This is a genomic window from Paenibacillus sp. P46E (assembly GCF_001909095.1).
In the GTDB taxonomy this organism is placed as follows: Bacteria; Bacillota; Bacilli; order Paenibacillales; family Paenibacillaceae; genus Paenibacillus_AQ; species Paenibacillus_AQ helianthi.
In genome coordinates, this window is record NZ_LVYZ01000058.1 from 1 (window position 1) to 57,671 (window position 57,671).

At 46.2% G+C, this 57,671-nt stretch carries 54 protein-coding genes and 2 pseudogenes (1 of these 56 running past the window's edge); 43 read left to right on the forward strand and 13 right to left on the reverse strand.

What is annotated here, in order from left to right; genetic code table 11:
• From A3849_RS33060 to A3849_RS22295, 7 genes and pseudogenes are all read left to right on the forward strand, one after another.
• Positions 1 to 543: pseudogene (locus A3849_RS33060) on the forward strand (hypothetical protein); the annotation flags it as partial.
• Between the two features lie 246 nt (positions 544 to 789).
• Positions 790 to 1,074 (forward strand): site-specific integrase, encoded by a 285-nt coding sequence (locus A3849_RS33655; RefSeq protein ID WP_074113368.1) that lies wholly within the window; start codon positions 790 to 792, stop codon positions 1,072 to 1,074.
• Between the two features lie 97 nt (positions 1,075 to 1,171).
• A complete protein-coding gene (locus A3849_RS33660) occupies positions 1,172 to 1,333 on the forward strand; it encodes a tyrosine-type recombinase/integrase (RefSeq protein ID WP_256700880.1) in 162 nt (53 codons plus the stop codon).
• A 398-nt stretch (positions 1,334 to 1,731) separates the two neighbouring features.
• Positions 1,732 to 2,091: a hypothetical protein gene (locus A3849_RS22280; RefSeq protein ID WP_074113369.1), complete on the forward strand. Its 360-nt coding sequence runs from the start codon at positions 1,732 to 1,734 to the stop codon at positions 2,089 to 2,091.
• A gap of 255 nt (positions 2,092 to 2,346) precedes the next feature.
• On the forward strand, positions 2,347 to 2,976 hold the full coding sequence (locus A3849_RS22285; protein ID WP_074113370.1) for a hypothetical protein: 630 nt from the start codon (positions 2,347 to 2,349) through the stop codon (positions 2,974 to 2,976).
• A gap of 52 nt (positions 2,977 to 3,028) precedes the next feature.
• Positions 3,029 to 3,412, forward strand: a complete 384-nt coding sequence (locus A3849_RS22290) for a hypothetical protein (protein WP_074113371.1) — start codon at positions 3,029 to 3,031, stop codon at positions 3,410 to 3,412.
• Between the two features lie 172 nt (positions 3,413 to 3,584).
• Positions 3,585 to 3,938, forward strand: coding sequence for a hypothetical protein (locus A3849_RS22295; RefSeq protein ID WP_074113372.1), 354 nt, complete (start codon positions 3,585 to 3,587; stop codon positions 3,936 to 3,938).
• Between the two features lie 270 nt (positions 3,939 to 4,208).
• Here the strand turns inward: A3849_RS22295 and A3849_RS22300 are convergent, their stop codons facing one another.
• Positions 4,209 to 6,083 carry an LTA synthase family protein gene (locus A3849_RS22300; protein WP_074113373.1) on the reverse strand — a complete coding sequence of 625 codons (1,875 nt, stop codon included), beginning with the start codon at positions 6,081 to 6,083 and terminating at the stop codon, positions 4,209 to 4,211.
• 228 nt (positions 6,084 to 6,311) lie between these two features.
• Between A3849_RS22300 and A3849_RS22305 the strand changes: the two genes are divergently transcribed.
• The 5 genes from A3849_RS22305 to A3849_RS22325 all read left to right on the forward strand — a co-directional run bounded on the left by A3849_RS22305 (position 6,312) and on the right by A3849_RS22325 (position 11,490).
• Entirely contained in the window at positions 6,312 to 7,001 is a 690-nt protein-coding gene (locus tag A3849_RS22305) for a response regulator transcription factor (protein ID WP_074113374.1), read from the forward strand.
• Entirely contained in the window at positions 6,998 to 8,002 is a 1,005-nt protein-coding gene (locus A3849_RS22310) for a sensor histidine kinase (protein ID WP_074113375.1), read from the forward strand. Before A3849_RS22305 ends, A3849_RS22310 begins: the two co-directional genes overlap by 4 nt.
• A 428-nt stretch (positions 8,003 to 8,430) precedes the next feature.
• Positions 8,431 to 9,186 carry an ABC transporter ATP-binding protein gene (locus A3849_RS22315; RefSeq protein ID WP_074113376.1) on the forward strand — a complete coding sequence of 252 codons (756 nt, stop codon included), beginning with the start codon at positions 8,431 to 8,433 and terminating at the stop codon, positions 9,184 to 9,186.
• A complete protein-coding gene (locus tag A3849_RS22320; RefSeq protein WP_074113377.1) occupies positions 9,183 to 11,111 on the forward strand; it encodes an FtsX-like permease family protein in 1,929 nt (642 codons plus the stop codon). The genes A3849_RS22315 and A3849_RS22320 overlap by 4 nt, the downstream gene beginning before the upstream one ends.
• Positions 11,112 to 11,142: 31 nt before the next feature.
• Positions 11,143 to 11,490: a hypothetical protein gene (locus A3849_RS22325; protein ID WP_074113378.1), complete on the forward strand. Its 348-nt coding sequence runs from the start codon at positions 11,143 to 11,145 to the stop codon at positions 11,488 to 11,490.
• A gap of 167 nt (positions 11,491 to 11,657) precedes the next feature.
• On the opposite strand, the gene A3849_RS22330 is transcribed toward A3849_RS22325, so the two are convergent.
• On the reverse strand, positions 11,658 to 12,491 hold the full coding sequence (locus A3849_RS22330) for a DUF6544 family protein (protein ID WP_074113379.1): 834 nt from the start codon (positions 12,489 to 12,491) through the stop codon (positions 11,658 to 11,660).
• A 5-nt stretch (positions 12,492 to 12,496) separates the two neighbouring features.
• Positions 12,497 to 12,961 carry a MarR family transcriptional regulator gene (locus tag A3849_RS22335; protein ID WP_074113380.1) on the reverse strand — a complete coding sequence of 155 codons (465 nt, stop codon included), beginning with the start codon at positions 12,959 to 12,961 and terminating at the stop codon, positions 12,497 to 12,499.
• 240 nt (positions 12,962 to 13,201) lie between these two features.
• Here A3849_RS22335 and A3849_RS22340 point away from each other — a divergent pair, with 240 nt between their 5' ends.
• The 3 genes from A3849_RS22340 to A3849_RS22350 all read left to right on the forward strand — a co-directional run bounded on the left by A3849_RS22340 (position 13,202) and on the right by A3849_RS22350 (position 16,848).
• Positions 13,202 to 14,767, forward strand: a complete 1,566-nt coding sequence (locus tag A3849_RS22340) for a DNA-binding protein (protein WP_074113381.1) — start codon at positions 13,202 to 13,204, stop codon at positions 14,765 to 14,767.
• 249 nt (positions 14,768 to 15,016) lie between these two features.
• Positions 15,017 to 16,030 carry an ATP-binding cassette domain-containing protein gene (locus A3849_RS22345; protein WP_074113382.1) on the forward strand — a complete coding sequence of 338 codons (1,014 nt, stop codon included), beginning with the start codon at positions 15,017 to 15,019 and terminating at the stop codon, positions 16,028 to 16,030.
• A gap of 5 nt (positions 16,031 to 16,035) precedes the next feature.
• Positions 16,036 to 16,848, forward strand: a complete 813-nt coding sequence (locus A3849_RS22350) for an ABC transporter permease (RefSeq protein ID WP_074113383.1) — start codon at positions 16,036 to 16,038, stop codon at positions 16,846 to 16,848.
• A 100-nt stretch (positions 16,849 to 16,948) separates the two neighbouring features.
• Here A3849_RS22350 and A3849_RS22355 read toward each other — a convergent pair whose 3' ends face one another.
• Together A3849_RS22355 and A3849_RS22360 are read right to left on the reverse strand one after the other, a co-directional pair.
• Positions 16,949 to 17,959 carry an ABC transporter substrate-binding protein gene (locus A3849_RS22355; protein ID WP_074113384.1) on the reverse strand — a complete coding sequence of 337 codons (1,011 nt, stop codon included), beginning with the start codon at positions 17,957 to 17,959 and terminating at the stop codon, positions 16,949 to 16,951.
• Between the two features lie 87 nt (positions 17,960 to 18,046).
• Positions 18,047 to 19,651: an AraC family transcriptional regulator gene (locus tag A3849_RS22360; RefSeq protein WP_074113385.1), complete on the reverse strand. Its 1,605-nt coding sequence runs from the start codon at positions 19,649 to 19,651 to the stop codon at positions 18,047 to 18,049.
• 145 nt (positions 19,652 to 19,796) lie between these two features.
• Between A3849_RS22360 and A3849_RS22365 the strand changes: the two genes are divergently transcribed.
• Complete coding sequence (locus A3849_RS22365; RefSeq protein ID WP_074113386.1) at positions 19,797 to 20,669, forward strand: alpha/beta fold hydrolase; 873 nt, start codon at positions 19,797 to 19,799, stop codon at positions 20,667 to 20,669.
• A 78-nt stretch (positions 20,670 to 20,747) separates the two neighbouring features.
• On the opposite strand, the gene A3849_RS22370 is transcribed toward A3849_RS22365, so the two are convergent.
• Positions 20,748 to 21,566: a lipase family protein gene (locus A3849_RS22370; protein ID WP_074113387.1), complete on the reverse strand. Its 819-nt coding sequence runs from the start codon at positions 21,564 to 21,566 to the stop codon at positions 20,748 to 20,750.
• A gap of 183 nt (positions 21,567 to 21,749) precedes the next feature.
• Between A3849_RS22370 and A3849_RS22375 the strand changes: the two genes are divergently transcribed.
• Positions 21,750 to 22,868: a copper amine oxidase N-terminal domain-containing protein gene (locus A3849_RS22375; protein WP_074113388.1), complete on the forward strand. Its 1,119-nt coding sequence runs from the start codon at positions 21,750 to 21,752 to the stop codon at positions 22,866 to 22,868.
• Between the two features lie 78 nt (positions 22,869 to 22,946).
• Here A3849_RS22375 and A3849_RS22380 read toward each other — a convergent pair whose 3' ends face one another.
• Positions 22,947 to 23,384, reverse strand: a complete 438-nt coding sequence (locus tag A3849_RS22380) for a DUF6376 family protein (protein ID WP_074113389.1) — start codon at positions 23,382 to 23,384, stop codon at positions 22,947 to 22,949.
• Between the two features lie 130 nt (positions 23,385 to 23,514).
• Here A3849_RS22380 and A3849_RS22385 point away from each other — a divergent pair, with 130 nt between their 5' ends.
• Positions 23,515 to 24,072: an isochorismatase family protein gene (locus A3849_RS22385; protein WP_074113390.1), complete on the forward strand. Its 558-nt coding sequence runs from the start codon at positions 23,515 to 23,517 to the stop codon at positions 24,070 to 24,072.
• A 39-nt stretch (positions 24,073 to 24,111) separates the two neighbouring features.
• Here A3849_RS22385 and A3849_RS22390 read toward each other — a convergent pair whose 3' ends face one another.
• Complete coding sequence (locus tag A3849_RS22390; protein WP_074113391.1) at positions 24,112 to 24,699, reverse strand: LysE family translocator; 588 nt, start codon at positions 24,697 to 24,699, stop codon at positions 24,112 to 24,114.
• Between the two features lie 135 nt (positions 24,700 to 24,834).
• On the opposite strand from A3849_RS22390, the gene A3849_RS22395 reads away from it, so the two are divergent.
• The 3 genes from A3849_RS22395 to A3849_RS22405 all read left to right on the forward strand — a co-directional run bounded on the left by A3849_RS22395 (position 24,835) and on the right by A3849_RS22405 (position 27,217).
• Positions 24,835 to 25,719: a LysR family transcriptional regulator gene (locus A3849_RS22395; protein ID WP_074113392.1), complete on the forward strand. Its 885-nt coding sequence runs from the start codon at positions 24,835 to 24,837 to the stop codon at positions 25,717 to 25,719.
• Positions 25,720 to 25,833: 114 nt separating this feature from the next.
• Positions 25,834 to 26,250, forward strand: a complete 417-nt coding sequence (locus A3849_RS22400; protein WP_074113393.1) for an RrF2 family transcriptional regulator — start codon at positions 25,834 to 25,836, stop codon at positions 26,248 to 26,250.
• A gap of 97 nt (positions 26,251 to 26,347) precedes the next feature.
• Positions 26,348 to 27,217, forward strand: coding sequence for an aldo/keto reductase (locus A3849_RS22405; protein WP_074113394.1), 870 nt, complete (start codon positions 26,348 to 26,350; stop codon positions 27,215 to 27,217).
• On the opposite strand, the gene A3849_RS22410 is transcribed toward A3849_RS22405, so the two are convergent.
• Entirely contained in the window at positions 27,210 to 28,058 is an 849-nt protein-coding gene (locus A3849_RS22410; RefSeq protein ID WP_074113395.1) for a helix-turn-helix transcriptional regulator, read from the reverse strand. The two genes, A3849_RS22405 and A3849_RS22410, sit on opposite strands and share 8 nt — an antisense overlap.
• A 169-nt stretch (positions 28,059 to 28,227) precedes the next feature.
• On the opposite strand from A3849_RS22410, the gene A3849_RS22415 reads away from it, so the two are divergent.
• The 13 genes from A3849_RS22415 to A3849_RS22475 all read left to right on the forward strand — a co-directional run bounded on the left by A3849_RS22415 (position 28,228) and on the right by A3849_RS22475 (position 45,673).
• Positions 28,228 to 28,530, forward strand: a complete 303-nt coding sequence (locus A3849_RS22415) for a Dabb family protein (RefSeq protein WP_074113396.1) — start codon at positions 28,228 to 28,230, stop codon at positions 28,528 to 28,530.
• A gap of 51 nt (positions 28,531 to 28,581) precedes the next feature.
• Positions 28,582 to 31,290, forward strand: coding sequence for a winged helix-turn-helix domain-containing protein (locus tag A3849_RS22420; RefSeq protein ID WP_483874379.1), 2,709 nt, complete (start codon positions 28,582 to 28,584; stop codon positions 31,288 to 31,290).
• A 110-nt stretch (positions 31,291 to 31,400) separates the two neighbouring features.
• On the forward strand, positions 31,401 to 32,282 hold the full coding sequence (locus tag A3849_RS22425; RefSeq protein ID WP_074113397.1) for an NAD(P)-dependent alcohol dehydrogenase: 882 nt from the start codon (positions 31,401 to 31,403) through the stop codon (positions 32,280 to 32,282).
• 202 nt (positions 32,283 to 32,484) lie between these two features.
• Positions 32,485 to 32,835, forward strand: coding sequence for a DUF952 domain-containing protein (locus A3849_RS22430; RefSeq protein ID WP_074113398.1), 351 nt, complete (start codon positions 32,485 to 32,487; stop codon positions 32,833 to 32,835).
• A 50-nt stretch (positions 32,836 to 32,885) separates the two neighbouring features.
• Complete coding sequence (locus A3849_RS22435) at positions 32,886 to 34,361, forward strand: protein adenylyltransferase SelO (RefSeq protein WP_074113399.1); 1,476 nt, start codon at positions 32,886 to 32,888, stop codon at positions 34,359 to 34,361.
• Positions 34,362 to 34,399: 38 nt separating this feature from the next.
• A complete protein-coding gene (locus A3849_RS22440) occupies positions 34,400 to 34,918 on the forward strand; it encodes a DNA topology modulation protein (protein ID WP_074113400.1) in 519 nt (172 codons plus the stop codon).
• 170 nt (positions 34,919 to 35,088) lie between these two features.
• Positions 35,089 to 36,321, forward strand: a complete 1,233-nt coding sequence (locus A3849_RS22445) for an NAD(P)/FAD-dependent oxidoreductase (RefSeq protein WP_074113401.1) — start codon at positions 35,089 to 35,091, stop codon at positions 36,319 to 36,321.
• A gap of 145 nt (positions 36,322 to 36,466) precedes the next feature.
• A complete protein-coding gene (locus A3849_RS22450) occupies positions 36,467 to 36,940 on the forward strand; it encodes an NUDIX hydrolase (RefSeq protein ID WP_074113402.1) in 474 nt (157 codons plus the stop codon).
• A 41-nt stretch (positions 36,941 to 36,981) separates the two neighbouring features.
• The gene (locus A3849_RS22455) at positions 36,982 to 40,152 is read left to right on the forward strand and encodes a GNAT family N-acetyltransferase (protein WP_074113403.1); all 3,171 of its coding nucleotides are present in this window, start codon (positions 36,982 to 36,984) and stop codon (positions 40,150 to 40,152) included.
• Positions 40,139 to 41,014 (forward strand): amidohydrolase family protein, encoded by an 876-nt coding sequence (locus A3849_RS22460; RefSeq protein ID WP_074113404.1) that lies wholly within the window; start codon positions 40,139 to 40,141, stop codon positions 41,012 to 41,014. The genes A3849_RS22455 and A3849_RS22460 overlap by 14 nt, the downstream gene beginning before the upstream one ends.
• Before the next feature lie 92 nt (positions 41,015 to 41,106).
• A complete protein-coding gene (locus A3849_RS22465; RefSeq protein WP_074113405.1) occupies positions 41,107 to 42,663 on the forward strand; it encodes an ABC-F family ATP-binding cassette domain-containing protein in 1,557 nt (518 codons plus the stop codon).
• Positions 42,664 to 42,912: 249 nt separating this feature from the next.
• Positions 42,913 to 44,034 carry a PTS transporter subunit EIIC gene (locus A3849_RS22470; protein ID WP_074113406.1) on the forward strand — a complete coding sequence of 374 codons (1,122 nt, stop codon included), beginning with the start codon at positions 42,913 to 42,915 and terminating at the stop codon, positions 44,032 to 44,034.
• Between the two features lie 247 nt (positions 44,035 to 44,281).
• Complete coding sequence (locus A3849_RS22475) at positions 44,282 to 45,673, forward strand: ADP-ribosylglycohydrolase family protein (protein ID WP_074113407.1); 1,392 nt, start codon at positions 44,282 to 44,284, stop codon at positions 45,671 to 45,673.
• A gap of 123 nt (positions 45,674 to 45,796) precedes the next feature.
• On the opposite strand, the gene A3849_RS22480 is transcribed toward A3849_RS22475, so the two are convergent.
• Positions 45,797 to 48,385: a glycosyl hydrolase gene (locus tag A3849_RS22480; protein WP_074113408.1), complete on the reverse strand. Its 2,589-nt coding sequence runs from the start codon at positions 48,383 to 48,385 to the stop codon at positions 45,797 to 45,799.
• A 398-nt stretch (positions 48,386 to 48,783) separates the two neighbouring features.
• Between A3849_RS22480 and A3849_RS22485 the strand changes: the two genes are divergently transcribed.
• The 6 genes from A3849_RS22485 to A3849_RS22510 all read left to right on the forward strand — a co-directional run bounded on the left by A3849_RS22485 (position 48,784) and on the right by A3849_RS22510 (position 53,997).
• Entirely contained in the window at positions 48,784 to 49,056 is a 273-nt protein-coding gene (locus tag A3849_RS22485; RefSeq protein ID WP_074113409.1) for a DUF6809 family protein, read from the forward strand.
• Between the two features lie 155 nt (positions 49,057 to 49,211).
• Positions 49,212 to 49,787 carry a hypothetical protein gene (locus A3849_RS22490; RefSeq protein ID WP_074113410.1) on the forward strand — a complete coding sequence of 192 codons (576 nt, stop codon included), beginning with the start codon at positions 49,212 to 49,214 and terminating at the stop codon, positions 49,785 to 49,787.
• Between the two features lie 453 nt (positions 49,788 to 50,240).
• Positions 50,241 to 51,005, forward strand: a complete 765-nt coding sequence (locus tag A3849_RS22495) for a tetratricopeptide repeat protein (protein ID WP_074113411.1) — start codon at positions 50,241 to 50,243, stop codon at positions 51,003 to 51,005.
• A 145-nt stretch (positions 51,006 to 51,150) separates the two neighbouring features.
• Positions 51,151 to 51,972, forward strand: coding sequence for a hypothetical protein (locus tag A3849_RS22500; RefSeq protein ID WP_256700881.1), 822 nt, complete (start codon positions 51,151 to 51,153; stop codon positions 51,970 to 51,972).
• 50 nt (positions 51,973 to 52,022) lie between these two features.
• Positions 52,023 to 52,373 (forward strand): ArsR/SmtB family transcription factor, encoded by a 351-nt coding sequence (locus tag A3849_RS22505; protein ID WP_256700882.1) that lies wholly within the window; start codon positions 52,023 to 52,025, stop codon positions 52,371 to 52,373.
• 70 nt (positions 52,374 to 52,443) lie between these two features.
• Entirely contained in the window at positions 52,444 to 53,997 is a 1,554-nt protein-coding gene (locus A3849_RS22510; protein ID WP_074113413.1) for an MFS transporter, read from the forward strand.
• Between the two features lie 38 nt (positions 53,998 to 54,035).
• On the opposite strand, the pseudogene A3849_RS22515 reads toward A3849_RS22510, so the two are convergent.
• Positions 54,036 to 54,419, reverse strand: a pseudogene (locus A3849_RS22515) (IS4 family transposase); the annotation flags it as partial.
• Between the two features lie 268 nt (positions 54,420 to 54,687).
• Here A3849_RS22515 and A3849_RS22520 point away from each other — a divergent pair.
• Positions 54,688 to 55,077, forward strand: coding sequence for a hypothetical protein (locus tag A3849_RS22520; protein ID WP_256700884.1), 390 nt, complete (start codon positions 54,688 to 54,690; stop codon positions 55,075 to 55,077).
• 274 nt (positions 55,078 to 55,351) lie between these two features.
• Here the strand turns inward: A3849_RS22520 and A3849_RS22525 are convergent, their stop codons facing one another.
• Together A3849_RS22525 and A3849_RS22530 are read right to left on the reverse strand one after the other, a co-directional pair.
• The gene (locus A3849_RS22525) at positions 55,352 to 56,236 is read right to left on the reverse strand and encodes a VCBS repeat-containing protein (protein WP_256700885.1); all 885 of its coding nucleotides are present in this window, start codon (positions 56,234 to 56,236) and stop codon (positions 55,352 to 55,354) included.
• A 282-nt stretch (positions 56,237 to 56,518) separates the two neighbouring features.
• Positions 56,519 to 57,223 (reverse strand): class I SAM-dependent methyltransferase, encoded by a 705-nt coding sequence (locus tag A3849_RS22530; protein ID WP_218619257.1) that lies wholly within the window; start codon positions 57,221 to 57,223, stop codon positions 56,519 to 56,521.
• A gap of 133 nt (positions 57,224 to 57,356) precedes the next feature.
• On the opposite strand from A3849_RS22530, the gene A3849_RS33375 reads away from it, so the two are divergent.
• On the forward strand, positions 57,357 to 57,467 hold the full coding sequence (locus tag A3849_RS33375) for a DUF255 domain-containing protein (RefSeq protein ID WP_372237787.1): 111 nt from the start codon (positions 57,357 to 57,359) through the stop codon (positions 57,465 to 57,467).
• 1 nt (position 57,468) lies between these two features.
• A protein-coding gene (locus tag A3849_RS34015; RefSeq protein ID WP_372237788.1) for a VOC family protein crosses the window boundary here: on the forward strand, positions 57,469 to 57,671 show its 5' portion. 7 nt of this gene lie beyond the right edge of the window; 203 of the gene's 210 nt are visible here — the first part of the coding sequence; it begins with the start codon at positions 57,469 to 57,471; its stop codon lies off the right edge, out of view.

The window sequence follows — 57,671 nt, forward strand, 5'->3', positions numbered from 1 at the left end:
GTTATTAAAGAATATAGTATTGAGACTGCCTATGTTCCAACATGTGATGAGTTATTTTTATCTTTGTGCATTGAAAACCATAAAGAGATTGAAATACAGGCATTTATTTTTGAAGAAAGCGGAGTTGATGTGAGACCGCCTGAATTTTCAAAATCGTATTTTAGGCTTGTATCCGAAGATAGGTGGGCGGAAGTAAATGAAATTACAAAAGGCTTTTTTGAAGAGATTAATACCGATAAGGTTAAAAAAGACGGATTATTATTTGAGATATATGAGCTAAGTGTCAGGGATGAAGTCTTAGGTTATGGTTTGCGAGAAGAAGTAAGGGTTTTTACTGACTATAATGCCACCGGAATGTATGTCATGCCGGAACATCGTGAAAAGGGTGCTGGGAGAAGCATTATTATCTACTTAAAAAACATCTGCGCAGAAAATGGTAAGCAACCGCTGCCCGGTTGCTGGTATTATAATCATAATTCTAAATCAACTTTGGAGAGCTCGGGTTTTGTAAGCAAGACCAGGCTTTTAAAAGTAAGTTTTTAGGTACAGTAGAAAGTACCCCTTAGAAACTATCAATCCTGAGAGCGCAGAGAACCTTATCCTTAATAAAAGTTAATGTTTACTACGCTAACGGGAAACGCTAGCTCAAACACGATAAGGCAGCCGGTCAGTAAACGCGATCGGCTGCCTTTATTCAACTAACGGGGAACGCTAGTTCAACATGCCCCTTCTGAAAACCTCTCCTTAGAAGCAAACTAGATTTAATAGCTTCTAAAGGGAGGTTTTATTATGAAATTAAGTGAGCTGTGGAGGTTGTATGAAGCTGACAAGCGCATTCAAGGATTCAGTGCGAGAACTTTAAAAGCATACGCCCTACAGCACAAAATGTTGATGCAAGAGCTTGGTAATCTCGATATCACAGAGGTAACGTTAGCCATGCTGAAGGAGTACATGGTAAAACAAGCTGATCGTTTGAAGCCGAGCAGCCTGGGTCACCGAATTCGGTTTGTTCGTTCTCTCTTCCGTTACGCATATGAAGAGACGTATCTGACTTCATATCCTTCTCAAAATTAAGAGAACCGAAATTAGATAAGCGCATTCCAAAGTTTTGATTGAGGAAGACGTCATACACTTAAAGATCTCTTGTCAGTCACTCAGGGAAAGGGCGCTGTTGGAGTTTCTCTACAGCACCGGCTGCCGGGTTGGAGAGGTGGAGAAGATCAACATCGAGGATCTTAACTGGGAGAACTGCTCAGCAACCGTTAATGGCAAGGGATTGAAGCAAAGAGAAGTTTACTTTACGACAGATAAAGAAGTACTTGACCAGCCGTGAGGACTCCTGCAAAGCCTTGTTTGTTACCGATACGCAACCAACAAAACGAATCATACCTACAATTAGGTGGGCCTTAAAACGGCTTGCAGATCGGGGAGAAAATGAAGCGAACGTATACCCGCATCGCTTTCGACATACTTATGCATGTCAGCTCCTTGATAACGGTGCCCCTTAGATTTCATCCAAGGTATCATAGGTCATGAGAAAGCATCGACGACTCAAATGTACGCACAGCTCCGCGGCGAACGTCGGAGAGAGCTTTATCAACGATTCTTTTAAGCATTCAATGGCGGCGGACCCATTTTAGATTTCCGCCGCCGTTCAACTAAAGGGCAGGGTAGTTCTAATATGTGGTAATGTTGAGTGAACATTATAAAAATTGATTTTGGGGGCCAGCAATGAAAACTCCTGAACTGTATGAACTAGAATACCTATTCGAATGTGAAGCAGAGCTAAGCGATGACGATGTTCCATGGCAATATACATCAATTTCATTCCAAATAGTTAGAAATCATATAAAGGCTGTATTCGAGTTTGAAGAAGCAAGCCGGAGTGGTCAGTTAAGAATTTATCTTAACACTGAAGAAATAAACAATTACTGCTTAGAAAATATCAGCACTATTCAAATAAAGCGTGAAGATAACTATGAATGTCTTATCCTAGAGTTTGATGAAGAAAACTTTGTGCTGCCAATGGCTTTACAGACCAAACCATCAATTAAAACCTCTTGGGGAACATCGTTAGGATTAAAGAGGTAAATCGTTATATCGATACGTTAACGGAGAATACTAGTTCAGCCTACCCGTGATAGTTAAACCTTCTGATGTCAGGCAAAAGGAATAAAGGGCGAACTAGGAGTGGTATTCGTAGATCTCGGAACTAGGTAAACTCTACAGGATCATTTTTTTTAATGGTTACAGACCGAGAAAATAAGGTATAGCCTGGCAATGCTTCATTAGGCTAACTGGCAGGCTTGTGCGGTTAAATTGCTGAGCTAGAGGAGGCGTGTACTCATGCCCGAATACTCTCATATCCAAACGTATCTCAAATGCAACCGACATAACTTTAAGGAACTTATCAATCATTTTGCAAAAGTACTAAGCTCCTTGTACCTCGACTCAAGGTACTTCACATCGGAATTGAAGTGGGAAGTCTCGGATAATGGGTTTATGTATCTTGGCGGCGGTGCTGAATCACAAATATTCGTTCACAATGATTTTGAACTTCATATCCGTCCTTATGTGATGGGATTGACGCCAGAAGTAATTAAGGAACTTGAGGAGTCTTGGCTGGAAGTTAGCTTGCTATTTTGGACAGAGGAAATCGAACTAGATTGGAAGACAGGGCAGCTAAAAGATGAGTTTAAGACCTTACTATGGGCAATGTTGACAAGATTTTCGGAGGAGTTTAAAGAAAGTGGCGTGTATTTCACAAACGAAGTGACGGACGGAACACCATGGGAAGCTTTAGTATGCTATACAAAAGAGGACTTATGGACTTTTGATGCAGCCATTATACCTGATCATCTGATTGATATGTACAACGATGGTCCAGAGGAAATGTTCATGCACAAGAATAAACGTACTATGCTCGTTGCCCGGAAGTCTGTTTGGTGTGAAAAACCATGGCTTAGTAATGATTGAACTTACGGGAGAACGATAACTTAAAGGCAGACACATAGATAGGAGACTGGCTATGAACTTTTCGGATCGTTATGTATGGATAGAAGCTGAAATATGGCCCGTAGGCTCATGGGATTGTAAGGATGACAACTCCGATGTTATTGTTGTTTTTCCAGATCGCTCCAAATGGATTGCCAGTTTTTTCACTTACCAAAATATCGAGACGTTGAGGCAAAAAAATATACAAACCGGTGAATGCATGAGCGGCACATATTATTGGTCCAGCGACATGGTATTGATTGATATTATAAGCAGGGAAAGAATTGAACAACTAATTGATCATCTGATCAACCACGGCAATCTCCAATCAGTCTTTAATCGATACCCTGATGTAGATACAGAAGACGACGCGAACTATCCTGTTGGATTTTTTAAAACCGAAGAATCGTTCAACTAACGGGAAACGATAGCCCAATGAAATTACGAAAGCAGCTGATCACGTCGATCGGTTGCTTTTGTTCATCTAACGGGCAGTTTAGACCTTTATGAAGAAAAGAGGTGTTTGTGGTATTATATGTAATTATTGGTTTCGAAATAAATGGATTATTTGAAAATGGGGGAATCAAAATATGGAACATAAAATTCAACTAATGGAAACCTACGTAAATATCGACTTTGGAAACTCACCCTTTATAAATTTAGATAAAGGGTTGCAAATTCCATACTCTTCAATCACAGGAATAACAACAGGTAGACCGATACCAAATGCTTTTAAAATATATGGTGCTTTATTAGGAGGAATGAGAAATGGGTTATTTAGATCAAACGGTGGTTATCAACTGCACTTTTTTGAAAATGAGCTTGAAACTCTTCATTTAGATTTGAATAGCTTTAAAGTTGGTAAGTTCAAAATATCAAAGTTGATCATTGGTGTTGAAAATCCTGAAAAAATAAGTAAAAATATTTCCGAACGAGTGAAGTGATAATTTTTGATGAACTGTTTATTGCTAACGGGAAACGTTAGCTCAATAAAATACCAACAGTCTAGGACTTTATTTTTCTCGTCCTTGGCTGTCGCTATTTTATTTCCTAGGCTCAGTCTAAACTTATTGGAGTTTGACGGTACGACAATTCGAATAGGCGCGTGGAGTAAAGTCATCCAATCTAATACTTTATTTTCTGTATACACCCAGAAATGCGATGGATAGCACAAAAAAGAACCCCGCCTCAAGTTCACGAAGCGGGGTTCTTTTTTAATTATCCTCATCCACAACTTCCCGATCAGGCAATTGGGTGACATAGCTGTCTGACAGGTGCAGCAGCTCCAGTGCACGATTGAATTCATCTTCTGTAGCTTTTTGCGGTTGATTGCCATTACCCGATAAGGTATAGTGCTGTCCGTCCTCAAACCCGCTGCCGGATAAGAAGAGCTCTTCATTATTAACAAATGACCCTGTAGGTAAATAATATCGTTGCGGAAGCAGATTATAGGCGGATTGATTCAAGATATCCTGTCCGAAATGGATATGGTTACTAAGGGATACCCCTAATAAATTGGATACCGTCGGCAAAATATCAACCTGCCCGCCTAATTGTTCCTTCACGCTGGGTGTAGTCAAACCCTTGGATGCAATAATGAGCGGAATATTAATCAGATCGCGTTCTGTATACTCATGATGCAGAATTTCCGCGAGTAAGGTTTTATCCGCTTCCTTCAGGGAGAAAATAGGGAGTCCCCGATGATCTCCATATAACACAATTAAGCTGTTATCCCAAACCCCATTTGCTTGGAGTTCGTCAATAAACTGGCCAAGCGCGTAGTCCGCATAATTCTGGGCACGGATATAATCTCCGACTAGTGTTCCTTCGAATCGTTCCGGAAGGGTCATCTTGTATTTACTCTCCGGTATGGAAAAAGGATTATGAGAGGACATAGAGATCACATGTGAATAGAAAGGCTGGCTGCGTTGATCCATTCTCGCCAATTCATCGGATGTCTTCTTGTACAGAACTTCATCAGAAGCCCCGTAGAAGACAGTGTCATCTTCCCCGAAGAAGGCTTTGTCATAGTAGCGGTTAAATCCTACTGCTTTGTAGAGCTCCCCGCGGTTCCAAAAGTCAACTGCATTGGTATGAAAAGTCGCCGTATCGTAACCTTGCGCCTGCAGTAGCTTAGGCAAGCTTGGAAGCTCCTTAGGAGCATAAATGTCGGTAGCCGGTCCATCCGGTGGAACATAAAAGGAAGTGTTCACAATAAATTCGGCATCGGATGTATTTCCTTGTCCGACTTGCTGGTAGAAACGGGGGAAGTAAAAGTTCCCGGCTGCCAGCTTATTCATATTTGGTGTAATCTCTTGTCCATCTATGGACAAATTAATCAGGAAATTCTGAAAGGATTCCATTTGAAGGATGATCAGGTTCTTTCCTTTGGCGGCACCGAACATGACCGGATGGGCTGGTGCTTGAATGCCCTTTGTTTCATCAATGGCGGATTGTGTGATTTTGGACAGCTCAATCTGTTCTTCCTTATGCTCGGCAAGCAGAGCGTAGGCTTCATAATTGAGAATACCCATTTGTTCGGCCTGAACGTTTTCATTCATGCTGGCCTGGTTCGGGAAAATATTCATCATGCAGATCGCGAAGGAAATACAGAACAAGGCGGCAACCGCTTTACGGTTACTCTGGCGCGACATGGCTGTCTTCCAGGCGAGTGCTTTTTTCCGGCTGAACATAACCAGGCTAATGATGATGATATCCAGGAAAATAAGCATGTACTGCGGGTGGATGACCGAAAAAATACTTTTCTTAACGGCTCCAACCTGTTTGGCCTGACCGAATACCTGAGAGGTGGCAATAATCCCAAAATGATTATGATAGATAATCAGAGAGAAGAACAATACCGTAATCAACAAATTCACAAGCATGTAGATGGCGATCTTCCGTTTGGTAGCGAACCATTCAATTAAGCAGAAGATCAGCAGCACAAATGGAAGTTCTTTAAACAAGGTAGTCCAGGTTGGCCCGTCTTCGAATAAGTAATACCAGGCAAAATAGCTTTTAGCAAGCATGATCAGAGAGAAGAAAATGATAGATCTTTTGCTGAGAGTACGAGTTTCCTTCAACCGCATTTCGTATGCGCATCCTTTTCTATATAATTAGTTCATTCTATTACATGGAAGCGTTCAAAATCAACTAGTGGGATAACCTGATTTTACATAATATGTGACTATTATTCGATAAAAACAATAGATGAAGTATGCTGTAGAATGGAGGACATAACCCAATTCACAGGTTCTATGTTAAAATAACCCTGGATTCTATCCCTGAGCTGCACAGATTGAAACGAGGTGTCTCTATTGTTCAAAATTATGCTTATTGAAGACGATATCACCCTATTCGGTGAGATCAAGGAGCGGTTGTCTCAGTGGTCTTATGAGGTGTACGGCATTTCTGATTTCGGAAAAGTCGTTCAGGAATTTACAGCGGTCCAGCCGGAACTGGTCATTATTGATATCCAGCTGCCGCAGTTTGACGGGTTTCATTGGTGCCGGATATTAAGGGCCCATTCCAATGTGCCGATTATTTTTCTGTCCTCCCGTGACCACCCGAGTGATATGGTCATGTCCATGCAGTTCGGAGCAGATGACTTTATACAGAAGCCGTTCCATTTCGATGTGCTTATCGCCAAAATCCAGGCCACCCTGCGCCGGGTGTATAACTATAACACCGAACGAATCGAGCTGAAGACGTGGCGAGGAGCAACGATTGAATACGTGAAGAATACTGTAACAAGAGGCCAAGACTCCGCACTGCTGACGAAGAATGAAATGCTAATCCTCAAAATATTGGTAGAGTGCAAAGACCGGATTGTAGAGCGTGAGGAGCTCATAAAAAACCTGTGGGACAACGAGCATTTTGTGAGCGACAATACGCTGACTGTGAATGTGAACCGGTTGCGTAAGAAGCTGGAGCCTCTGGGTCTGGATTCGTATATTGAAACCAAGGTGGGGCAAGGCTATATGGCGACCGAAGAGGCGGCGCTATGATCAGGAAATACATAAAGGAGAAGCTCAGCTGGCTCCTTTTGCTTGGCGGGCTGCAGATCATCTTTCTATTCGTGGCCTATGTAGATTCTTCCATTCCCTTCATGCCTGTGCTGTACATTGTCGGACTGAATGTTATGGTATGTACTGTTTTTGTGTTCCTCAGATATCCTAAGGAAACCCGCTTCTATCACCGGATCGGGGCTTGGGATGAGGTCTATGATCTGAGTACCTTCAAGGGAGCGGACAGTCCGTTCGAGAGGATGGTCGAGGAAGCAGTGACTGCCCAAACCGAACGCTACAGGCTGGAATCTTCAGCGAATTTCCATCTGCTGGAGCAGGAGAAAGACGATCTGCTGTCCTGGATTCATGAGGTCAAAACCCCGCTTACAGCCATGCAGCTCATGATCGAACGGCTTCCGGACGAAACACTAAAGCGGCAAATTATGTACGAATGGCTGAGAATTCACCACTTGCTTGACCAGCAGCTTCATCAGAAACGGATTCCATTCATGCATAATGATCTGTATATCGAGAAGACCCGGCTTGAACCCATCCTTAATCAAGAGATCCGGGCGCTGAAATCATGGTGTATTCCCAAAGGAATAGGGTTTGACGTCGAACTTACTGCAGAAGAAGTGCTCACTGACGGCAAATGGCTTGGTTTTATGCTTAGACAACTGCTGACAAATGCTGTGAAATATAGTGAATACTCCGATATCCTCATTCAGAGCAGGGAAACCGGGGGACATGTCGTGTTGACCATCCAGGATCACGGAAGAGGGATTGACCCCAAAGACTTGCCGCGCATCTATGATAAAGGCTTCACTTCCACGACCGGCCGCCAGGAAGGCGCCGCCACAGGCATGGGCCTCTATTTGACGAAACAGGCGGCGGAGCCGCTGCAGATCGATATTCAGGCAGCATCCCAACCCGGGGAAGGCACTACCTTTACGTTAACGTTTCCACGCAAAAATGACTTTTTGAGTATTTCGGGCATGTGACAACAATGTCACATGCCTCTTTGTTTTGTTCGGTGAAACGCAGGAAAACAGAAAGCAACCCGCTTATGATAGAACTATAGAGATCAGACATAGTGCAACATCAGATGATCAAGGAGGTTTGGGTTTTGAACTTATGCTTTTAACGATCAGACATAGTACAACATCAGAAGATCAGGGGTCTTGTACTTCGTCTTTTGATCTTAATCTTTTGATCTTAATCTTTACCCCGTATCCAGGTCCCGCAGCAGTTAAGCGTGTCCCGCAGGGACGGCAAGCGGTCCTACTCCCCACATCCCTAAGTCCAGCCAGTCAGAATGCCCACGCCAATTGCACTTAACCGGGTGTCCAGAGGGCAGAGCCCTTGGGGCCCTCCCTTGGAAGGGAGGGTTTGGGAGGGATCGAAATTATCTATAAGGAGTGCACAGAACATGATGATTCTAGAAGCTAACAAAATTTATAAGACGTATGGTAACAAATTCAACAAACAGGAAGTGCTGAAGGGAATTGACCTTCAAGTCAGCAAAGGCGAATTCGTCGGCATCATGGGGGCTTCCGGTTCAGGCAAAACGACGCTGCTGAATGTGCTTTCCTCCATTGACCGGGTAAGTCAGGGAACGATAGAAATAGAAGGCAAGGAGTTTACGGGCATGAAGGAGAAGCAGCTGGCCGAATTCCGTAAACAGCATCTGGGATTTATTTTTCAGGAATATAACCTGCTGGATACCCTAACCGTCAAAGAAAACGTGCTGCTTCCGCTCTCCATCACAGGCATTTCGAAGAGAGAAGCCCACCAGAAGTTTGAACAGGTAGCCGGTGAACTGGGGATCTTCGAAATGAAAGACAAATACCCGGCAGAGATTTCCGGCGGACAGAAGCAGCGGACATCAGCGGCACGGGCGTTTATACATGATCCGAGCATTATATTTGCCGATGAGCCAACAGGTGCGCTCGATTCCAAATCAGCTTCCGACCTGCTGAACAAGCTTGCCGACATGAACACGAAGCGCCAGGCGACGATCGTAATGGTCACGCATGATGCGGTTGCCGCCAGCTACTGCAGCCGGGTGGTGTTTATCCGCGACGGGCAAATTTACACTCAACTGAACAAAGGCGATGAATCCCGGCAGTCCTTTTTCAATGATATTATCAAGACCACGAGTGTTTTGGGCGGTGTCCAGCAATGAGCCTGAATTATATCATCCTGCGCAATCTGCGAAAAAACATCAAAAACTATTACCTGTACGTCTTTGCGCTGATCTTCGGTGTGGCGCTGTATTTCTCCTTCGTCACACTGCAATATGACCCTTCTATGGGGAAACTTAAAGGAACGGTTAAAGGAGGAGCAGCCATTGGTGCATCCTCGGTGCTGCTAGTCGCGATTGTTGCGATTTTTCTGCTGTATGCCAATACGATCTTCATCAAGCGGCGCAGCCGTGAGATTGGGTTGTTTCAATTGATTGGATTAACGAAAGGAAGAATCTTCAAACTACTGAGCGCGGAGAACCTGATCCTCTATTTCGGTTCCATGATAATCGGGATTGGTGCCGGGTTCGCGATGTCCCGGCTGATTCTGATGATCTTGTTCAAAATCCTGGCGATTGACGCCGTGGCCAAGCTTCGCTTCTCTCCTGAGGCGCTGCAGCAGACCATTATCGTCTTTGCCGCAGTTTACCTGCTCATCATGCTCATGAACTACACGTTCATCAAAAGGCAGAGCATTCTCTCCCTGTTCAAGGCTACTTCCACCACACAGGAGCGCATTAAAAAAATGCCGCTGTGGGAGATTGTCTTTGGCCTGCTTGGCCTCGCCTTTATCGCGTCAGGTTATTATTTGTCCACTCTGCTCTTCAGCGGGAAAATAAACAGCATGAACGGACTGATGACCTCGATGATTCTCATCCTGGGTCTGGTTATTGTCGGCACGTATCTGTTCTATAAAGGCTCAGTCAGCTTCGTATTCAACGCAATCCGCAAGAGTAAAAAAGGCTACCTCTCCATCAATGAAGTACTTTCGCTCTCGTCTATTATGTTCCGTATGAAGTCGAATGCGCTGCTTCTGACGATCATTACAACGGTATCCGCGCTGGCTATCGGTCTGCTGTCGCTTAGCTATATCTCTTATTATTCGGCGGAAGCGAACGCCAAGGATAGCTCGCCTAACGATTTTGGGTTTGCCCGGGTGGAGGCCAAGGAGAAGTTTGTACAGGCACTGGATGCGGCTCAAATCAAATACAAAGAAATTCATATGCAGCCCGTGGAGATGGAAGTCGATGCTGCGAAAATTATGGAGAAGGATTCCAAAGACACGGTTCTTTCTACTTCCGTAGTCAGCGACAGCACTGTAGAAGGGGTAGATGTAAAGCCTGGCGAAGCCCGAATTATGGGGTACAACAGAGCTATGGATACGCTTTTTAAATTGAATGAAACCGGCGAGATTGGCCTTAAGACTTTGAAAGGGACGATTAAGCAGAAGCTTATAGGCATATCCAAGGAATCTATTGTGCCCTATTATTACGGTGGAGGCGCTGGCATATTTGTTGTCGATGAGACGGTCTACCATGAGCTGGTTAAGAGCCTGAATCCCAAGCTGCAAAAAGCAAAAGAAAAAGCGGATTACTACGGGATTGAGCTTGCTAACCGCTCGCAAATAGAAAAGGCAAATCAAATTTTTACGAATCAGTCACCCGAGGATCCAAGCTTTTCGCAGTATGATTTCGAAATCAAACAGCGCAACAATATGGGCGTTATTATGTTTATTGTCGGCTTCTTGGGCTTAACTTTCCTGGTTACTTCAGGCTGCATTCTGTACTTCAAGCAAATGGATGAAGGCGAGGAAGAAAAAGGAGGCTACACCATTCTGCGGAAGCTGGGTTTTACCCAAGGAGATCTCTTACGGGGCATCCAGTTCAAGCAGTTGTTCAACTTCGGGATTCCGCTGGTCGTTGGCCTGAGCCATAGTTACTTTGCCGTCAAGTCCGGCTGGTTCTTTTTCGGCACGGAAATGCTAACACCGACGATCCTGGTTATGCTGTTATACACGGCGCTATATTCAATTTTTGGATTTCTGTCGGTGTTGTATTATAAAAGAGTGATCCGAGAGTCGTTGTGACCAAATACGCAGAAAGTAAAGGAGGGTGCAAGTGGCTTGTGTTGCTGAGTTTGGTATTATAGATCAATTCGAGACGGATAAAGATTACTCCAAATATGAAGCGGAAACCTATCATTGCATCGCGGTTGCTGATGATTTCCTGAATGATTGGTGGGACGAATTGTCATTGATCAAAACCTACTTCCACAGCTATAGCAGACCCGGTTTATCCCTTGCCAGATGGGGAGTTACGCTGATACCGCCTGAATCCCTAGAAGCCTTTTACAGCATTGTGTTGAAAGATAAACAATCCAAATCATCATCAGAATTGATAGATTTAATGAGATTGCTCAGACAGGCCATTGAAGAAAAGAAATATGTTATTCATTATGGGGTTTAAGTGTTTATGAAGAAAAGGCAGCAAAACAGCGATCCTCCGGGTATTGAGGATCGCTGTTTTGCGCTTTTGGTCCACTGCTCCAGCAGATTGTGGGCAAGCAAGAGCCATCCGGCCTCCAGTGTCACTTTCTCCCTGCAGCGGAGCAGATCAGCCGCGAGGCATCGCGTTCAATGATACTTCACCCGAAGATTCCGGCTGTCAAAATAGACGAGATCCCCACTGTCATAATGCCACACAGCCTGCAGGTGCGTAGGTTGTCTAATACCGTCAATCCACTTGTAATCCTTCATTAGGGCGGACCAGCGCACATGCTGCTTGGAGCCGTCCATTCCAATGGCGGTGCGGTCGTCCGTTGTAAAGGATTGGCATTCTCCCTGGTCGTTAAAGCTGAATATTCCGCCCGCTGTAATTCCATAACACGAAATGATCGCCTGCGCATGATGATCGTCAATGGGAACCCAGGTAATGTAGTCCTGAAGGATAGCATTTGGCACCCAGAGAGATTCCGACAAAAAGGTAACCAGACTCGCCTGATCCATCTCCTCGCCTAGCTGGTTAAAGAGTGTGAAGGTCTTGCCCAGGACGCCCTTCATACTGCCGATACCCTCTACATAAGAATCAAGGCCCTGAAAAGGGATGCCGTACATAGACGTCTCAATCAGGGCGATTCTGGCGGGAGGCTGAACGAAGTTGTACTGCGTATATTTTATGGGAATAGCAGGTTTTTTGGGCAACAGGATAAACTCTACTTGGTTAAATACGGCTTCCATCGAGGACATTTTTGGCATGCCGGTAAATCCGCTGGTCTCAAAATACTTCCGGACAGGGGGAGGCAGCAGCTTCCAGTCTTCGCTTGTGAACGTCTCGTCCGGGAGGGAAGGTTTGGCGAGGCACATGTCTGCGATCCTCCGGAATTCTGCTTTGGTTTTGGAATAGGGAATCTTGAAAAAAACAATCAGGGCAGCTGCAGTGCCAGCCAGAATAAACAATGAAAGGGCCATATGTGCTACACCTCTCTGTCTTCGAATGCGTCAGCTTCCATTTGGGCGATGTTCTCTGTGAGCCGGGTCAAGCCGTAGAATAAGCCTTCGGTTAGTCTGTAATCGAATGACTGGAATAGTGAATCCATGAAACGGGCTTCCTGCTCGCTTCTTTCTGCAAAATAGGCTCCACATTTCCCGGTCAACTGCAGCCGGAGGATACGGGCATCTTTGTTATCTTTTGTGAGCGTAACGAACCCCTGCTTCTCAAGCAAAAGGGCCATCTTCTTTACATTTTGCCGCGAACTGCCGATCATCTCCGCAACATCACTTAAGGTGGGGGAGGATGAACCGCTCTTCAGAATAACTGCAATCAGCAGCCACTGCTTCATGGTCATTTGATTGTCCAATTTATCCCCTAGTACCTGAAGACGGTTGGCAAGTGTCAGCACAGCACCCAAAATGTAAGCCTGCTCATCCTTTTCATCCAACGGACTCAACTCCTCGTCAATAAATAAGTAACCTATTACATATATATTATACGCAATAGGTTACTTATTTGTCGATAGCTGATGATGGCTCAGTCATCCCGCCAGTTTGTCATCCTTGGAATAAAATTGTTTTAAAAATGTAAAAAATAGCAAAAAGTTCTTCTATTCCAAATTTTACTATGCTATTCTATGGGCAGCCGTAATGGCCTTAATCCTATGAAGAGAATGGAGGAATGAAGAATGTCTCTAAGCTTCCCGCGTCTGCGTACAACCTGGACAAGCTTGGCGATTGCCGCAATGCTGGCGTCTGCTGTAATCATCCCTGTCCCCCTGGTTCAAGCCGAAGGGGTATCTGATCCGGCTCCCAGCATTACCCCCGCCACCGCGAACGGCAAGAAGGTATTGTTCGATAACACGCATGCCCAGACAGCCGGTGCCGCCGATTGGGTGATTGATGGCGGTTTTTCGGATTTTGCGAATGGGCTTGCAGCCGAAGGTTACTACATTAAAGAGCTTCGCAAGACTACTGCGATCACCTTGTCCGATCTGTCTGGCTACGATGTATTCATCATTCCGGAAGCCAATATCCCGTACAAGACGTCGGAGCAGAGTGCACTGCTTGACTACGTTCAAGGCGGGGGAAGCATTTTCTTCATCAGCGATCATTACAACGCAGACCGGAACAAAAACCGCTTCGACGCCTCCGAGGTCTTCAACGGCTACCGGCGGGGAGCTTGGGGAAGTCCTGCTCTGGGTATGGGGGCGGAGGAAGCGGCTTCACCGGCGATGTCTGGAGTTTCGAGCTCGGATTGGCTGGCTTCGAACTTCGGTGTGAGATTCCGCTATAACGCACTGGGCGATGTGACGGCAAACCATATCGTGGCTCCTTCGCAAGCCTTCAATATTACAAGCGGGGTATCCAGCGTGGCTGTTCACGCCGGATCCACACTTGCCATCACCGACCCGGCAAAGGCGAAGGGAATTGTCTATGTTCCGGCAACGGCTACCGCCTGGTCCAGCGCAGTGGATGCCGGTGTGTATAACGGCGGCGGTGTCGCGGAAGGGCCGTTTGTCGCGGTAGCCAAGGTTAGCGCAGGTAAAGCAGGCTTTATAGGCGACTCCTCTCCGGTAGAGGATGCAACGCCGAAATACAAAAAAGAAGAGACGGGCGGCACCAAAACAACCTATGACGGCTATGAGGAGGCGGATGACGCCACACTTTTGGTCAACATGGTGAACTGGCTCGCTACGCCTGAGAGCTATACAACATTCTCCGCGGTACCGGGCTTAACCCTGGACACGGCCACTTCGGTATACAGCTGGGAAGCACCTGCCAGTTCCACGGAGCCGCAGGCTGAACCTTGGGCAGCGCCAGCTGCGGGCTACAAATGGTATGATTCCTCGACTTTCAAGACCGGTTCTTACGGTGCCGGCTCCACTTCTCCAACAACACCTTTATATGCATTCGAACATCAGGCGACGCTTCCTAATCATTATGAGTTCGAGGTGAAAGTGACACTCTCCGGTCTGACGCCGGGCTCGACGACCTCCGGTTATAGCCTTGGGGTGTATACCAGTTCAGGTACACAAGTCGCCAAGGTGAAGAACAGTGACGGTTCGTGGCCGTCATCGTATGGCTATAGCTCAACCTTTTCGCTAACGGCCAATTCAAGCGGTATTGCCAGCAAAAGTTTAACCTTAACAATCAATCCAGTTACCGCCGGTGCAGCCAATATGCGCTTGAGATTAAGCGGTACTGCAAAATTTACCGAGCCGGTGACCATAGCAAATGTACCTGTCGAGTAATAGCAAACCGTATGTATAAATATATGGCTTGGGTTTAAGGCGAAATGCCTTTTCCCAGGCCTTTTTTATAATGAAGTGGTTGCTTTCTACGTCCAGGGACTGAGGGATAAATGCGTTTGGAGACCGTTAAGCTGCTTACCCGTAGGCGTTATAATGAAGCGGCACAGAAGGAATACATAACATGTTTATATTCAGTTTAAATAAGCGATTTATGATCCAACTATATTAGTTGTCAAGGAGGAGTAACAAATGAGTCAACTTAGGGCAGGAACTCCGAAGAAAGAATGGGCCATCGAGGCAGAGCGGCTTGTCAAAATTTTTGGGGATAATCGCGCGGTAGATGGTGTGGATCTTAAAGTGGCTACAGGTTCAATATATGGCGTACTGGGTCCAAATGGGGCAGGGAAGACTACAGTAATCCGGATGCTGGCGACGCTGCTGAGGCCGGATGGCGGCTCCGCCCGGGTTTTCGGGCATGATGTGGTGAAGGAGCCGCAGATTGTCCGTCAGCTGATTGGTGTAACCGGACAATATGCTTCTGTAGATGAATCGCTCAGTGCCACTGAGAATCTGGTGATTTTCTCGCGTTTGCTCGGTCTGGGACGTGCCGAGGCGCGTCGCAAGTCCGAGGAGCTGCTTGAGGAATTTGGATTAACAGAGGCGGCTAGACGTCCGCTTAAAAACTTCTCGGGCGGAATGCGCCGCCGCCTGGATTTGGCTGCAAGTTTGATTGCGCAGCCGCCGCTCATTTTCCTGGACGAACCGACAACCGGTCTGGACCCGCGTACACGGAATCAGATGTGGGACACCATCCGCCGGTTGATACAGTCCGGTTCAACGGTTCTGTTAACCACACAATATCTTGAAGAAGCGGATCAGCTGGCAGACCGTATCGCTGTAATCGACCATGGACGGGTAGTCGCTGAGGGTACAGTAGATGAACTGAAATCATCTGTCGGTACTTCGTCCCTGCAGTTAAAAGTTCAGAATCCGCTCGACATCGGCTTTGCGCGTCAGACGGTTGAACGGGTGCTAAATGTAAAAACCATTATATCCGCGGAATCTGCGAACATTACTGCACCTATGGGGGATGCGGACCGGGTCCCCGATCTGCTGATTGCTCTCCGTGAGGCGGGGATTTCTTTGGCTGAGCTTAGTGTACAGAAGCCAACGCTGGACGAGGTTTTTCTGAGTATAACGGGGCATGGGGTAGAAGATAAATCCACGCTGGCGTCCGCCAAGTCAAACCAAATGGAGGGGTAAACAGTATGAGTACATTCATTAAGCCAGGCGCTGAACGCCAGCTCAAAAACCACACGAGCTTCGGCCAGTCGGTGCGGAATTCATTAACGATGGCCTATCGGGGGCTGCTTAAAATCAAACGCACCCCTGAACAATTATTCGATGTAACGCTTCAACCGATTATTTTCACCCTGATGTTTACGTATATCTTTGGAGGAGCGATCTCCGGGGATATCCACAATTATTTGCCGGTAATCATCCCCGGAATTCTCGTGCAGACCGTAATCACAACTTCGATTGTGACAGGCGTACAGCTGCGGGAGGATATGGAAAAAGGTGTCTTTGACCGCTTCAAGTCTCTGCCGATTTCACGGATAGCCCCGCTTGCCGGAGCCTTGCTTGCAGACACAGTCCGCTATACGATAGCGACTGTGCTTACGTTTGCGATGGGATATGTGATGGGACTTCGTCCTGAAGGCGGATTCGGGCATGTTGTCATGGCCGGTGTACTGGTCATTATCTGCTCCTGGGCCATCAGCTGGATCTTTGCTTTCTTCGGTGTTATCGCACGTACAGCCTCCAGTGTTCAGGGGATATCCATGATCGTGCTGTTCCCGCTGACCTTCCTGTCGAATGCTTTTGTGCCGGTGGATACGATGCCGGACTGGCTTCAATGGTTCGTCAAAATGAACCCGATATCGCATCTGGTGACAGCTGTACGTAATCTGGTCAACTTAGGAACCATGGGCTCGGATCTGGTCTATTCCCTCATCGGAGCCGCTGCCATTGTGGCGGTCTTTGCGCCAATCACCGTGCGGGCATATATGCGGCGTACCTAATCAAAATATCTTCCGGGTATAACTTTACGGTAAATAACGCAAAAGAGCCATTTCCTCTGATAGGAATCTGGCTCTTCTGGTGTTTATGGAATGACTTGCATTATTTTTGTCCGCCGGTGAGCCAAGCCGCAAGCTCTTCCGTTTGGGAAAGAACGGCAATGGGATCATAGTACCAGGATTTCCCTTCCTTCCAGACATAAATATGATCATTTTTGACTGCAGGCAGGCTGCCCCAGATCGGATCATCCTTGTAGTCCTGCACGGTTTGTTCATTGTCGGTTACGATAAGGTAATCCCCGGCATATTTGTTCAGCATCTCAGCAGAAATTTCAGCCCACTGCTTCTCCATGATTTCCTTAGCAACGCCAGTAGGAGGCTTGCGGCCCAGCGCCTGATAGACAGGCTGTCCACCGCGTCCAAAGTTGTCGCCATAAGCCCAAGTGGCTTTGTCGCCATGTTCAAGGATACTAAAGGTAGCATCAGCAGGGATGACTGCGTCTACCTTGGCCTTTGCTTCAGCAATACGTTTGTCGTATTGAGCCAGCCAGGCCTTGGCTTCTTGTTCTTTACCCAGCAGCTTTCCGAAATAAGTTAACTCTTCATGAGCATTTTTTAGATCCCCATAAGGCACGATGATGGTAGGAGCGATTTGGCTTAAGGCCTCGTAGCTGTCAGCCATACCGGAAATAATCAGATCGGGTTCAAGTTCGAGGATCTTTTCGGGTGACATTTTCCCGTAGGTTCCGGTATCGGCTACGCCGGTAAGGGCTTCTTTGAAGTACATATTCTCCAGTGTCAGGCCGGGAGCGCCGACAGGAATAGTATCCAGGGCAATCAGGCTGCCCAGGTATTCCTCGGCAACGATGCGTTTCGGTTCAACCGGGATTTTAATCTCCCCGTTTATGGTAGTAACCGTTTTGTATGCAGCGGGTTCCACCGTCTGCTCCGGTTGCTGCGAAGCCGGGGGGGCTTCGGTGGCGCTTCCTGTATTTGCGGCACTTCCCTTGGAAGTGTTGTCTCCACAGGCTGAAGCCAATAAGGTCATTGCCAGCAGCAGGGAAAAGATGAGCCAATGTCTTTGTTTCGCGCTGCGTTGTTGTAGATTATTCAACTTGTGTGCCTCCTTATGTACAATGATTATCATTCTCATTTACACTTTACAGACTTCACCCAAAGAAGACTATGGTCTGATGTGATCTCACCTCATGTAAATTTGTGATGTGATCGTCTGCATAATCATTTTCAACTGTGCCAGCGAAGATAAGGGATCGAAGCCATAGAATAATTCCGGCTGGTTCAGTTGATAGACATGGCCATTTTGAACTGCGTCAAGCTCCTTCCAGCTTGAGGAGTGCATCAGCGCTGAGAACCGCTCCAGCCCCTCATGTGTCGTAGGAATACTGGTAATGAAAATATGTTCTGCAGGATAAGCAGCGATATTCTGGGTGGGTGTCTTCAAATAACCGCTGCGGAGCAGGCCTTGCTCCAGCAGGTCAGCAGGCGGGAGGAAACCCAGATCACCATATAGGATCTGACTTCCATGCCCAAAGCTACTGCTGTAGGAATAAGCGGTATCTTCGCCAATCTCCCAGACGATAGCTGTCCCCCGCGCTCCGAGCAGCCGGTCCAACTCCAGATTGGCGGTATGACACAGCTCACCGTAGTGGCTCAGCCAGGCCTCAGCCTGCGGCTCGCGGTTTGCAATAGCGCTGATCTGCCGGAATTGCTCCCGCCAGCCCATAAGCATAAAAGGCAGCTCAATTACCGGTGCTACCGGCAGCAGCAGCTTGCTCTCAGCAGTAAGGCTATAGCTGATGATAACATCGGGCCGTGCAGCGGCTACTGATTGGTAGAGTGAAGCGGAGCTTGTCTCTTCAAACCGCAATTTATCCTGGGATGGAGCAAGCTCAAGACGCTCCATCCAGCCTGAATACACACCCAGTTCAGGCATGACTTCTAGCGCTCTTAGACTGGCGGTGTGATTGAAATTCAGGGCAACAATTCTTTTGTTCTTGCGGTGGTAGGCTGCCGGAGATACGCCGACCACCTGCTTGAATTTTCTGCTTAAATAGGTTCCTTCGCCATAGCCAAGCTCCTGCGCCAGTGCGGTTAAATTCGGTCTGTCAGTCAGTATACGCTGCTGTGCCCTGCGGATCCGAAGTAAGGTGAGATATTCGTTAAAGGTTTGACCCGTGGCCTTGCGGAAGGTACGTGAGAAATGTTCCGGGCTGACCCCGGCCAGCTCTGCCATCTGTACTCTTGTCAAATCTTCGTTGTAATTCGTTTCTATATGTTGCAGTACTTGATCAAGCCATTGCACTGATGTTTGGGCACCCTCCACTTTTGTGCGGTACAGCTCTGCCAGAAGCTCGGAGAACAGCTTCTGAAGCGCGAACGGATTATCCTGTGCCGGCGCTTCCCAGGTTTTTAGCAGTTCTGAAGCCAGTGTACAAGCTTTTGAGCTGACTGCATGCACAGGTATATCCTTGTTCAAGGGATTGGCCCCGGCTGGCTGCGGAGGCAAGGTGGAGTATTCAATCCATAACCCATGAAGCTGGTATTGTGGATGTAAGGAAATGCTATGCGTGCTGGAGCAGCAGAGCAAGGTTCCGCAAGCAAGGTTATGCGGTTTCCCTTCAAGCTCAATGGTGCCATTCCCGCCGGTTACAATCATTATAATAGAATGCTGTGGCCACGTATCAGGTTCACCACTGATCGATAATCCGTTAATGTTTGTCATCTGCGTGGGGATATAGAAGCTATGTGGATGTGCGATGGAGCTGTCACAACGCTGAGTGAGCATATGTACTTTCACTACCTTCGTATTTGATAATCGTTCTCAATTGAAGTATAACAGCTTTTATATTTAACTCAACTTTCACACTGAATCTGACAGAATCCATAAGGTATAATGAATTGAGTGATTTTACATATTGGAGGCAAAGAACATGCTAGAGGAACTAATAGACTTAGGGCACATAGGTATCAATGTGAAATACGCAATTGAACATAAGGAAGTCGTTCTCTTCCTCCACTTTAGCGGCGGGAATTTGAACATGTGGGATGGCATCATCCCGCAGTTTGAGCAGGAATATAGTACCATTGCTCCGGACTGCCGGGGGCATGGCAAATCAGATAAACCTGAAACAGGCTATCATATTGATGATATGGCGAATGATATCTATATCCTGCTCCAGCATCTTAATGTGGAGCATTGCCATGTTGTCGGCAGCTCCATGGGGGCGGAGGTAGGACTTAGCCTGGCTGCATCACATCCCGAGCTTGTTCAATCGCTTATCTGTGAGGGTGCTTTGTATAATGAGTTCGGCGAGTATGGTTTATTTAAGGGGTCAGAAGAAGAAATCGAGCAGAAGAAGGAAGCCCTGCGGGTCCAATTAGCAGAGCGGAAGGAACGTGAATTTCCCACTAAAGAAGTCTATGAGGAAGAAGAACGGATGGAATTCGAGGCGCACGGACTATGGAACGAATACTTCTCTGCCTTTATCAAAAATAATCTGCAGCAGCTGCCAAACGGTCATTTTACCTATTGTTTTTTAAATCGGGTTAGAACCGAATATATTCAAAAATACTGGGATGTAAAATTTGAACACTATTACAACAAGGTGAAGTGTCCGGTTCTTTTCCTGCCGAGCGAAGAAGAGTGGGCAGATGAGAAGATAAGAGGCAGTCTGCATACATTTTCCAGTCTGCTTGATAGCTATGAAATTGAACGTATTGAGAACTCCCTCCATGCTTATGTGTGGATGCAGCTTCCGGCAGCAGCAGGTGACGCGGCAAAGAGATTCATCAAGAAGCACTAATGAAAATTCACATGACATAGGTGAGAATGATCCAAGACATTAGCCTTATGCTAGTGTCTTTTGTTATTCCAGGGCCTGCTAAGCTCGAGTCGCTTGGGGGAGCTCTTCCACAACCGGACAAAAACCGGGGCTTGAAGAGCATAACTGCTGAGTGAATTCCGGACGGAGCTTGGAGAGTTCACTGAAATAACTGCTGAGTGCGTGATTGAGGCTGACGGAGCCTTTTTGAAAAGAAAGGGGGTAGAAGGTTTGGACATGGCTGTAATAATACCGTTTGTCCCGGCCAGGCATTATGAAGATCGAGGGCGGAACATAAACGGCAGCATCAAAAAGATTGCCAATACGGTAGCTGTTAGGAACATAGCGCGTACAAGCTTTTGCGAAGGCCGGATCACCCACACGGGGAGAGCCATAGGTATATAGGTGCGGAGTATTGAATGCTGTATTAGCAGCAACATCGGGAGCGCATAGCGTTGCGAGTGCCCCACCGAGGCTGTGACCTGTAATATATAGCCTTTTGCCGGGGGACAACCGGGAGAGTGCAGAGTGAATACCGCTTCGTGCAGAGGAATAAATGTTGGTGAAGCCGCGGTGGGTAAGGCAGTTTTCCTTGATGTATTTGTACTTTTTTTGCGTGGCATTGGCATTAGAAATCCAGTTAGCCGTTGAACTGCTCCCGCGGAAGGCAATAACGATCTCTTGCGGCGATTCCATAATGAATCCAAACGGTTCCCATACATGACCTAACGATTTCGCTTGAATGATATGGGTGACTGAATATCCTGTTGGAACGGTAAATGCACCTTCCGTATGATTAAACTGGACATAGGTCTGTCCACAGACAGCCGCCAGAAAGATAGCCCGTTCATCAAAAGCCTGATTGTTGTTCACCTGCATCCCGCCTTCCTTATAACCTTTTTATGACTGGAGCCTAAGATAGGTGCCTGCCGCTGGAAAAAAAGATGAGTACACGATTGGATCAAGCTCCATATGTGGGAAAACCTGGTGAAACCTATCTGAACCGTTTGCGTCTATACATTACAGGAATGAATGTTTTGCCAAGAGAGGATGGAAAGATGTATGGTTAGAAAATGGCTGGTTGCCCCTTTGCTCGCGGCCTCTTTGCTAATGGCTCCAATTACTGATGCTGCTTCTTCGGCATATTTCAAGTACTCCATGGAGGGCGGAGGTCAGAGCACCAATTCGGCACTGATCAAGAATGGAGTTACCTATGTGCCCGCTTATCTATTGGAGTCGGCAGGCCTTCAGGCCACTTGGGATCAGGCACATCAAAAGGTGCAATTTATAGGATGGAAGAAAAAGGTTGGTATTCGCATTGGGAGCACAAAGGGTATCCTCGACGGAGCTATCGTTGATCTTGGAGGAACTCCTTTTATCTATGAGGAGCAGCTGTATGTTCCCGCCCGTTTCGTAGTACGTTCACTGGGAGGAACCACGGTGGGCTGGGATGCTGTACATAGTGTCTATACTGCTGAAGGGCTGAAGTCCTTTAACTCCGCAAGCGCTGCCTATGGTGGTAACCAATATACTATTGATAAAAAAACAGGGAATCTCTATGTAACCACTCCTACCGGTGAGCCCAGATTGCTGGCAAAACTCGGTTCGGAGCTGTATGATATGGTTCAATTTGATTTTAAAAAGACGCCAAAGGGCTTGATGTACCTGACCATCACGGATATTTACGGGGAGCCCCATATCAATAATAAATGGTATACACTGATCCTCAAGGATGGAGTGGTGATCCGCCAGGATAGTGTGAAGTACTGGATGCGCTATGGGGATAATGTGAGAATGTACGGCAATCACTTGGTGCTTACTGACGGGAAAACGCTGCGGTTGATTGAAGATGGTACGGGGAAGGTAACCTCATCCATAGACATGGTGAAGCTTGGGGGTGTAGCTGAGAACTATCTGGTGGAAGGAATGGATGATGATTTTCTGCTGATTCGTCCGAATCAGAAGGGGCTGCTGATGCTGATCGAACGCAAGACGGGAAAGCAGACGTTGTTATACCAGAAACTGCTCGACACCAAGCAGCAGGAATATGCGGAAACCAATGATATTCCCTTCTACGGAGATAATCTGAAATTCATCAAGCGTGATGGGGATGCGCTACTGTTCACTAATGAGTATGTACGGGACGGGAAGATATATAAATATTTGCTGACGGAAAAATAAAGCTGTATCCAACCCATGAACCTAAAAAGCGCTCAAATGCAGTTATTGCTATGCTTTGAGCGCTTATATCTGCTGTTATTACGGGATCAGCTGTGTAAGCTGGTTTAATAACTCGTTGATTTTGTTGATCGTATCGGGAATGCCTGTCGATTCAAAGGCGGCTTTTCCTTCTTCCAGATTGGTAATTGCCTGATCCAGACCTTGCTGGAGCGTTTCGTTATATCCTACAATGGATTGATGCAGGTCCGCTGCATATTCAGGGACCTGAAGATCAGCATATTGCACGATCTGTTCCTTGAGCGCAAGGAGTCTATCCGTCAATGCCTGTCTAGCCTGCGGATCAGTGGCAGCACTCTCGGCCATTGTATCCATTTCCTGCCCAAACTCCGTCAAGGTCTGCATATATGAAGCTGTATCTGTGGCCCAATTGACGCTGTTCCCCACCTTTTCTGCAATCCCGCAACCCGGTACAACCAGCAAAATGAAAAGCAGCAGACTTATTCCGTATTTCTTCATTCGCTTCACTCCTCTTGAGATATTGTATGTGCCAAGTATACTGAAGGTAATACGGGAAGGAGCTCTTTAGGTTGCGTGAGTAACGGATCAGAGCCGTATTCTAGTCTAGCCTAGTAAAGGGGGAAATCGATTGAACCAACTATTGTTAATCATCGATGCGCAGCAGGAATTAATGGATGGGAACCAAGAGGAAAGTGCAGTATTGAATAAAGAGCAGCTCATTCACACGATCAATAAGGTGATTAAGAAAGCAAATGAATCTGATGTTGAAGCGGTGTTTGTAAGGGATCTTGATGTAGCTCAGGGGAAGGGTCCAGGCTTTCAGGTACACAATGAAATCCACATGCCTGCAGATGCCAAAGTGTTCGATAAGCAGGCAACGAATGCTTTTCACGGGACGGGACTTCTGCAATATTTACAAGATCAAGAGGTGGAACATGTGGTGATTATGGGCTGCAAGACACAGCACTGTATCGATACCGCAGTCCGGACGGCAACCGTCAGTAAGCTGGATGTCACCCTGGTCGGAGATGGACATTCTACAACAGACAGTGAGGTTTTGAGTGCAGAACAGATCATCAGGCATCATAACCGTACACTGCATGGACACTACAATGTCGAACACTTTTCGATGGTCAGAGACTCTGAGGAAGATCTGTTTCTACCAACGCATGACACTTACAGATAGTGGTATACACGCGGGCGGCACCTGGAAGTCCGGGTGTCGCTAGTTTGACAATAAAAGATAGACAGCTACAAGGATCAATGAGCCTCCCATTACCCCATTGAACACCTTCATACCGTTCTTCACTTTCGTGAGAAATTGCATTCTCGATCCGAGAAGAGCCCAGGCAGCAAGGGAAAGATAGCAAATCAAAAAATAGATACATACAAAGACCAGCAGCATTGAACGGGAAGAATTCAAACCAAATGCTGAGACACCAGACAGACAGGCAATCCAAGCCTTCGGATTAAGCCACTGCATCAGAAAACCATGACGAAAACGCGGCAGATGTTCTTCCTTGAATTCGATCTCCGGACGTGAGACCATAATTTTGTAGCCGATATAACTCATATACGCAGTACCTGCATACCTTAGCAATTCGTAGAATATAGGGACTTGTGACACGAGATTGGAGATTCCTAACCCCACAGCAGTCAATAAGAACGTAAATCCAATCGTTGCACCGGATACTAACGGAAATGCGCGTTTCAATCCATAATTGACTCCAGAGCTAAGAATCGTCAAATTCACCGGGCCTGGAGAGATTGACATCGACAATGAAAAAAAACACATGGCAATGAAAATCGACATAAATTATCACTCCTTAACCAGTCTTTCTGGAGTTACTATAATCCACCCGGGATGACAGCGTCCAATTTCAATTGCTGATCGGCTCCATCAGAAAAACGGATGGTTCATAAAATTACATCTAATGAGGTGATAGTGTTGGACCTGTATCATTTGCAATCCTTTATAGAAATTGCCCGGACTGGCAACTTAACGGAGGCGGCAGCGCGTCTGAACACAAGTCAGCCAGCTGCCAGCGCACACCTCAAAGCCTTGGAGAAGGAAGTAGGGTTTGCTCTCTTTTACCGGACGGCCAAGGGGATGACCCTTACTGAAAAAGGTACAAGGCTGTTGCTGGAAGCACAGAAAATACTCTCCTCCATTGATGATTTCTATCATATGGCAAGTGATTTGCAGGCGGATTCTTTAGAGACGATTCGGATTGGGTTAAATACGGATGGGCAGCTTCTTCAAGTAGGGCGGATGATCGAATGGTTTTCGAAGGATCTGCCACAGGTGGAATTGCATTTTATCGACACCAAAAGTGAAGATTTCATTCAGGATGTGACCAGTTCCAAAATCAATGCGGGGTTCTATTATGGGAACGCTGTGCATCCTTATGTGCACGCCATCAAACTTCATACCTTCCCGATGGTAGTGGTCTATCCGAACAGCTGGGCTGTGCCCAAGGAAGAGGTGTCCCTGGAGTATTTTGCAGAGAAGCCATGGATCTGGACCACACAAAGCTGCCCATTCTATAGACAATCCATTGACTATTTCCTGAAGCAGGATATGGTTCTGCAAAAAATAATGTACATCGATGATGAAGTTCTCATCGGGAGACTGGTTCAAGGGGAGGTCGGTTGTTCCTTGCTTGCCGAGCCGGTAGCCATGCGGTTTGCTGAGGACAATATGCTGCAGATCTGGAACGGTATCGAGCTTTATATTGATCTCTATTTTGGTTATCCAAAGGATAAAAAGAGTGATCCGATACTCCTTGAAATAGGTTCCGTTGTGGACAGGCTGTGGAATGCAATTCAGTAGAGCTTCATTCATTACTCACCAATTGAAAAAATCGTACCGGCTGCAAATCAACTTGAAATCTAAATCTAAAAGATATATAGTATATTTAGAAATCAATAGTTAGGGTGAATTCAATTGTCATACTCAACAGCCTTATCGCAAGGGATCTCCATATTACTCTATGTTCATGGGATCTCGGAGGATAACTGTGCTAACTTTTTATCCACCAAGGTAATTTCCGAGCAGCTCAACATTCCTGTGCCAACCACGGTGAAAGTCATCCGCAGCCTGAATAATGCCAAGCTGACGATTGCCAAAGAAGGGGCTAAGGGCGGCATCCTGCTCGCAAGACCGTTATCTGAGATTACTATATTGGATGTTTTTCTGGCCGTAGAGCCTGGAAAAGCCTTATTCAAACTCCACACGGATGTAACTCTACAAGGAAAAGAAGTGGATGAAGTGAAACAAAAAATCTCAGACAGTCTAGAGGCTGCAGAGATGGCGATGCAGAATCAATTAAAAGAAGTAAGGTTAACGGATTTATTAACTTGATAAAGTTAACCTCTTTTTTTTTGAGTTAACTATATATAATGAGTATAAAGAATATTTTGTATATCATGATTTTAAATTAGCGAAAAGGAGCAATTATATGAATCTAGAATCAACAGTAGTGAGAGCAAGCAATGGCGTTGCAATCCCGCAATTAGGGTTTGGAGTTTATAAAATAACGAAGGAGGAAGAGTTCAGGACAGCAATCAGCGAGGCTATTCGGATAGGCTACCGGCATTTTGACACCGCCAAAATTTACGGGAATGAGGAAGCTTTAGGCAGAGCAATCCGGAATAGTCAAATCCCGCGTGAGCAATTTTTCATCACCTCCAAAGTGTGGAACACAGATCATGGGTATAAAGCGACCAGGAAGGCCTTAGAACGAACCATTCAAAAGCTGGGTGTAGATTACCTGGATATGTATCTAATCCATTTCGCATCGCCTAACTATCTAGAGACGTGGAAAGCGATGGAGGAATTATATGAAGCGGGGAAGATTAAAGTCATTGGGGTGGCTAATTTTGAGATTCAGCATCTGGAGCATTTAATGAAACACAGTACAATCCCGCCGATGATCAATCAGATTGAGACCCATCCAGAGTTTCCGCAATTAGAGCTGCATAACTATCTTAAGGAGCATCAGATCCTGCACGAGGCCTGGGCCCCGCTAGGACAAGGCAATCAGACACTTCTCCAGCATCCGGAATTAAAAAAGATCGCTGAGCAGCATCATAAAACGGTGGCTCAGGTCATTTTACGCTGGCACCTGGAACGGGGAGTAATCCTTATTCCCAAATCCTCTAATCCCAAAAGAATCAAGGAGAACAGCGAGATCTTTGACTTTAGCCTGACCAGCGGGAATATGGAAAAAGTCAGCCAGCTGAATACAGGCAAACGCTATTCGATGAATCCAACGGGGTATATGATTAACCCAATCTATAATCGTCTGATGAAACTATTTCTTAAATAAAGTTACCTTTATTCATCAGCTGCTCCATTTTTGCAATGGTGCCGTCCTGTTGCGGAACGTGAATGGACACAGTCAGGTTTGGATTCTCCAGGGATTGGAAGGAGACCAGGTCGAAATTCAGCATCCCCAGATTAGGACACCGAAGCACTTTGTGGCTGTCAATGGCATCTCTTACGTCATGGGTTTTCCAGAATTCCCGGAACTCGGGGCTGGCCTTGGATAAAGCCTCGTATTGTTCAGACCACCAGGGATCGTCTGCGCAACGGGCGTACCCGGCATGGAATTGAGCAGCGATCCGGCGGGCGTGCAGCTCCCATTGATCGCCTTTGAGATACCGGAATTGGGGAGAGGTAAAGGTCATCCATACGAAATTCCGTTCCCGTTCCGACATGGAGGATAAGTCACCGTTAATGGCACAGTAAGCGGAATTCCATGCGATGATATTCATTCGGGTATCCATGATACTGGCAGGAGAAGTATTGAGACTATCCAGGAAACCTTGCAGCGACGGGCTGACAAAGGAGGCGTCAAACGGTATTTCAAGGGGCAGTTCCCTGCGAGCCAGGGAAAACAAATGTTTGCGTTCGGAGGCATCCAGCATGAATACGTTGGACAATCGTTCAAGGACTTCAGAGGATACATTAATGTGCCGGCCCTGCTCTAAATAGGTATACCAATCCAATCCTACCTCCGCCAGCATAGCGACTTCTCCGCGGCGAAGCCCGGGAGTGCGTCTGCGTCCGCTGTATGGCAATCCGACTTGCTCAGGCCGAATCCGTTCTCTGCGAATCCGCAAGAATCGGGCTAATTCCTGAAATCTATCCAATGGGGGTGTAGACATAGTAATCTTCCTTTTCACAAGAATTTCACAAGGAGAGTGGGACTGATCATCCCAGGATAACCAAATCTCTTACTAACCCGGGGGGTTCTTTATACAATAGATTATGTCATCTATGGAGAAGAAGCAATGAAGACCAAGATAATATCAATACTCGAGTGGAGGGTTCATCATGTACGAACATATCGTTCTTTTTAAATTCAATAACAGCGGCACGGCAGAGAAACAAGAAGAAGTCATCCAGACCGTGAACTCTTTCAAAACCTCGATTCCCGGTATTATTGAACTGAGCGCTGGCATCAATGTAACGGAAGAAGTTGAGAATAAGAATGGATATACTCTGGGTATCCGGATTACTTTCGAAGACAAACAGGCAAGCCAGAACTATTTTCACCATCCGCTGCATCAGCAATTTCTGCAAAACGCAGGCAGTTTGATTGAAAGTGTTATTGTTGTAGATTACCCGTTCCATTGAACGGAGGATGATGGCTCGCAGGCTATCAAGCTGATCCCGGAACGGGCTGCTTTGTTGACGCTGCAGGATTACAATTATTATAATCTAGCTATGACAATATCTATTGTATCTACCAAGCTGTATATCCCCCCGGCCAGGTCAAAAATCGTTGTCCGCCCGCGTCTGCTGGAGCGGCTTAACGAAGGTTTGCAAGGCAAGCTGACTGTCCTCTCCGCCTCTGCCGGTTATGGTAAAACGACACTCCTCAGTGTTTGGCTCTCCGTCTGCGGACGCAGAGCCGGATGGCTGTCGCTGGATGCTGGTGATAATGATCCTGCGAGTTTTCTTACGTATTTGTGCGCCGCTTGCCAAACCATTGGCGTGAACATCGGAGAGGGTATGTTTGCCGTGCTTCAATCCCCCCAGCCCCCGCCTATCGAATCACTGCTGACGGCACTTCTGAATGAAATTACCTCTGTATCTGAGCCTTCCATTCTTGTCCTTGACGATTACCATCTGATTGATTCGAAGCCGGTCAATGAAGCCGTGGCTTTTCTGATTGAGCAACTGCCGCCGCAGATACATCTGGTCATCGCCACACGCGAAGAACCGGTTTTACCGTTGCCGAGGCTCCGCGTGCGGCATCAATTGACTGAACTGCATGCTGCAGACCTGCGGTTCAATGCCTCCGAAGCTGCTGGATTTCTAGGTCAGGTGATGGGTCTGATGCTTTCTGCTGAAGATGTTACGCGCCTTGAATCCCGCACAGAAGGCTGGATAGCTGGCCTCCAATTAGCCGCACTCTCTTTGCAGGGGCGCAATGATACCACCGGTTTCATCCAGTCGTTCTCGGGGCGCCACAAGTTTGTCCTGGATTATCTGGTAGAAGAAGTGCTGCAGCAGCAGTCTGCAAGTATTCAGGCCTTCTTGCTGTTCACATCAGTCCTGAGCCGGATGTGCGGCCCGCTGTGTGATGCTGTAATGGGTGAAGAACCCGGAGGATCACCTTATTCTCCCGGACAACGCACCTTGGAATATCTTGAACATGCGAATCTGTTCCTTATTCCCTTGGATAATGAAAGACGCTGGTACCGCTACCACCACCTCTTTGCAGACTTGCTGCGGGAACGTCTGTCCCAAGGCCTTCTTCCATTAGAAGAGGAAGAGAAGAGGACCGTTGCTGAATTGCATATCCGGGCGAGCAGATGGTATGAGGACCATGGATTTGAACTTGAAGCTTTCCGCCATGCAGCCGCTGCCGGGGATATCGAATGCGCTGCCCGATTAATGGAAGGAGAGGGGATGCCGCTGCTGTTTCGGGGAGCAGTAACTCCCGTTCTGAACTGGCTCGATTCCCTGCCGGTGGAAATACTCGATTCAAGGCCTTCATTGTGGGTTATGTATGCTTCCGGACTCCTCATGCAAGGCCGGATATCAAGTGTTGAACAGAAGTTGCAAGCTGCAGAACAAGCGCTGCACGGCACTGTACAGAACGAGAGAACCCGTGATCTTACAGGACATATTGCCTCTATACGTGCTACGCTCGCGGTAAGCAGACACCAGGCTGAACCCATCATGGCCGAATCACGCCGGGCCTTGGAATACCTCCATCCTGACAATCTGCCGGTGCGTGCAGCGGCCGCGTGGTCGCTGGGGTATGCTTATCAGCTCCAAGGAGATCTCAGCCTGGCCGAAACAGCCTATGCCGAAGCCTTGTCGATCAGCAAGAGGATCGGGCATGTGATGATCACTATCATGGCGACCCTAGGCCTCGGAAACATTCAGGAAGCGGAGAACCAGTTACCGGCTGCGGTTGGGAGCTATCTTCGTGTGCTGGAATGGGCTGGGGAACCGCCACTGCCGGCTGCATGCGAAGCACACCTGGGATTAGCGCGGATCTATTATGAATGGAATGAATGGGATCAAGCCCTCTTGCACAGCCGGCAAAGCGTCCAACTTGCGCAACAGTTTGAAGATTCGGACCGGGGGGTGGCAGGCGAGGTGCTGCTCGCGAAGCTGAAGCTTGCTCGGGGAGAGGTGATTGCGGCAGCTGCTATTTTAGCACAAGCAGAGCTTCTCGCCCGCAAGGAACATTTCTGGGCACAGATTCCCCAGATTGCAGCTATGCAAGTTTTGGTTTTACTTCATCAGGAGAACCTGGATGCAGCTGCTATCCTTGCAGAGCAGCACGGGCTTTCACTCTGCCTGGCGAAGGTATACATGGCACGCGGAGACACTTCTGCCGTGTTGGCGGTGCTTGAGCCAATGCTTGGGCAAGCAGCCGTCAGGGGTCGTCCGGACGAACGGCTAAAGGGAATGATTATTTATGCAGCAGTCCTTTACAGATGCGGAGATAAGTCTGCAGCGGCGCAAGCATTGGCTGAGGCTATGGCAATGGCCCAGCCTGGCGGCTGTATCCGCGCTTTTGTCGACGAAGGGCTGCCGGTTGAAAGTCTGCTGCGCGAAGTACAGGTTGCTGGAGAACTACTGGACTACCGGAGGAAACTGCTGTCTGCATTTGAAGCCGAGAATCCTCGACACCAATTCAGGTCTGCACAGCATCTGCCCAGGCCGTCCCAGCCCCTTATTGAGACACTGAGCGGACGGGAGCTTGAAATATTGCAGCTCATTGCACAAGGGCTATCGAACCGCGAGATTAGCGAGCGGCTATTTCTGGCACTAAGTACTGTTAAGGGGTATAACCGTAATATCTTTGACAAACTTCAGGTCTCAAGGCGCACAGAAGCTGTTGCCCGTGCCCGTAGGCAAGGTTTGTTGTAATATTTTTTAACCGCACTGTTTCAGTTTTTAGCGAAAAGCATACTTAAGTATCTACATGATCCTCCCCGCGGAAGCTATACTTATTGCAAATCGACGCCGGGGGGAAACTCATGAAAGCCATAATATGCTCCAAATACGGATCACCAGATACACTGCGCCTTATTGAGCTGGAGAAGCCTTTGCCTAAGCGCAAAGAACTGCTGATCAAGGTTCATGCTTCAACCGTAACCGCAGGGGATGTTAGAGTACGGACTTTCAAGAGTCCTGCCTTGCTATGGCTGCCTATGCGGATCGTACTAGGTCTAAGCAAACCCAGAAAACCTGTTTTGGGTGTAGAGTTAGCCGGTGAAGTAGTAGCTGTAGGCCCTGAAGTGAAGCGTTTCAAGCAAGGGGACCTGGTTTTTGCGTTAACGGGGATGCACTTTGGCGCCCATGCTGAGTATGCCTGTCTGCATGAAGACGGAATGGTATGGTTCAAACCGGCCAATACGACCTTTGAGGAAGCTGCTGCAGCGCTTTATGGGGGAACCACCGCATTGTATTTTCTTAGAAAAGCAGGAGTTCAAAGGGGACAAAACGTTCTGGTCTATGGAGCTTCAGGCACTGTAGGGACATTTGCATTACAGCTTGCGAAGCACTTTGGGGCAGAGGTAGACGCGGTATGCAGTACAGCAAATCTGGAATGGGTACATTCCTTGGGCGCGGGTCAGGTGATCGATTATACGGTAGAGGATTTTAAACTTCCCAAATCCGGGTGCAAAAAAGCACTGAAGCCCACCGGAGCATATGTTACAGTAGCCGGGCAGGGAATGGCCAGGGTCCGTATCCAGGATCTGCAATTCCTAAAAGAACTAATGGAGACGGGTAAGATTAAATCGGTGATTGACAGGTACTATGCATTAGAACATACGGCTGAGGCCCATCGGTATGTGGAACAAGGGCATAAGAAAGGCAGTGTTGTGATCCGAGTGAGTCAAGGCAGCGATCATTAAGTTATTGAGCTCATCCAAAAATCATCCGGCTGGAGGCCTGAGCAATCCGGGTTTTGCTTATGAATGAGCCTACTGGTAATCAGACTGTATTTCTGCAATACGAAACCTCTCCTTTGAAATGGTTGGTCGCACTTCCATTTTTCCAAAGGTTGGTTTCTTTTTTGCATTTTTTTGATACAACCTATATAAGGAGGGGTTTGTAATGATATTTGTACATGCTGTACTCAGAACGGAATGGGAGTCAGCGATGTTGAACGGAGTCTATAAAGGTCCTACTTTAGAAACAGAAGGCTTCATTCATTGCTCACCGATTCATAAAATAGTACCGGTCGCCAATGATAATTTCCAGGGAGTTCACGGACTTATCTTGCTGTGTATTGAAGCGTCCAAAGTAAAGGCTGAGGTTAGGTGGGAAGATCTATATAATGAAGGAAGCGAATATCCTCATATCTATGGTGAACTCAATTTTGATGCTGTAGTGAAGACCGTTGCGTTCGAGCCTAATGTAGATGGCGGTTTTTCGTTGCCTCCAGAATTAGCAGAGATGCAGTAGTATACACTAGAAGGAAACGAATTACGCCTACAAGAAAACAAGGAGGCACTATGACGGAGAAAAAAGAAAGTTCAGATCCCGGGTGGCACTTCGACAATAGTTACTCCAGTCTGCCGGAATCTTTGTTTACCTTACAGAAGCCGACACCTGTCCGCTTACCGGAGCTGGTTATTTTTAATGACCCGCTTGCTAACTCCTTAGGGTTAAATATCCAGGCTCTGCGCAGCAATGACGGGACAGCTGTTCTCGCAGGCAATAAGGTTCCAGATAGTGCCGAACCTCTTGCGCAAGCTTATGCAGGACATCAATTCGGTCATTTCAACATGCTGGGAGACGGCCGGGCAGTGCTCCTTGGTGAACAGATTAACCCGCTCGGTGTGCGAGTAGATATTCAGCTTAAGGGATCAGGCAGAACCCCCTACTCCAGAGGAGGCGATGGCCGGGCGGCGCTCGGCCCGATGCTGCGCGAATACATCATCAGCGAAGCCATGCATGCGCTTGGTATTCCTACGACCCGCAGTTTGGCGGTTGTCTCAACCGGTGAGTCCTTATTCCGGGAAACCGAGCAGCCGGGTGCCATTTTGACCCGTGTGGCTGCCAGTCATTTGCGCGTCGGGACCTTTCAATTCGTTGCCGCAAGGGGCAACACGGAGGAGCTGCGGGCTCTGGCAGATTACACCTTGCAAAGACATTATCCGGATGCGGATGCGGAAGGGAACCGTTATCTGATCCTGCTTCAGGAGGTGATCCAACGTCAGGCAGAGCTAATTGCCAAATGGCAGCTTGCAGGTTTTATTCATGGGGTAATGAACACCGACAACATGGCTCTTAGCGGAGAAACTATTGATTATGGCCCATGCGCCTTCCTGGACGTTTATGACCCTGCAACCGTATTTAGTTCCATTGATCTTCAGGGCCGCTATTCCTATCGTAATCAGCCCCGTATTGCCGCTTGGAATCTTGCGAGGTTTGCAGAAACCCTTCTCCCGCTGCTGCATGACAACCAATCGGAGGCTATTCAAATGGCAGAGGCTTCCATTGCTGATTTTTCTGTAAGGTATGACCGGATTTGGGTGGCGGGAATGAGAGCGAAGCTCGGAATCTTTAACGAAGAACAAGAGGATATCCATCTTATAGAAGAACTCCTCCGTATGATGCAAAATTATCGTTCGGACTACACAAATACTTTTCGTGCCTTAACTTTGGGGAAGCCGGAAGATACAGTCTTGTCTGGCACGGAGGAATTTGCCCTGTGGCATAAGCTCTGGCAGGAAAGACTTGGAAGACAAGCCGAAACCCCGGCTTCCTCGCAGCAGCTGATGCGCAGCAGCAATCCTGCGGTCATTCCACGTAATCACAGAGTGGAAGAAGCGCTGGAAGCTGCGGTGAAACAAAAAAACTACAGTGTTATGGAGCAGCTCCTGAAGGTACTTTCAGACCCGTATGCCTACTCTGACGAACAGACGGATTACTCGACATTGCCGGAGGAAACTGCGCGTCCCTATCGAACCTTTTGCGGAACCTGATTTGCTGGCCCTTAGTTTATTTCATGAAAGGAGAAACTGTGGAAAGGATACTGGTTATTGGCTCGGGAGGATCGGGGAAATCGACACTTTCCCGGAAGCTTGGCGGTATTCTTAAGCTTCCGGTTATCCATTTGGACACCTATTTTTGGAATGCGAACTGGGTCCCCAAAGAAAATGCAGAATGGGATCAGATCGTAGAGCGCTTCACTAACGAAGATCAATGGATCATTGACGGCAACTATTCCAGGACGATGGACGGCAGAATAAAGAGAGCAGATTTGATTATTTTTTTGGACATGCCCAGAGTTCTATGTATGTACCGGATATTTAAACGGCGAATCATGTACCACAACAAGACCAGGCCTGATATGAACGAAGAGTGCCCGGAAAAGATAGATTGGGAATTTGTAAAGTGGGTTTGGAATTACCGGTCAAGAAGCCGAAAGAACACGATAAAGAAACTGGAACATATCCAGAAACCACAACAAGTCATTACTTTGAGAAAAAGACAACAAGTGGATGAATTCATCAAGTCGCTGCAAGAGAACCCAAATTAATTGCTTCAACAGGAATTGAGTCAGCGGAAGACCCCTACATTCTAGAGGTAAACGCATCCCACTTGCTCTATATCGGCAGAAAAAAATAGCTTCAGCCTGCAGTAAACCGTATGAATCCTAACAACCGGGTAATAATAAATTCCAGTCTGTTACTTGCAGGGGGGAATTCCATGAACTTACAATCGGGAACTTATTATTGGCCGACCACCTTTCCAGATGCTCCGTCCTACCCTACATTGAAGGGGAATGTTACTTGTGACGTGGTGATTATCGGCGGAGGAAGCTCCGCAGCGCAATGTGCATACTACTTAGCCGACAGAGGCCTACAAGTCACTGTTTTGGAAAAAGGGACCATAGGCAGCGGAAGCACGAGTACGAACACCGCTATCATTCAATATTCGGGCGAAAAAATGTTCACGGCCCTGGCCCACACCTTCGGGGAAGCATATGTCGGGCGGCATCTGAAACTGCTTAAGGAGGCGATCGATGAGATCGAAGCAGCTTCACGGCATGTTGATATCGATTGTGAATTTCGCCGGAGAGATACGCTTTATTCCGCTAGCTGTCACGAGGATGTAGATCGTTTAAGGAATGAGTATGCTTTTATCAAGCGGCATGGCATAGAATTGGACTTTTGGACACAAGAGGACATTGAAGCGAAATACCCGTTCAGCCGAGAAGCCGCGATCTACTCCTACAATGATGGTGAGTTGAATCCTTACAAGTTCACCCATGCTTTGTTTCAGTATGCGGGGCAACAGGGAGTCGCTGTTTATGAGCACACGGAGATGAATGGCCACCGTTACGACCGGGAACAGCAGCGCATGATGATCTACACGAAAACCGGGTATGAGGTGAGCGCCAGATATGTCATTTTTGCAGCAGGCTACGAAAATATGGATATCCGAAAAGAAAAGCAAGCCTCTTTCGTGAGTACCTATACTGTCACCACTGAGAAAGTAAAGGACTTCTCCTCCTGGTATAACCGGACCCTGCTCTGGGAGACAGCACGCCCCTATATATACATCCGCAGCACCGCCGATAACCGGATTATCATTGGTGGTCTCGATGACAACACCACATTACCAGAGGAACGGGACAGCAAGCTGATGCACAAGAAGGATAAGCTGATCGAAGATTTTAATCAAATGTTTCCCGGCATCAAGGTAGAACCTGCCTTCTATTCCACGGCATTTTACGGCGGGATCGTGGACGGTATGCCTATCGTCGGGAAATACGATGAATTTCCGAACAGCTACTTTCTGCTCGCTTACGGTGACAACGGAACAGTCTACAGCCAACTGCTGTCCAAGATTATCGTACAAGAAATCGTCGAAGGAGATAGTCCTGACCTGGAGCTGTATTTGCAGGACCGGCCGCTCCTCAAGCGTTCGTTCATTTGAATCCACAGTTAGAAGCTTCTGCCAGAGGTTGGCGGAGGCTTTTTTTCATTGAATTATTTTTAGTAATCGTAATATTCTTCCATTTAATAGTATAATTAACGCTGGACGAAGTATGGACAAAATGAATGAAGGAAGGAGTTGTGAAATGGAGGTTTCTCCGAAGCATACTGTGACCGCTGCTGTGGTTGTGATTAATGATCGTAACGAAATACTGCTAAAATACGGACCGAAGCGTGGATGGGAAATCCCGGGAGGCAGAGTTGAAGAGGGGGAATCACTGTCAACTGCAGCTGTGCGGGAAACGAAAGAAGAGACAGGCATGGATATCGAAATCATTAAATTTTGTGGTTTTTTTCAGAATGTTAAGGAATCCGTTTGTAACACCTTATTTATGGGAAGACCCATCGGTGGAGAGTTTAGTATATCGGCTGAAAGCTTAGAGATTAGGTATTATTCTATTGAAGAGGCACTTGAAAAGATAACCTGGAAGAGTTTCAGAGAACAAATTGAATATTGTTTACATTATGAAGAGCAATTTTTAGTCGAATATAATAACCGGAATTATAAGAAAAAATATATTGCGGCGATATTGAGGAAGGTCCGGATTTCATATAGATAATCATAGAGTTGCACTATCAAATGAGATAAGGGGATATGAGCATGACAACCAATATAACTGCTGAACCCATTCGTATTGTTGAATATGATCCTTCTTACGCCGGAGCGCTCGCTGACATGTGGAACCGCAGCAACGAAAATTGGGGCGGGGGCACCAATCTCAGAACAGAGGACAGCATTCGCCGGAAAATGGAGATTTCGTCCAATCTGCATGCTTTTCTTGCCGTCGATGGCGAGGAGGTTGTGGGTTTCTGCAGCTTCGCCCATTACCAGCAAGATGAAGGCGCTTTGTATGTACCGCTGCTGAATGTGAGGCCCGATTATCACGGACGTAAGGTCGGCCGCAATCTGATTTTGAACGCTGTCCGCAAGACCGTTGAAGCGGGCTGGCCACGGCTGGATCTGTTCACCTGGGCGGGCAATACCAAGGCTGTGCCCATGTATAAGAAATGCGGGTTCTTCTGGGAAAAAAATGATGATTACGTTCACTTGATGAACTTCATTCCAACGATATTACAAACGGAAGCGCTCACACCGTATTTCGAGGAGCTTGACTGGTACGCAGACAGCACCCGTGAACTCGTGATCGAACCGGATGGCCGCCATAAGCACGGCTTCGATTTCCTGGACTATACGTGGCGTAAGGGAGAACTGGCCTTGCGGGCAGAATTTGAGACGACCGGCCGCGGGCTGACCGCTCTCGATACGCCAGATTATGCGATCTCAACAGAGATCGAAGAGCATAACCTCGTATTTGGTTCTGCTTACAAGGTCCGCTACCGAATCGAAAACCGCTTGGCAACCGAGCTTTCAATAGAAATCAAGGGGCAGAGCGACAAGAATATCCGGTTTGCCCTGGATATCGCCCGAACGATTGCTCCAGGAGAAGCGGTAATCGTGGAGGGGGATTTCCAGCTCGACCCGATCCTGGAGGAGCAGAATAACAAGAAGACCCATCCTGTTGTCAAGAGCACTTGGATGATCGGTGGCAGACGGGCCGAGTTCCGTATGGGTATCGCTCCGGAATTCCCGGTCAAGATGCAGATGGTACTGCCAACCAGAGAACTGCATCCGGGTATTCCGGCCGAGCTGTATCTGAATGTGGAGAACAATTTCACCTCACCAGCGGAGTTCACTTTTGACTGGCCTGAGGATGAAATCGTGGAATGGGCTGAACGTTCGGTCCGCATCACCATTCCGGCTAAAGGCAAAACCTCTATTCGGGTACCCTTCACCTTGCAATCATACGGTCTGTACTCTCGCGAGGTTCAGGTCACAGCGGTTCCGGTAAACGGCAAGCCAGTTATCTTTACAAGCAAGCTGTCCGTACTAATGAAGGGAACAGAGGGGCGTTACGGAGGACAGAACGGGGAGCAATGGGTCGCTGTGAACGGTGCATTTTCGGTTCATCTTCACAAGCTAAGTAATAACATGTGGATCGAATATCCGGGCTCCCGCCACAACTTTTGGTGGAACTATCCCAAGCTTGGGAAGCCGTTTGCGGAAGAATTCTCGAAGAAGCAAGCTACAGAAGTGAAGATCTATCCGGAAGGAGAGAGTCAGGTTCTGGAAGCCCTGTACGAGTCGGAGAACTTTTCCGGTCTGCAACTGAAATCCGTAACCAAGCTGTTTCCAAGCGGGATCACCGAATTTCATTATGAAGTAATGAATAGCAGCAGCATTGAGCTGGAGGAGAACGTATATCTGCTGACAAACTTCGGTTTCTTCGGCAATCGGCTCATTCTGCCGTATCAGGGCCGTTATGTCGATATGGGCGAGGCGTACGCTGGCAGTCCGGATCATTGGGACAGCGCTCAGATCACGGAGAACTGGCTGTTCAACAAGGAAGAGAACGTGGCTTGCGGAATCTGCTGGGACCCTTCTTTGAAGCTGCTTCGCTCGGAATATCCGCTCGGATTAGAGCATGATCTCGGCCGAATCGCTCCCGGAGCAGCAGTGATAACGAAGCCGACGATATTTGCGCTGAACACCTTCGCTAACTGGTCGGATTTCCGTTCCTTCGCCCGTAAATGTCCGGCCCCGGTTATTCCAGTGTTGGATAATCATCTCGAACTTATGCTTGGAGGCGGTAATCCGTTCAAGTCTCCGGTACTTCATGCGGAGCTGATCGAACGAAAGCTGCTTCCGCTTGCCGGGGAATTCGAGCTTTATGTCCAAGGTGATGGGGAAGAAGAGCAAAGAATCGCGAGTGTTGTGCTTCGCCCAGAGCAGAAGCTGCATTCTGCAAATGTGGACTTCACTCCCGAGGACAAGAGGATTCAGGGAACCGGAGAATCCACTTGGAAAGTGCGTGCCGTCTATCGCGGTGAAGATCGGATTCAGGAACGCTCAGCAGTGTGGTTCTCTCAGACGGATGAGAGTGTCAGACGTGAAACTCAGGAGGGGACGGCCGGGACAATATATTCAGTGAGCAACGGTGTCCTCTCTATTGAGGCTGACCCCGGATTCGGCAGTGTTGTGCATTCCTTGAAGCACCAGGGTGAAGAATGGCTGGATAGCTCGTATCCGGTACCGGCTCCGCGTTCCTGGTGGAATCCCTGGTATGGCGGTCTAGGCGTACATATTCCCGGAATGAATGGCTTTAGCCGGCAACAGGAGCCAAGACATGCGGCATGGGCGGAATGTACGGATGATCAAGGCAACGTCTGGACAGGACTGAGTCTAACCACCCGGATCGAGCAGCATAAAATATATCGGGGAATGTCGGTCAAGCAGTTTTACCTCATGCTGCCTGGTGTTCCAGTCCTATGTATGCTGCATTCGGTCACCAATGAGAGTGGTATGATGCTGCCTGAGTATAAGTTGCAAGAGTCTCATTTCTTCCGGCCTTCACCATCGTTCAACGAAGGCTGGGTCGAAGTTCCCGGAGAAGGACGATTCCTCACCGGGAACCTGGAAACCGGGCTTCATGCCAAGGGGCTGCTGCGGATTGGCGCTGATACCCGCCTCAATATGCTGCATGCAGTGAATAACTATCCTAATACAAATGCCTCAGCCTATGTGAACAACAAGGTAATGGAGTATGGTGCGGAACATCAGCTTGTACTTTTGAACGGGGAGACTGCCATAACACAGCCGACCTTTCTGATCCTGGGAGGAATAGAGCTGAATTCAAGGGATATCCAGAGCCTGCTTAAGCTGAAGTTCGCCAGCCCGGCCGCCGAAAAGGAGACCTTACATGCCAATCATTGATATTCATATCCATCTCTCCGATATCGAGAGCTTTCATCAGACAGCAACAGATCTGTCGAAGGTTGATTACACTACCGCAGGCCTTAAGGCGGAGTTTGACAAAAACAATGTCATTCTCGGTATTGGAATGGGTGTGACAGAGCAGACCAAGGGCGCTTTTCCCGATTCCAATTCACCTAATCCGATGGGTCTTGATCTGGAAGAGAGTGTCCCGCCATTTCTGATGGAATGCGTCGGCATCAATCCGAATCTGCTCACCGGGAAGCAAGCCCGGCAGGAGCTGGACCGGATCGAAGCACGGCTGCAAGCGCCGGAGGTGGCGGGGATCAAGTTGTATGCCGGGTATTACCATCACTATGTCTACGACAACATCTACACACCCGTATATGAACTGGCTGCGAGGTACGGCGTTCCTGTGGTCATTCATACCGGTGATACCTATTCGATGAATGGATTGCTGAAGTATTCGCATCCGCTTACCGTAGACGAATTAGCCTATCAGCAGCGCGGGGTGAACTTCATGATCTGTCATTTGGGTGATCCCTGGGTAATGGATGCGGCCGAAGTGGTGGCCAAGAACCCGAATGTTTATGCGGATTTGTCTGGTCTTGTCGTCGGTGACCGGCCTCATTTTGAACGGTTCATGGATGAACCGCTATTCATGGACCATTTCCGCAGGGCGTTGGTGTACTCAGATCACTACGAGAAAATGCTCTTCGGAACCGACTGGCCACTCGCACCGATCGGCTTGTATGCTGAGTTTGTCCGCCGGCTTGTACCCGAGCAGCACCATGAGAAGGTGTTTTATCAGAATGCCATGGGGCTGTTCCCGCGTATTCAGCGGCGGATAGCGGAGCTGTGAAATTGTAATTTTTTAAAACCTGTCTGGAGTTGTGCCGCTTTAGCCTTTATAATATGACAAGAGTACAGTATAAAGGAAAAGGTGTTTATTACATGAGCATATTAAATGTAGAAAAGCTGAGTCACGGATTCGGCGATCGCGCGATTTTCACCGATGTATCATTCCGTCTGCTAAAGGGCGAACATATCGGACTGATCGGTGCGAATGGTGAAGGTAAATCCACCTTCATGAACATCATCACAGGTAAGCTTCAGCCGGACGAAGGTAAGGTCGAATGGGCAAAACGTATGCGGGCCGGCTATCTGGACCAGCACGCGGTACTGACGAAGGGACAATCGATTCGTGATGTTTTGCGGGGTGCCTTTCAATATCTCTTTGACATGGAACAAGAGATGAATGACATGTACGGCAGAATGGGCGAGGTGTCTCCTGAGGAATTGGAGCAGATGCTGGAGGATGTCGGAACGATTCAGGACACACTGACAAGCCAGGATTTCTATATGATCGATGCCAAGGTGGATGAAACCGCCCGCGGGTTGGGACTGACGGATATCGGTCTGGATAAGGACGTCCATGATCTCAGCGGCGGTCAACGGACCAAGGTTCTGCTGGCCAAGCTGCTGCTGGAGAAGCCGGACATTCTGCTGCTGGACGAACCTACGAACTATCTCGACGAGCAGCACATTGTATGGCTGAAGCGGTATTTGCAGGAATACGAGAATGCTTTCATTTTGATTTCGCATGACATTCCGTTCCTCAACAGTGTAATCAACCTGATCTATCATATGGAGAACCAGTCACTGACGCGTTATGTGGGCGACTACGAATATTTCCAGCAGGTGTATGAGGCGAAGAAATCGCAGCTTGAATCTGCGTTTAAACGCCAGCAGCAGGAGATCGCGGATCTGAAGGACTTCGTTGCCCGGAACAAAGCCAGTGTGGCTACACGGAATATGGCGATGTCCCGGCAGAAAAAGCTGGATAAGATGGACGTTATCGAACTCGCCAGAGAAAAACCGAAACCGCAGTTCAACTTCAAGGATGCGCGCACTTCCGGCAAGCTTATTTTCGAAACCAAGGAGCTCGTGATCGGATACGATTCTCCGTTATCGAGACCTCTGAATCTCCAAATGGAACGCGGTCAAAAAATCGCGCTCGTCGGCGCGAACGGAATCGGTAAAACGACATTGCTGCGCAGTATTCTCGGCCAGATCCCGGCGATTTCAGGTTCGGCCAGACTCGGCGATCTGCTGGAAATCGGCTATTTCGAGCAGGAGATCAAGGGAACGAACTACAACACCTGTATTGAAGAGATTTGGACGGAGTTCCCGTCATACACCCAGTTCGAAATACGGGCGGCTCTTGCCAAATGCGGTCTGACAACCAATCATATCGAGAGCAAGATCGCGGTCTTAAGCGGTGGTGAGAAAGCCAAAGTCCGTTTGTGCAAGCTGATTAACCGCGAGACCAATCTGCTGGTACTGGACGAACCGACCAACCATCTTGACGTAGATGCGAAGGAAGAGCTGCAGCGTGCGCTCAAAGCCTATAAAGGCAGCATTTTGCTGATATCGCATGAACCCGAATTCTATCGCGATATTGTGACAGAAACGTGGAACTGCGAATCTTGGACGACAAAAGTATTTTAAAACAACCTGCAGGAATGCGGGGTTGACTGGTGACCCGTAAGATGGAAGCTTTGAAAAAAGTGACCCTCTTGCGGGTCATTTGTATTGGAAGTATAGATGCCGTATCTCTGAAATCCGGCTTTAGCTTGTATGAAATACACTAATTATTAGGGTGCCTCACCCGCAGACCACTATGCTATAGTAGACGTCGAAAGAATGGCTGAAATCAAGTGTCGGCCGTATATCACGATAAGGACGCAGGGGGATCATATGGAAGTACATAATCAGGCAACATCTGTGCAGCACTCCAAAAAGAGCGCGGTTAATATCATAATTGACGGCATCTCTGGAATTTTTCTTCCGATTGTTAATATTCTGAGTGCAGCAGGTATTATGAAAGGATTATTGGCAGGCGCTGCGGCGCTGGAGCTGATCAGTAAAACGGAAGGCACGTATACAGTGTTGAACGCGATGGCGGACAGTCTATTCTACTATCTTCCCATTCTTCTGGCGTATACGGCAGCCCGGAAATTCGGGGCGAATCCGTTTACCGCTGTTGTGGTCGCCGGGGTGTTACTTTACCCGAGTCTGACCACACAGTTTGCAGGCCATGAGACGATACAGTTTTTTGGCATGGGAATTACCTCTGTCAACTATCCGGCGAGTGCCATTCCCATAATTCTCGCAGTTGGCTTGCTGGTCTATGTCGAACGAATATGTATTAAAGTGTTGCCTGAGATCATTCGTGAGTTCTTTACACCTTTGATCTCTATTGTTGTGGTATCCTCCGTGACGCTGCTGGTGTTCGGACCGATGGGCACACTTGCCGGGGATGCGCTCGCCAAAGGGTACAGCTTTGTATATAATCTCAGTCCGGTAGGAGCGGGAATGGTTCTGGGTGCAATCATTCAGCCGATGGTCATCTTCGGCCTGCACTGGAGTCTAGTGCCGCTCGCAATCAATAATATCAGCCTGAATGGTTCGGATACCCTCTTGGCTCTGATGGGCCCGGCCTCCTTTGCACAGGCAGGAGCGGCGCTCGCGGTATTCTTCAAAGCCAAAGATAAAAAGTTCAAAACCTTAAGCTTGTCCGCCTCCATTTCGGCCTTGTTCGGAGTCACCGAGCCCGCGATGTTCGGCGTGAATCTGCCCTTGCGCAAGCCGATGGTCATTGTCTGCTGTGCCGGAGCCGTCGGCGGCGGAATGGCCGGGATGTTCGGATCGTCCGCGATCTCCTTCGCTTTTGCGGGACTGCCGACTTTACCTGCTTACCTGGGGGACGGGTTCGGCGGTTTCCTGATCGCCTGTGCGACTGGATTCACGATCGCTCTGATTGCAACGCTGCTGATAAGACTGGAAACTGAGCCTGGAATGGATGCAAGAGCAAAGTAGATGACAGAAGAAATAGTGAGTATCCCTCCGGGTTCATCTAACGAATATAGAGTATTAGATTTATTTTACAATGAGACGGACCTGAAAATGTGCAGCTTATCCTGAAATTCTGGGGCAGGAGAGCTTAATGCCTTTCTCGAATAATTCTTGATAGAACGATTTAGAATGTTCTTCTATCATTTGACACATTGAGGTAAGTTGTCAAAGAAATAAGAATAAATTCTAATTTGGACAAAGGAGATGCAGCATGCTACCATCACTCACATTTCTTAAACGTCAATTGGAGGGGGTTCTCCGCAATAAATTCGCGCAGGGGCATCAAACTTCGGGTTATTTAGCCAAGCTGGAACAGCTTCCTGCAAGCTATGATGCTTATCTAGAATTCGCTCAGAGCTTGGCTGCCATTCCAATGCGGGATAATTGGTCTTACTATGAGCCGGATGATTTAGAGGAGATATGGCGGGAATGCGATCCGGCCCGACCTCTTGGACAGGTCGGAATCCTGAATATGAAGGACAGCTCCAAGCGTGTAGAGGCGGGATTCCTTGCTTCCGTCTGCGGCTCCATGCTGGGCAAACCGATCGAGGTAAACCCCAGCTTGTCGGAATTACGTCAAGCGCTTACTTCCGTAGGGGAATGGCCACTGAACGATTACATTTCTGATGATATCCTCCATGCATTGAATCGTCGTCATTGGTCCTGGTATGAGACGACCCGGGGGCGAATTCAATATGTAGCACCTGACGATGATATCAACTACACCTTAATGGGGATGCTTGTGCTGGAGCAATTCGGCAAGGGTTTTACGAAAAGAAATATAAGAGATTTATGGATAAATCATCTTCCGATAAGTACAACTTGGGGTCCGGAGAGATCCATCCTGATTCAATCGGGGATTAGTTATTTGGAGCATGACAGGGAAATATTCAATCACTCTGAAATAGAGGCTTGGCCCGATCTTTTGGTACAGGATACGGAACTATGCGGGGCAGCGATTCGCGCAGATGCTTACGGCTATGCCTGTCCCGGTCAACCCGCGCTTGCGGCTGAGCTAGCTTGGCGGGATGCAAGTTTTACACATCGCCGGACCGGTATTTACTCCACGATGTTCATTGCTGCTGCGATTGCTGTCGCACATGTGCTGCGCGATCCTGTCGAAATCATCAGTACTGCACTGCAATTCGTACCGAGAAGGAGTCGATTCTATGAGATTACTAAGGATTGCTTGCAGATGGTAGCGAATGCAGATAACTGGCTGGAAGCCTATCAGAGCATTAACGATAAGTATACGAATTATTCCCACTGTCAGGTTTATCAGGAAATAGGCACTTTAATAAATACATTTCGATTTGCAGAACATGCAGGTGACGGGATATGCAAGCAGGTGATGCAAGGCAACGATACGGACAGCTTTGGGGCAACAGCTGGCTCTCTGCTCGGGGTTTATTTTGGTTCTGATGGCTTAGATTCAAGATGGCTTGAGCCTTTCCAGGACCGGATTCATACGGGGTTATCTAATTTTCATGAGCAAAAGCTTTCCCGTTTGGCCGAGCGGATGGGGCGTTTGCCAGAACTGCTGCACACCGGTCAGCATCGAATTCAACCCAGCGAGCTCTATGTGAACGAGAACACGGATTGAGGCCTATGAATTTGATTTCATCATAAAAATGTATGAGAAATCAGTTAATTCTCATTTTTGTCTAACATAACAAAAAAGGGCTGGAGCAGGGTGAAACCCCGATCCAACCCTTTTTTTGCCTCCTTACGGTTCAATCCCCCAGACAAGTTGCCCGTTCATATACCCGGTAACCTGTTCATTGTTTACGAACTGACTGCTGGATGCCCTGAACGAGTAATCGTTAGCCTGGTTGTAATTGGACCAGTTGGTTTTGGAGAACCGTGCTTGAATCTCTGCACTCTGGCCGGGATTAAGCGTTCCCGCCGAACTCGTAAAGCCAATCTCCAGAACATGATCGGCTCCGGCAACCGGAGTCGCCAGTTTAACGAATTTGCTGGTAACATTCGCCCCCCCGATACTGGCCCAGTCGCACCAGAAACTCTGATCGTTGTCCCCGTCAATGGTATAGTAATACCGGAGCTTGACATCACCAAGCTGAATTGCTGAATCACCGGTATTGACTACTTTGAATTTGGGTGAAATTCCGTTGGTAGAAGCACTCGTATTGCCGTTATAGCTCTGGATCGTCAAGTCTCCCGAGGGTACAGGAACACTGCTGTCCACTACATTTACAGTAAGAACGGCATTATTTCCTCCGTTGAAATGAAAGGTTATCGTATTTTGGCCCAGCGGCAGTGTGGAAAGATAAGATTTGCGCAGAATGGCAGCAGTGCTAGATACCGTATAATCCTGATCCGGTATAAGCGAATAATTTCCATTCGTTATATTTGTAAGCTGGTGTCCGTTTAAGGTAAGGGATACGGAAATATCCTGCGCTAGATTCGCCGCTTTATCAAATGCCGCATTTACGGGTGAAATCACAGCGCCCGGTGTGGAATCGACAATTTTGACTTTTAATACAGGATCTTGACCTTGGTTAAAATCAAAGATGATCGAATGCTCGCCAACCGGCAGCCCACCCAGGAAGGTTTTTTTTAGCAGCAGTGTAGTTCCGTTCAAGGTATAGTCCTGATTCACGGTCAATGCACTTCCACCTGCCCGGAGAGCGGTTAATGTATTGCCGTTAGCATTCACGGTTATAGCTTTGTCGTTCTGAGACGGCGCATATTTGTCAAATTCAACGTTTGCAGGTGTAATAGACGCGCTTGGAGTGGGATCATCCACCTTAAGATCGGGCAGCTCATCCAGCGTGATTACATAATTACTTTGATACAGTGTTTTCAGAGTAGCCGGATAATTAAAAGCAGTACTCATGAGATGCTCACCATACCACGGTAGGAAATAGAGCCATCCTGACTTTTCCTCTGTCAGGTTCTTCACACTCGGTACGGTATCATTCTCCGTCATCGCGACCATTTTCTTGCCGCCGGTCAAGTCAACAAGCTTATAGAAAATCGAGGTAATGGCATCCTCATTGGGTACGCCGGATAAACCGTCATTGCGGTTGTAGATCGTATTGTATTTATCATAACCGACCATATCCACCTGATCATCGCCGGGATACCATGCGGGAGAAGTGCTATACACATAGCTGTTATAGGTCCAGATCAAGTTGTGCAAGCCGTATGTCTCCGTAAGTTCGGTGTAGAGCAAGTTCCACAGCTGTTTATACACGTCCGCGCCTGCCGAAGCCCACCAGAACCACGCGCCTTCGCCATTCAACCCACCGTTGCCCTCTGCCTCATGAAAGGGACGGAAGATAACCGGCACCTTGTTATTCTGCAGAATCTGCAGCTGTTCCGCGAGATCCTGGATAGCCATCATTAGGTATTGATATTCTTTGGTACCTGGGATTACCGCATTGGCTGTCTTGAAATTGGTTTCTGTCGGTTTGTAGGTGGCTTCCTTCCAATCCACGGGCTGTCCTAGCTGATAGCTGGTGAAATTACGCGGCACCGTGATATGCCAGCTGTTCGTCGCAATCCCTCCCCGGTTATTCACCCAATCGATCATACGGGCAGTTGTACCTTCCTCCCAGCCGTACAGCGGATTATAGTTCATTAGATCAAAGCCGCGGATGGCCGGATACTTTCCGGTTAGATTATGGATCCAATCGAACTCGAGCTCAGAGTTGCCGTCATTTCCACCTCCATAAATCTCTTGCTGGCCGGAGATCATATGTTTGCCGTAAACCTCTGTTAAATAATTCATCAAAGCCTGCGTTTCCGGTGTAGCCTTAGGGTCGGTAAGGACAGGCTGCACATCCAAAGGATCAAGAACAGCAACATCGATCGTAAAGGTGTCAAAATAAGCAAATCCCCAGCCGGCCTTTATTTGGATGGTGTTATTACCTTGGTTCAATTTTTGAAAGCCAAAATCGAAATTCGACCACGTAGTTGTATAGGGTAGCATATACGAACCTTTGGTAACGCCGTTAACACTTAAAGATTGAAGCCTTCCGTCTGGACTGAGCTCCTGCATGTATCGGGTCCGGATGGAATACATACCGGTTTCAGGGACCGCCACGGTGAAGGTTAATGTACCGGAGTTCTGCATCCAGACAAATCCGCTTCCAGAGTATCCGGGCTTAGGCTGTCCATAAATTTGCGTCACCACTTGCAGGTCAGAGCTAAGCTGTGCATTCTCACTTTCAATCGTGAATAGTGCGGGGGTGGTGGTAGTGTCTGCATGAACGGGGGCTACTGTCACCCATCCAAGCATTAGAGTCATTGCCAGCATCAGTACACTTGCCTTTTTGAGCCAAGTTTTCATTGTCATCTTCCTTTCCATGTGGAATATGATGAATACCTGTTCAATCTACCGATTCATGATGGCGATTTCATAGAAAACATAGCATATACATCAATAATTGTAAATATATGGGGAATAAAAGTTTTGGACTCGTTTTTACAATCTAGCAAAAAGAGCCGTATGTACCTCGTCCGGTGGTGGAGGCTGAGGCGGGAAAGTGAGTTGAAACGACTAAGCAGGAATATTGTTGTAAACAAAGCTAAGTGAAAGAGAACACTCTTCTCCCGTTTGGCTTTTTTCATTGAATAAGTGTTAGTGATTATATCGCTAAAATGCAACATCGTGCAGATGGATGAGTTATGCTTCAGGAGAGTGGCACTGTGTCTGAGTGCTTTTATTAGCAATATAGGAGGGGAAGCATGGGCAGTATATTGGAAAACTTGTACTTTGGCAATATCAGACCTGACGAGGAGGTACACCCTAATCATTCCGAATATCAAGAGCTTAACCGAACGATTTCTTCGATAATTGAAGCCTACCATAGAAAGCTCACACCCGAAGAGTATGATGAACTGGAGAAACTGATTGATTTGCTGGGACAGACAACATCTATGTATTCTGCTGCTGCATATACGGAAGGGTTTCGGCTGGGGGCGTTGATGATGATGGAGGTGATGGGGGCGGGGAAATAGGCAGTAGCAGTATTTAGTGAATGCAGGTACTGAAGAGGTCTCGGTATTGGAAAATTATGATATCATCATAGTAAGGATTGCAACAGTTATACGATGAGAGATAGAACATATGATTTTTTTACACATGAGCAGACTGGATTTTGCGGAGGTAGGTCATGGATCGAACTACAGCACATCGTTATTTGTATTATTTCATTAAGAATAAGAAGGACGAACAGTCCATTTTAACGTTTGAGCAATGGGTGTATGAACACGATGAATTGGAAGAGATTTATGGTGAAAAGGAATACTTCGAACTCATCTCCAGAGACTATAAGGACAGATTTGCATTTCAAGAAACAGAGAAACAAATCAGAAGAATGATCCATTTCAGTGAATTTGAGCAAGATAGTATAATTATGATGTTAGATAGTCTCATAACGAATGAGGATGTAACAGAACAATTGGAGACGCTGGAAACATTGTATGAAGAGTATTGCGGCGGGTATAACTTTCTAAGGTACATTGCCTTATCCTATATTATCACTTCTGATGAATATAAGGAGATTCTTAAACAAGATCATTCGAAATTTCCAAGTTACATAGAAGGTATGAGGAAAGAAGCAATCAGGTTGCTTGGATTCTTAAGAAGTAATGGGATTGTCATTGATGAGGAACATGAATATTCAGATTACCGGGCTGAGAAAGATAGAATTGAAATGCATAGTATTGATGTGATGTTGAGAGATTAGTAGAGCAGGGCTTACTATAGATCTATCGATTACAACGGCTCGGAATTCTAAACTTTTTGGTTCTTTTTACGTAGTGAAATATGCAAGAAATTGGTCTCGAGTTTCTCTCATTGGTCACTTTTGTAGCACTACTTTTCTTTTTGGGTAAACTAACCCTAAGTAATTAATTTATCTGTTCAAAGATTTAGAAAAGAGTTATAAAAGTGATTGAACAATTGACTTGTATGTATACTGAAGAAGTCAGTTCCTTCATATAACAACGTATTCACGCTGCAGGCTGTACAGCTCTTGGTCAGCAGAGGTTTTCGAGGAAACGGGGTCAGCAGGCAACCCTGTACTGGCTAAGTCCGTCTGACCCGGGGGGCCCCTTAAGCCAGTGGGCATTCGTGAATACAAGAATGTTAGCTATAAACATTGCGATACTAAATGAATGAATTTCCGAGGAGGATTATTATGTCTTTGTATGAACAAGGAGAAGATCTATATGCAGTGAGTGAGTATAAGGAAGCGTATAGTTGCTTTTTACAATCATATACAAACAATGTTGATGTTACCGACTCAATGAATTATTTAGGATGCTGCGAGTTAATGGTCGAAAATTATGAAGCGGCGTTAGATTGGTTCATTAGGCTTAGTAAGATGGAGCCAACTTGGGAGCAACCAATTACAAATATAGGGCGTGTATACTTAAAGCAAGGAAGTTTTACTGAAGCTTATGAACAATTTATTCGAGCAATTAAAGTAAACAATCAATCAGAAGATACGTTCATTTACCTTGGCGTATATTTCGAACGTATCAATAATTTAGTACAAGCAAAGGAAGCTTATGAAGAATCTTTAAGTATTAATAACGATCAAGAAGAAACAAGACTAAATTATGGAAGAGTACTTTGGAGGTTAGGTCAACGTGAAGAGGCCAAATTAGAGTGTAATAAGCTTCTTGAACAAAATCCATATCATGAAGATGTTTTATGGAACCTTGGATTGATGAATATTCAAGATAGTAATTATTATGCAGCCTTAGAATATTTGGAGAGGCTATTTAACCATAAAGGATTTGATATGGAGTTGTATTTTGAACTTAGTAGGGTGCATTACAAGCTCAGAAACTATATTGAATCAATAAACTGGATAGAAAGAATACTTGAAATAGAACCCACTAATAAAAAGGCATTAAAACTTAAAGTAATATTAGATGATTGCTCAAGAAAGGCTTAGTAGGCAACCTCTCATCGATACTTCGTAGTATTACCAATTAGGTATAGAAGCTGCTACAAAAATTCCGTGAATAATTAAGTTTTGTACACTTGTCGTACTCATCCTAGTTATATACTCGGAGTATAAATTAAATTTGGAGGAAACAATGATGACAAGCACTAGCATAAAAAAAGCCGCAATTATTTTGAGTTTCTCCATAGTTATAACAGCATTTTTCGGTCAAGCCTGGGCGGAGCAAGGTACAAATACTTCAGCCCCTGCTTATGTAATGAGTTCAGGTAGCAACAATCCTTATGAGGTTGCTGGAATAGACAATCCTGCAGAATTCACGGCTTATTTTGCCAAACTACAAAAAGCAGTTAAGGATAACAAACCTGCAGAAGTGGCAGATTTGATCTCATATCCTATGAATTTAAACAAAGACAACAAAACGTATGTTATTTATAACAAGGATGAATTTATTAAGAAATACAATCGCATCTTCACTTCTCTTGTACGTGACATTCTGCTAGCTCAAAAAGTCGATAACCTGTTTGTGAACTATCAAGGAGTTATGGTTGGAGATGGAGATTTGTGGATGGGTGAACGAAACCATAAACTTGGAGTTATTGCGGTTAATATCACTAACAATCCATATGAAATAGCAGGCATCACAAATCCAGTCGTATTTGAGCATAACTTCAGTTTGCTACAGAAACACGTTAAAGAAGGGAAAAAATCTGAGGTCGCCAATTTGATGGTGTACCCATTGAAAGTCAACAATAAGGGGAAAACCATGGAAATCAAAAACAAAAAAGATTTTATTGCAAAATATGACAAAATCATGACTGCTAAAGTTAAGAAGGCGTTATTAGCGCAAAAACTCGATAAAGTATTTATTAATTCGAAAGGTGTTATGGTTGGCAACGGAGAGCTATGGATGGGACAGTTCGGAGAGCAAGTTGGTGTGTTTGCTATAAACCAGTAATTGGTGTTACGCACCGCTGACATATTGACATGTGCGCACGGATGCATATAATGGAATCAGGCGGTGAGGTTATGGGATTCAATCATGATCCGGATAAATGTAAGAAATTGATTGAAGACAATATTGATATTGATTTTTTTAGAGCGATTTTCGACCCGGTTCGAAGTGAATTGTTGATATTCCTTTCCGGTAATGGGGAAATGACGATTGGAGAAATAGCAGAGTATTTTCCACAGAATCGTTCAGTGATTTCCCGCCATCTGGATTTTATGAACCGATTTAAAATTGTGCAGAGAAGGAAAGAAGGCCGGGAGGTCTACTACAAAGCAAATAAAAAATTCATTGTCGATACTTTTGAAGAGACAACGAATAATATGAAAGCACTCATGAATTTGCAATAGCAGGGTGCTTTTCATTTTATTATATATGTGCATTTGTGTGCACACAAACACGAGAGGAAGCGATTTTATTTTGGAACAGTCTACTAGAAAATGGTGGGTTCTGATCACAGTCAGTTTAGCAGTATTTATGGCAATGCTGGACATTACAATTGTGAATGTAGCATTACCGGAGATTCAAAAGAATTTTGCATCCGATTTTTCAAATCTGCAATGGGTATTGAATGCTTATACTTTAGTGTATGCTGCGATGTTACTACCAGTCTCGAAATTAGGTGATATTATCGGGCGTAATAAGGTGTTTTTATTGGGATTAGGCATCTTTGTGATAGGTTCCCTTGCAAGTGGTTTAGCAGGCAGTGATCTTTGGTTGAACATTTTCCGGGGTTTCCAAGGTATTGGCGGAGCAGCAATGATGTCCTTATCACTAACCATTCTTACATCATCATTTCCTGAGAAGCAAAGAGGTCTTGCACTAGGGATTTGGAGTAGTGCGGTTGGTCTTGCTATTTCAGGGGGGCCACTTATCGGCGGTATTTTAGTCGACAGTATGGGTTGGCGGTCCATCTTCCTGGTTAATATCCCTTTTGGCATTTTGGCAATCCTATTTGGAATATTCTTCATTCAGGAAAGTAAAAGAAATCGAAATGAAAAAATTGATTTTTTAGGATTTGTTTTAAGCACTGTATTGATTTTCACTATAATATTCGCCCTCATTCAAAAAGAAATGAATGACAAATATTTGTGGACGGATTGGCATATTTTAAGTTTGTTAGGGTTATCGATCATTCTATTAATTGCTTTTATTATGACGGAAAGAACGGTTAAACAACCCATGATCGAATTATCTATTTTTAGAAATCGGTCATTTAACGGCGCCAATATTGCGGCTTTTATGTTGGGAGCCGGTTTGTATGGCGGGTTCACGTACCTAACCATTCTTATGCAAAATTATATGGGCTACTCTGCGTATGAAACTGGAGTTAAAATGCTGCTGATCAGCGGTTTTACCTTGATATTAGGGCCTTTGGCTGGTATGATTTCCGGGAAAATCGGCAATCGTTGGTTGATTAGCGGTGCATTATTGATTGGGGCAATAGGGATCCTTGTGATTCGTCACATGATCAAAGTTCCTTTTGCATGGAGCTATTTAATGCCCGGGTTTGTCCTTTTAGGAATTAGTAATGGGCTGGTAAATCCGCCAATCTCAAATGTGGCAATGAGTGCTGTTGATAAAAAACATGTGGGTATGGCTTCAGGTATTCTAAACGTGTTCCGGCAAGTAGGCATTTCATTTGGTGTGGTCATGCTGGGCATTAAGTTGACGGAAGGATATAACAGCTTATTGGATAAACCTATTATGGAGATTCAAAATATCGATCCCGAATTGAAAAATCAAATGCTGGATGTTTTTCATAAAGCCGGAGCTTTTGCCGGCTCACAAATTTTTGATAGTAAGCAAGCAGAAGCATTCAAACAAATGCCAGCTTATGAAGATGTTAAGAATATTGTGTTTAGTGCTTTCAACGCTGGGATGAAAGATGTGAGTTTGCTTATTGCCATCTTTTTGCTTATTGGGGCAGTGGCGGGTGCTGTTTTGATTAAGAAGAAGAGGATCGTGGAGTAAAAAACTGGTGATGAGAATTTAAAATAATGAAACTGTTACTCTGTCTTTTTACTCCGGTTTCGGCTCAAAACCGAATCGTCGATAATGAACACACGTACCCGATGTGGCGAAATAAGCGATTCAAAATGGCGTACGATGCGAAGACTTAAAGCCTGTAAAAAGCGCCGCCACGCAAAAGAAGCTTGGTTCAAGAACCGATAAATGACATCCTTGCCGGGAAGATTTGCTCCGCGGTCGCTTTCCAGAAGGCGAAACCAGTTCTTCCCTTCGAAAACCAAAGAGAACACGATTTGAAAAATGGCTAGACTGGGCAGACCGAAAGATTTGGAAATGCCCGCTTGCCGCAACGATTTTCCAATGTGAAGCGTGGCAAAAAGTTTGGAAAAGCGAGACTGTTCAGACAGGGAAAGTTGTTGTAACATAGGGTTACGCACCTTTCTTGTTGGCATGAAGCTCGACACTTCCGTGATACCAAACAAGCGAGGTGTTTTTTTGTCAATCCGAGTAAATTCACTGAATTCTCCTTACGTGCTCAAGGGTTTAAGCCAGTTTTCTAGGTGCGAAAGTTGAGTTATTAAGAAATACGATCGCATCTTCACTTCTCTTGTACGTGACATGCTGCTAGCTCAAAAAGTTGATAACCTGTTTGTGAACTATCAAGGAGTTATGGTTGGAGATGGAGATTTGTGGATGGGTGAACGAAACCATAAACTTGGAGTTATTGCGGTTAATATCACTAACAATCCATATGAAATAGCAGGCATCAAAAATCCAGTCGTATTTGAGCATAACTTCAGTTTGCTGCAGAAATACGTTAAAGCAGGGAAAAAATCTGACGTCGCCCATTTGATGCTGTACCCATTGAAAGTGAATAATAAGGGAAAAACCATAGAAATCAAAACCAAGAAAGATTTTATTGCAAAATATGACAAAATCATGACTGCTAAAGTCAAGAAGGCGTTATTAGCTCAAAAACTCGATAAAGTATTTATTAATTCGAAAGGTGTTATGGTTGGCAACGGAGAACTGTGGATGGGACAGTTCGAAGAGCAAGTTGGTGTGTTTGCTATAAACCAGTAATTATTTATACGCTCTTAGAAGCTAGCATTAGCAGGCAGACGCGATTTGAGTTTACAATAAAGGCCACCGCTTCATTCGCTTACTTTGCTTAATTCTCTTACTCCAATCAGGCCCTGGACAATAGCAATACTCGAAATTATAAAAGCGACTATGCTCCGTGCATGGTCGCTTTTATGTGTAACTTAGCAATACTTTACCCAAATCCCACCGAACAGTGGTGATGCTGCATGTTATCAATCGTAGTTACTGAAGAACTACCTCATCATAAAATTGATCAATAAAGGGCAATTAAATTGGTACCAAGTATGGCTACTAACAATCTTGTTGAAATAAATCGAGTACCTTCCCATGTTAAAATATTTTCTACATACCCTAATGTATCCGAATTAGTAGTGCCGATAATTCGTTGAATCGCGAGTAAATCATAACTATTACTTTTTGTGTTTGTAACAATGGGATATAACGCACCTAAAGCAAGAACCTCTCCTTTTACGGGTTTTTTTAGTTTGCCATCTTCGTTGTAGTATTGTGATAAATATTCTACGCCCTTATAGCTAATGTCTATGGTGAATAGCACGTTTAATTGGGGATTCCCTATGCTTACCTTGTAAAAATCCTCATAATATACATTGAATTTATATTCAGTATTGTATTTTTCAACATTAAACATTTCTTGTAGATGGTTATCCTTAAAGGAATACACATAGAAGATGCCATATCCGCCGCTTCCTCCAGAATCAATACTTATTAAAATATCCGCTACGCCATCTTTGGAAAAATCCCCCAGAAAAAGTCTGGCATTATATCCAGCATTGTATTGAAGATTTACCGTTGTAGTTATGTTAGAATGTCCATCTTGGATCGCAAGTGTGATTTGATCAGCAAAGTCTCCAGTTCCTTCTGGTTTATTGCCGAATAAATATATGTTATCAAGCGTTCTGTCCCCATTTACATCGGCTTGCTTTATATCCAGCAAAGTAATGTTTCTGGAAAGAGCCAAGTTACCATACCCTCGGTCTGGGTATATTTGGTTTGAATATTGGTGTGGAGTCCCAAAGTAAACCTTTTGCTTATATTGCGGATCAGCAGAATGAGGTTGCAGTGAAGTGGCAGGCGGAATGTATTTCACGGTAAATTTTTGTCGGTTCAAATCAGACATATATATTCCTCCATGATAATTGGGTTATAATCCATACATTCAGAACGGACGGCGCATATCCTGTGTTAGAAAAGAAGGAGGAGGGGAAATCAATGGGATATCCTGAAGTTTGTCACGGATTTACTTCTACGGCTGCAATTTTGGTTCTTTATATTTTGTTGGTAATCATTTTATCTGCTGGTTTCTTTGTTTAGTAATAAAGCCTATGAAGCGCATGAAGCATGAACAAGAGCCTATATTGCTAGGCTTTTGTTCTTTTTTGTAGCATGGTGAACAACAAGCTTATTTAGTTCCAATCACAAGAATAAATCCGATATATTCTGCATAACTGTCCATTATACTGTTGTACTTACTGATTACTTCCCAAATGGAGGGGTCAAGAAAGGAACCTTCATCAATTTGTTGATGAGCGTCAGGTTGCTCCAACAAATCCAGACTTGTTTTAGGAAACCGGTAGGGACCCTCTATCTTTGAACGATTAAATCCTATGATTTGTACTAAAGCTAACCACTCCTTAATGTCCCATAGCTTATCAACGTGGTAAAAATTAGTGATTTCTTGGTTGATTTCAGCAGACATGGGTTTTCGTTGGGTCATTTCTCTGTCAAAAAGTTGGCCTCCAGACCGCAAAACTCTGTAGTATTCCGAGAATGCCTTCCTTGTATCGGTGAAGATGGATACAGACTCGACAAGAATCACATCAAATGATTCGTTAGGAAAGGGCAGTGAAAGTGCGTCTCCTTCCAGGAATTTCAAGGTTACCTTCTCTTTTTCAGCCCGCTTTTTTGCTTTTACAATCATATCTGGGCGAATATCTATACCTACTACATCATGACCCTGAGCAGCTAAATAACAAGATGTTCTACCTGTGCCACAACCAATTTCAAGAATTCTGGAGCTAGTGGGTAGGGGATAATGTTCAAACTGCTTCAAGGTTGCAGAAAATCCTCCAGGATGAGCACTACCAATACCTAATTTGGACAGCATGTCGAAATACTCCATATATAAATTTCCTTTCATCGAAGGTTTTACCCTATAATATGTAAGAAAATTTACTTTGCACCGCAGTGGAGGATTTTATTGACTAAAACATGGTGAGTATAGAAAATCCCTGTAGCTTTTGCAGCATGCCCACAATCCCGTAGGCTGGTATCCAGGTGGAGAAGAGGCTTTTGCCAAAGCACAGTCTGAAAACAAGCCGATCCACCTGTCGTTCGGCTATTCAACATGACATATTTGAACAGCCTTGGGGACAAAGAGTAGTTAGAGTATATGACCCACATAAATATATTATAGAATTAGGAGAACCGATGAATGTGGTAATCAAGAGACATTGTGAGGCTGGTATGACATTGGAAGAGGTAGCGGGGAGGTCTTCAGCACCAATTAGTATTGTTAACAAGCCGATTTTCCATTCAGTCAGCGATGAGATGTT

Excerpts from the sequence above, each read along its gene's own strand:
- A3849_RS33655 (WP_074113368.1), top strand. The coding sequence starts at position 790 with ATGAAATTAAGTGAGCTGTGGAGGTTGTATGAAGCTGACAAGCGCATT.
- A3849_RS22280 (WP_074113369.1), top strand. The coding sequence starts at position 1,732 with ATGAAAACTCCTGAACTGTATGAACTAGAATACCTATTCGAATGTGAA.
- A3849_RS22285 (WP_074113370.1), top strand. The coding sequence starts at position 2,347 with ATGCCCGAATACTCTCATATCCAAACGTATCTCAAATGCAACCGACAT.
- A3849_RS22290 (WP_074113371.1), top strand. The coding sequence starts at position 3,029 with ATGAACTTTTCGGATCGTTATGTATGGATAGAAGCTGAAATATGGCCC.
- A3849_RS22295 (WP_074113372.1), top strand. The coding sequence starts at position 3,585 with ATGGAACATAAAATTCAACTAATGGAAACCTACGTAAATATCGACTTT.
- A3849_RS22300 (WP_074113373.1), bottom strand. The coding sequence starts at position 6,083 with ATGCGGTTGAAGGAAACTCGTACTCTCAGCAAAAGATCTATCATTTTC.
- A3849_RS22310 (WP_074113375.1), top strand. The coding sequence starts at position 6,998 with ATGATCAGGAAATACATAAAGGAGAAGCTCAGCTGGCTCCTTTTGCTT.
- A3849_RS22315 (WP_074113376.1), top strand. The coding sequence starts at position 8,431 with ATGATGATTCTAGAAGCTAACAAAATTTATAAGACGTATGGTAACAAA.
- A3849_RS22320 (WP_074113377.1), top strand. The coding sequence starts at position 9,183 with ATGAGCCTGAATTATATCATCCTGCGCAATCTGCGAAAAAACATCAAA.
- A3849_RS22330 (WP_074113379.1), bottom strand. The coding sequence starts at position 12,491 with ATGGCCCTTTCATTGTTTATTCTGGCTGGCACTGCAGCTGCCCTGATT.
- A3849_RS22340 (WP_074113381.1), top strand. The coding sequence starts at position 13,202 with ATGTCTCTAAGCTTCCCGCGTCTGCGTACAACCTGGACAAGCTTGGCG.
- A3849_RS22345 (WP_074113382.1), top strand. The coding sequence starts at position 15,017 with ATGAGTCAACTTAGGGCAGGAACTCCGAAGAAAGAATGGGCCATCGAG.
- A3849_RS22350 (WP_074113383.1), top strand. The coding sequence starts at position 16,036 with ATGAGTACATTCATTAAGCCAGGCGCTGAACGCCAGCTCAAAAACCAC.
- A3849_RS22360 (WP_074113385.1), bottom strand. The coding sequence starts at position 19,651 with ATGCTCACTCAGCGTTGTGACAGCTCCATCGCACATCCACATAGCTTC.
- A3849_RS22365 (WP_074113386.1), top strand. The coding sequence starts at position 19,797 with ATGCTAGAGGAACTAATAGACTTAGGGCACATAGGTATCAATGTGAAA.
- A3849_RS22370 (WP_074113387.1), bottom strand. The coding sequence starts at position 21,566 with ATGCAGGTGAACAACAATCAGGCTTTTGATGAACGGGCTATCTTTCTG.
- A3849_RS22375 (WP_074113388.1), top strand. The coding sequence starts at position 21,750 with ATGGTTAGAAAATGGCTGGTTGCCCCTTTGCTCGCGGCCTCTTTGCTA.
- A3849_RS22380 (WP_074113389.1), bottom strand. The coding sequence starts at position 23,384 with ATGAAGAAATACGGAATAAGTCTGCTGCTTTTCATTTTGCTGGTTGTA.
- A3849_RS22390 (WP_074113391.1), bottom strand. The coding sequence starts at position 24,699 with ATGTCGATTTTCATTGCCATGTGTTTTTTTTCATTGTCGATGTCAATC.
- A3849_RS22405 (WP_074113394.1), top strand. The coding sequence starts at position 26,348 with ATGAATCTAGAATCAACAGTAGTGAGAGCAAGCAATGGCGTTGCAATC.
- A3849_RS22410 (WP_074113395.1), bottom strand. The coding sequence starts at position 28,058 with ATGTCTACACCCCCATTGGATAGATTTCAGGAATTAGCCCGATTCTTG.
- A3849_RS22415 (WP_074113396.1), top strand. The coding sequence starts at position 28,228 with ATGTACGAACATATCGTTCTTTTTAAATTCAATAACAGCGGCACGGCA.
- A3849_RS22425 (WP_074113397.1), top strand. The coding sequence starts at position 31,401 with ATGAAAGCCATAATATGCTCCAAATACGGATCACCAGATACACTGCGC.
- A3849_RS22430 (WP_074113398.1), top strand. The coding sequence starts at position 32,485 with ATGATATTTGTACATGCTGTACTCAGAACGGAATGGGAGTCAGCGATG.
- A3849_RS22435 (WP_074113399.1), top strand. The coding sequence starts at position 32,886 with ATGACGGAGAAAAAAGAAAGTTCAGATCCCGGGTGGCACTTCGACAAT.
- A3849_RS22445 (WP_074113401.1), top strand. The coding sequence starts at position 35,089 with ATGAACTTACAATCGGGAACTTATTATTGGCCGACCACCTTTCCAGAT.
- A3849_RS22450 (WP_074113402.1), top strand. The coding sequence starts at position 36,467 with ATGGAGGTTTCTCCGAAGCATACTGTGACCGCTGCTGTGGTTGTGATT.
- A3849_RS22455 (WP_074113403.1), top strand. The coding sequence starts at position 36,982 with ATGACAACCAATATAACTGCTGAACCCATTCGTATTGTTGAATATGAT.
- A3849_RS22460 (WP_074113404.1), top strand. The coding sequence starts at position 40,139 with ATGCCAATCATTGATATTCATATCCATCTCTCCGATATCGAGAGCTTT.
- A3849_RS22465 (WP_074113405.1), top strand. The coding sequence starts at position 41,107 with ATGAGCATATTAAATGTAGAAAAGCTGAGTCACGGATTCGGCGATCGC.
- A3849_RS22470 (WP_074113406.1), top strand. The coding sequence starts at position 42,913 with ATGGAAGTACATAATCAGGCAACATCTGTGCAGCACTCCAAAAAGAGC.
- A3849_RS22475 (WP_074113407.1), top strand. The coding sequence starts at position 44,282 with ATGCTACCATCACTCACATTTCTTAAACGTCAATTGGAGGGGGTTCTC.
- A3849_RS22480 (WP_074113408.1), bottom strand. The coding sequence starts at position 48,385 with ATGAAAACTTGGCTCAAAAAGGCAAGTGTACTGATGCTGGCAATGACT.
- A3849_RS22485 (WP_074113409.1), top strand. The coding sequence starts at position 48,784 with ATGGGCAGTATATTGGAAAACTTGTACTTTGGCAATATCAGACCTGAC.
- A3849_RS22490 (WP_074113410.1), top strand. The coding sequence starts at position 49,212 with ATGGATCGAACTACAGCACATCGTTATTTGTATTATTTCATTAAGAAT.
- A3849_RS22495 (WP_074113411.1), top strand. The coding sequence starts at position 50,241 with ATGTCTTTGTATGAACAAGGAGAAGATCTATATGCAGTGAGTGAGTAT.
- A3849_RS22500 (WP_256700881.1), top strand. The coding sequence starts at position 51,151 with ATGATGACAAGCACTAGCATAAAAAAAGCCGCAATTATTTTGAGTTTC.
- A3849_RS22505 (WP_256700882.1), top strand. The coding sequence starts at position 52,023 with ATGGAATCAGGCGGTGAGGTTATGGGATTCAATCATGATCCGGATAAA.
- A3849_RS22520 (WP_256700884.1), top strand. The coding sequence starts at position 54,688 with ATGGGTGAACGAAACCATAAACTTGGAGTTATTGCGGTTAATATCACT.
- A3849_RS22525 (WP_256700885.1), bottom strand. The coding sequence starts at position 56,236 with ATGTCTGATTTGAACCGACAAAAATTTACCGTGAAATACATTCCGCCT.
- A3849_RS22530 (WP_218619257.1), bottom strand. The coding sequence starts at position 57,223 with ATGCTGTCCAAATTAGGTATTGGTAGTGCTCATCCTGGAGGATTTTCT.